The organism is Bacillus sp. UNC438CL73TsuS30 (assembly GCF_000482325.1).
GTDB lineage: Bacteria > Bacillota > Bacilli > Bacillales > Cytobacillaceae > Neobacillus.
The window spans coordinates 115,195-171,774 of sequence record NZ_AXVA01000013.1; the positions used below are offsets into that span (position 1 = coordinate 115,195).

The 56,580-nt window shown below is 37.8% G+C and carries 69 protein-coding genes and 1 pseudogene (1 of these 70 only partly in view); 13 read left to right on the top strand and 57 right to left on the bottom strand.

From position 1 onward, the window contains the following. Window positions 1–35: 35 nt before the first annotated feature. The 3 genes from M028_RS0107195 (at window position 36) to hxlB (ending at window position 1,812) form a co-directional block, all read left to right on the top strand. Entirely contained in the window at window positions 36–407 is a 372-nt protein-coding gene (locus M028_RS0107195; RefSeq protein WP_026573302.1) for a winged helix-turn-helix transcriptional regulator, read from the top strand. A 188-nt stretch (window positions 408–595) separates the two neighbouring features. Beyond that, complete coding sequence (gene hxlA, locus M028_RS0107200) at window positions 596–1,237, top strand: 3-hexulose-6-phosphate synthase (protein ID WP_026573303.1); 642 nt, start codon at window positions 596–598, stop codon at window positions 1,235–1,237. 17 nt (window positions 1,238–1,254) lie between these two features. Further along, complete coding sequence (gene hxlB / locus M028_RS0107205) at window positions 1,255–1,812, top strand: 6-phospho-3-hexuloisomerase (protein WP_026573304.1); 558 nt, start codon at window positions 1,255–1,257, stop codon at window positions 1,810–1,812. A 43-nt stretch (window positions 1,813–1,855) separates the two neighbouring features. Here hxlB and fni read toward each other — a convergent pair whose 3' ends face one another. From fni to M028_RS0107275, 14 genes and pseudogenes are all read right to left on the bottom strand, one after another. Next, on the bottom strand, window positions 1,856–2,914 hold the full coding sequence (gene fni / locus M028_RS0107210; protein WP_026573305.1) for a type 2 isopentenyl-diphosphate Delta-isomerase: 1,059 nt from the start codon (window positions 2,912–2,914) through the stop codon (window positions 1,856–1,858). Window positions 2,915–2,926: 12 nt separating this feature from the next. Further along, entirely contained in the window at window positions 2,927–4,066 is a 1,140-nt protein-coding gene (gene rpsA / locus M028_RS0107215) for a 30S ribosomal protein S1 (RefSeq protein ID WP_026573306.1), read from the bottom strand. Window positions 4,067–4,224: 158 nt separating this feature from the next. Next, window positions 4,225–4,806, bottom strand: a complete 582-nt coding sequence (locus M028_RS0107220; RefSeq protein ID WP_026573307.1) for a lysophospholipid acyltransferase family protein — start codon at window positions 4,804–4,806, stop codon at window positions 4,225–4,227. 3 nt (window positions 4,807–4,809) lie between these two features. Further along, on the bottom strand, window positions 4,810–5,487 hold the full coding sequence (cmk, locus tag M028_RS0107225; protein WP_026573308.1) for a (d)CMP kinase: 678 nt from the start codon (window positions 5,485–5,487) through the stop codon (window positions 4,810–4,812). Between the two features lie 155 nt (window positions 5,488–5,642). Beyond that, window positions 5,643–5,822, bottom strand: coding sequence for a YpfB family protein (locus tag M028_RS0107230; RefSeq protein ID WP_026573309.1), 180 nt, complete (start codon window positions 5,820–5,822; stop codon window positions 5,643–5,645). A gap of 63 nt (window positions 5,823–5,885) precedes the next feature. Further along, a complete protein-coding gene (ypeB, locus tag M028_RS0107235) occupies window positions 5,886–7,235 on the bottom strand; it encodes a germination protein YpeB (protein WP_026573310.1) in 1,350 nt (449 codons plus the stop codon). Window positions 7,236–7,247: 12 nt separating this feature from the next. Next, a pseudogene (gene sleB, locus M028_RS0107240) lies at window positions 7,248–7,913 on the bottom strand (spore cortex-lytic enzyme); the annotation flags it as partial. Window positions 7,914–8,306: 393 nt separating this feature from the next. Then, window positions 8,307–8,996 (bottom strand): glutamic-type intramembrane protease PrsW, encoded by a 690-nt coding sequence (gene prsW / locus M028_RS0107245; RefSeq protein ID WP_026573312.1) that lies wholly within the window; start codon window positions 8,994–8,996, stop codon window positions 8,307–8,309. An 85-nt stretch (window positions 8,997–9,081) separates the two neighbouring features. Beyond that, window positions 9,082–10,050 (bottom strand): YpdA family putative bacillithiol disulfide reductase, encoded by a 969-nt coding sequence (locus M028_RS0107250; RefSeq protein WP_026573313.1) that lies wholly within the window; start codon window positions 10,048–10,050, stop codon window positions 9,082–9,084. A 321-nt stretch (window positions 10,051–10,371) separates the two neighbouring features. Continuing rightward, entirely contained in the window at window positions 10,372–11,649 is a 1,278-nt protein-coding gene (locus tag M028_RS0107255) for a Glu/Leu/Phe/Val family dehydrogenase (protein WP_026573314.1), read from the bottom strand. A gap of 233 nt (window positions 11,650–11,882) precedes the next feature. Further along, window positions 11,883–12,464 carry a genetic competence negative regulator gene (locus M028_RS0107260; RefSeq protein ID WP_026573315.1) on the bottom strand — a complete coding sequence of 194 codons (582 nt, stop codon included), beginning with the start codon at window positions 12,462–12,464 and terminating at the stop codon, window positions 11,883–11,885. Between the two features lie 85 nt (window positions 12,465–12,549). Beyond that, on the bottom strand, window positions 12,550–13,317 hold the full coding sequence (locus tag M028_RS0107265; RefSeq protein WP_026573316.1) for a metallophosphoesterase: 768 nt from the start codon (window positions 13,315–13,317) through the stop codon (window positions 12,550–12,552). A gap of 25 nt (window positions 13,318–13,342) precedes the next feature. Beyond that, window positions 13,343–13,708 carry a hypothetical protein gene (locus M028_RS0107270; RefSeq protein ID WP_026573317.1) on the bottom strand — a complete coding sequence of 122 codons (366 nt, stop codon included), beginning with the start codon at window positions 13,706–13,708 and terminating at the stop codon, window positions 13,343–13,345. Between the two features lie 57 nt (window positions 13,709–13,765). Continuing rightward, a complete protein-coding gene (locus M028_RS0107275; RefSeq protein WP_026573318.1) occupies window positions 13,766–14,401 on the bottom strand; it encodes a CBS domain-containing protein in 636 nt (211 codons plus the stop codon). Between the two features lie 147 nt (window positions 14,402–14,548). Here M028_RS0107275 and M028_RS0107280 point away from each other — a divergent pair, with 147 nt between their 5' ends. Genes M028_RS0107280 through cotJC form a run of 3 tightly spaced genes read left to right on the top strand, consistent with a single transcriptional unit; the run spans window position 14,549 to window position 15,630 of the window. Further along, entirely contained in the window at window positions 14,549–14,779 is a 231-nt protein-coding gene (locus M028_RS0107280; RefSeq protein WP_026573319.1) for a spore coat associated protein CotJA, read from the top strand. Beyond that, a complete protein-coding gene (locus M028_RS0107285) occupies window positions 14,776–15,036 on the top strand; it encodes a spore coat protein CotJB (RefSeq protein WP_026573320.1) in 261 nt (86 codons plus the stop codon). The genes M028_RS0107280 and M028_RS0107285 overlap by 4 nt, the downstream gene beginning before the upstream one ends. A 24-nt stretch (window positions 15,037–15,060) precedes the next feature. After that, complete coding sequence (gene cotJC / locus M028_RS0107290) at window positions 15,061–15,630, top strand: spore coat protein CotJC (protein ID WP_026573321.1); 570 nt, start codon at window positions 15,061–15,063, stop codon at window positions 15,628–15,630. A gap of 29 nt (window positions 15,631–15,659) precedes the next feature. On the opposite strand, the gene M028_RS0107295 is transcribed toward cotJC, so the two are convergent. From M028_RS0107295 to M028_RS0107315, 5 genes are all read right to left on the bottom strand, one after another. Then, window positions 15,660–16,115, bottom strand: a complete 456-nt coding sequence (locus tag M028_RS0107295; RefSeq protein WP_026573322.1) for a YpbF family protein — start codon at window positions 16,113–16,115, stop codon at window positions 15,660–15,662. Window positions 16,116–16,208: 93 nt separating this feature from the next. After that, complete coding sequence (locus M028_RS0107300) at window positions 16,209–16,922, bottom strand: LysM peptidoglycan-binding domain-containing protein (RefSeq protein ID WP_026573323.1); 714 nt, start codon at window positions 16,920–16,922, stop codon at window positions 16,209–16,211. Further along, window positions 16,919–17,521: a CPBP family intramembrane glutamic endopeptidase gene (locus M028_RS0107305; RefSeq protein ID WP_026573324.1), complete on the bottom strand. Its 603-nt coding sequence runs from the start codon at window positions 17,519–17,521 to the stop codon at window positions 16,919–16,921. Before M028_RS0107305 ends, M028_RS0107300 begins: the two co-directional genes overlap by 4 nt. Then, entirely contained in the window at window positions 17,518–19,026 is a 1,509-nt protein-coding gene (locus M028_RS0107310; protein ID WP_026573325.1) for a RecQ family ATP-dependent DNA helicase, read from the bottom strand. Before M028_RS0107310 ends, M028_RS0107305 begins: the two co-directional genes overlap by 4 nt. Further along, window positions 19,017–20,063: a helix-turn-helix domain-containing protein gene (locus tag M028_RS0107315; RefSeq protein ID WP_026573326.1), complete on the bottom strand. Its 1,047-nt coding sequence runs from the start codon at window positions 20,061–20,063 to the stop codon at window positions 19,017–19,019. The genes M028_RS0107310 and M028_RS0107315 overlap by 10 nt, the downstream gene beginning before the upstream one ends. A gap of 253 nt (window positions 20,064–20,316) precedes the next feature. On the opposite strand from M028_RS0107315, the gene M028_RS0107320 reads away from it, so the two are divergent. After that, window positions 20,317–20,565, top strand: coding sequence for a ferredoxin (locus M028_RS0107320; protein WP_026573327.1), 249 nt, complete (start codon window positions 20,317–20,319; stop codon window positions 20,563–20,565). Window positions 20,566–20,653: 88 nt separating this feature from the next. Here M028_RS0107320 and M028_RS0107325 read toward each other — a convergent pair whose 3' ends face one another. The 17 genes from M028_RS0107325 to M028_RS0107410 form a co-directional block, all read right to left on the bottom strand. Next, window positions 20,654–21,391 carry a peptidoglycan DD-metalloendopeptidase family protein gene (locus tag M028_RS0107325; RefSeq protein ID WP_035423898.1) on the bottom strand — a complete coding sequence of 246 codons (738 nt, stop codon included), beginning with the start codon at window positions 21,389–21,391 and terminating at the stop codon, window positions 20,654–20,656. A 170-nt stretch (window positions 21,392–21,561) separates the two neighbouring features. Then, complete coding sequence (locus tag M028_RS0107330) at window positions 21,562–22,746, bottom strand: hypothetical protein (protein WP_026573329.1); 1,185 nt, start codon at window positions 22,744–22,746, stop codon at window positions 21,562–21,564. Next, window positions 22,721–23,272: an RNA polymerase sigma factor SigX gene (gene sigX, locus M028_RS0107335; protein ID WP_026573330.1), complete on the bottom strand. Its 552-nt coding sequence runs from the start codon at window positions 23,270–23,272 to the stop codon at window positions 22,721–22,723. The genes M028_RS0107330 and sigX overlap by 26 nt, the downstream gene beginning before the upstream one ends. Before the next feature lie 228 nt (window positions 23,273–23,500). Next, complete coding sequence (locus M028_RS0107345; protein WP_026573332.1) at window positions 23,501–25,282, bottom strand: ATP-binding protein; 1,782 nt, start codon at window positions 25,280–25,282, stop codon at window positions 23,501–23,503. Next, on the bottom strand, window positions 25,279–25,995 hold the full coding sequence (locus M028_RS0107350; protein WP_026573333.1) for a response regulator transcription factor: 717 nt from the start codon (window positions 25,993–25,995) through the stop codon (window positions 25,279–25,281). The genes M028_RS0107345 and M028_RS0107350 overlap by 4 nt, the downstream gene beginning before the upstream one ends. 173 nt (window positions 25,996–26,168) lie before the next feature. After that, entirely contained in the window at window positions 26,169–27,353 is a 1,185-nt protein-coding gene (gene ccsB, locus M028_RS0107355) for a c-type cytochrome biogenesis protein CcsB (RefSeq protein ID WP_026573334.1), read from the bottom strand. After that, a complete protein-coding gene (gene resB / locus M028_RS0107360; RefSeq protein ID WP_026573335.1) occupies window positions 27,354–28,985 on the bottom strand; it encodes a cytochrome c biogenesis protein ResB in 1,632 nt (543 codons plus the stop codon). Window positions 28,986–29,005: 20 nt separating this feature from the next. Beyond that, window positions 29,006–29,530: a thiol-disulfide oxidoreductase ResA gene (gene resA / locus M028_RS0107365; RefSeq protein ID WP_026573336.1), complete on the bottom strand. Its 525-nt coding sequence runs from the start codon at window positions 29,528–29,530 to the stop codon at window positions 29,006–29,008. Between the two features lie 100 nt (window positions 29,531–29,630). Next, window positions 29,631–30,368 carry a 23S rRNA pseudouridine(2605) synthase RluB gene (rluB, locus tag M028_RS0107370; RefSeq protein WP_026573337.1) on the bottom strand — a complete coding sequence of 246 codons (738 nt, stop codon included), beginning with the start codon at window positions 30,366–30,368 and terminating at the stop codon, window positions 29,631–29,633. Between the two features lie 261 nt (window positions 30,369–30,629). Continuing rightward, window positions 30,630–31,166 (bottom strand): spore maturation protein, encoded by a 537-nt coding sequence (locus M028_RS0107375; RefSeq protein ID WP_026573338.1) that lies wholly within the window; start codon window positions 31,164–31,166, stop codon window positions 30,630–30,632. A 7-nt stretch (window positions 31,167–31,173) separates the two neighbouring features. Beyond that, the gene (locus M028_RS0107380; RefSeq protein ID WP_026573339.1) at window positions 31,174–31,761 is read right to left on the bottom strand and encodes a nucleoside recognition domain-containing protein; all 588 of its coding nucleotides are present in this window, start codon (window positions 31,759–31,761) and stop codon (window positions 31,174–31,176) included. After that, window positions 31,754–32,896 (bottom strand): D-alanyl-D-alanine carboxypeptidase family protein, encoded by a 1,143-nt coding sequence (locus tag M028_RS0107385; protein WP_026573340.1) that lies wholly within the window; start codon window positions 32,894–32,896, stop codon window positions 31,754–31,756. The genes M028_RS0107380 and M028_RS0107385 overlap by 8 nt, the downstream gene beginning before the upstream one ends. A gap of 277 nt (window positions 32,897–33,173) precedes the next feature. Further along, on the bottom strand, window positions 33,174–34,064 hold the full coding sequence (locus M028_RS0107390) for a superoxide dismutase (RefSeq protein WP_026573341.1): 891 nt from the start codon (window positions 34,062–34,064) through the stop codon (window positions 33,174–33,176). A gap of 126 nt (window positions 34,065–34,190) precedes the next feature. After that, window positions 34,191–34,679, bottom strand: coding sequence for a YpuI family protein (locus M028_RS0107395; RefSeq protein ID WP_026573342.1), 489 nt, complete (start codon window positions 34,677–34,679; stop codon window positions 34,191–34,193). Window positions 34,680–34,711: 32 nt separating this feature from the next. Continuing rightward, window positions 34,712–35,119, bottom strand: coding sequence for a hypothetical protein (locus M028_RS0107400; protein ID WP_026573343.1), 408 nt, complete (start codon window positions 35,117–35,119; stop codon window positions 34,712–34,714). A 91-nt stretch (window positions 35,120–35,210) separates the two neighbouring features. Then, on the bottom strand, window positions 35,211–35,798 hold the full coding sequence (gene scpB / locus M028_RS0107405) for an SMC-Scp complex subunit ScpB (RefSeq protein ID WP_026573344.1): 588 nt from the start codon (window positions 35,796–35,798) through the stop codon (window positions 35,211–35,213). Further along, on the bottom strand, window positions 35,785–36,558 hold the full coding sequence (locus tag M028_RS0107410; protein ID WP_026573345.1) for a segregation/condensation protein A: 774 nt from the start codon (window positions 36,556–36,558) through the stop codon (window positions 35,785–35,787). The genes scpB and M028_RS0107410 overlap by 14 nt, the downstream gene beginning before the upstream one ends. 202 nt (window positions 36,559–36,760) lie before the next feature. On the opposite strand from M028_RS0107410, the gene M028_RS29585 reads away from it, so the two are divergent. After that, window positions 36,761–36,847, top strand: a complete 87-nt coding sequence (locus M028_RS29585; protein ID WP_035423899.1) for a YjcZ family sporulation protein — start codon at window positions 36,761–36,763, stop codon at window positions 36,845–36,847. 136 nt (window positions 36,848–36,983) lie between these two features. Next, on the top strand, window positions 36,984–37,511 hold the full coding sequence (locus tag M028_RS0107420) for a DUF309 domain-containing protein (protein WP_026573346.1): 528 nt from the start codon (window positions 36,984–36,986) through the stop codon (window positions 37,509–37,511). Window positions 37,512–37,530: 19 nt separating this feature from the next. Here the strand turns inward: M028_RS0107420 and M028_RS0107425 are convergent, their stop codons facing one another. The 19 genes from M028_RS0107425 to M028_RS0107520 form a co-directional block, all read right to left on the bottom strand. After that, the gene (locus M028_RS0107425) at window positions 37,531–37,881 is read right to left on the bottom strand and encodes a GNAT family N-acetyltransferase (RefSeq protein WP_026573347.1); all 351 of its coding nucleotides are present in this window, start codon (window positions 37,879–37,881) and stop codon (window positions 37,531–37,533) included. A gap of 367 nt (window positions 37,882–38,248) precedes the next feature. After that, complete coding sequence (lysA, locus tag M028_RS0107435) at window positions 38,249–39,553, bottom strand: diaminopimelate decarboxylase (RefSeq protein WP_026573348.1); 1,305 nt, start codon at window positions 39,551–39,553, stop codon at window positions 38,249–38,251. Window positions 39,554–39,713: 160 nt separating this feature from the next. Continuing rightward, the gene (locus tag M028_RS0107440) at window positions 39,714–41,192 is read right to left on the bottom strand and encodes a spore germination protein (RefSeq protein ID WP_026573349.1); all 1,479 of its coding nucleotides are present in this window, start codon (window positions 41,190–41,192) and stop codon (window positions 39,714–39,716) included. After that, the gene (locus M028_RS0107445; protein ID WP_026573350.1) at window positions 41,182–41,754 is read right to left on the bottom strand and encodes a stage V sporulation protein AE; all 573 of its coding nucleotides are present in this window, start codon (window positions 41,752–41,754) and stop codon (window positions 41,182–41,184) included. The genes M028_RS0107440 and M028_RS0107445 overlap by 11 nt, the downstream gene beginning before the upstream one ends. Window positions 41,755–41,786: 32 nt before the next feature. Next, window positions 41,787–42,209 (bottom strand): stage V sporulation protein AB, encoded by a 423-nt coding sequence (locus M028_RS0107450; protein ID WP_026573351.1) that lies wholly within the window; start codon window positions 42,207–42,209, stop codon window positions 41,787–41,789. Next, a complete protein-coding gene (locus M028_RS0107455) occupies window positions 42,199–42,819 on the bottom strand; it encodes a stage V sporulation protein AA (protein ID WP_026573352.1) in 621 nt (206 codons plus the stop codon). The genes M028_RS0107450 and M028_RS0107455 overlap by 11 nt, the downstream gene beginning before the upstream one ends. Window positions 42,820–42,921: 102 nt before the next feature. After that, window positions 42,922–43,680, bottom strand: a complete 759-nt coding sequence (gene sigF, locus M028_RS0107460; RefSeq protein WP_026573353.1) for an RNA polymerase sporulation sigma factor SigF — start codon at window positions 43,678–43,680, stop codon at window positions 42,922–42,924. A 12-nt stretch (window positions 43,681–43,692) separates the two neighbouring features. Continuing rightward, window positions 43,693–44,133 carry an anti-sigma F factor gene (gene spoIIAB, locus M028_RS0107465; RefSeq protein ID WP_026573354.1) on the bottom strand — a complete coding sequence of 147 codons (441 nt, stop codon included), beginning with the start codon at window positions 44,131–44,133 and terminating at the stop codon, window positions 43,693–43,695. A gap of 2 nt (window positions 44,134–44,135) precedes the next feature. After that, on the bottom strand, window positions 44,136–44,486 hold the full coding sequence (gene spoIIAA / locus M028_RS0107470; RefSeq protein ID WP_026573355.1) for an anti-sigma F factor antagonist: 351 nt from the start codon (window positions 44,484–44,486) through the stop codon (window positions 44,136–44,138). Window positions 44,487–44,614: 128 nt separating this feature from the next. Next, window positions 44,615–45,787: a D-alanyl-D-alanine carboxypeptidase family protein gene (locus M028_RS0107475; protein ID WP_026573356.1), complete on the bottom strand. Its 1,173-nt coding sequence runs from the start codon at window positions 45,785–45,787 to the stop codon at window positions 44,615–44,617. 123 nt (window positions 45,788–45,910) lie between these two features. Then, the gene (locus M028_RS0107480; protein WP_026573357.1) at window positions 45,911–47,215 is read right to left on the bottom strand and encodes a pyrimidine-nucleoside phosphorylase; all 1,305 of its coding nucleotides are present in this window, start codon (window positions 47,213–47,215) and stop codon (window positions 45,911–45,913) included. Window positions 47,216–47,251: 36 nt separating this feature from the next. Continuing rightward, window positions 47,252–48,070 (bottom strand): purine-nucleoside phosphorylase, encoded by an 819-nt coding sequence (locus M028_RS0107485; RefSeq protein ID WP_026573358.1) that lies wholly within the window; start codon window positions 48,068–48,070, stop codon window positions 47,252–47,254. Between the two features lie 14 nt (window positions 48,071–48,084). Then, a complete protein-coding gene (gene deoB, locus M028_RS0107490) occupies window positions 48,085–49,269 on the bottom strand; it encodes a phosphopentomutase (RefSeq protein ID WP_026573359.1) in 1,185 nt (394 codons plus the stop codon). A 209-nt stretch (window positions 49,270–49,478) separates the two neighbouring features. Beyond that, window positions 49,479–50,372 carry a site-specific tyrosine recombinase XerD gene (xerD, locus tag M028_RS0107495; RefSeq protein WP_026573360.1) on the bottom strand — a complete coding sequence of 298 codons (894 nt, stop codon included), beginning with the start codon at window positions 50,370–50,372 and terminating at the stop codon, window positions 49,479–49,481. Between the two features lie 7 nt (window positions 50,373–50,379). Then, entirely contained in the window at window positions 50,380–50,607 is a 228-nt protein-coding gene (locus M028_RS0107500) for a YqzK family protein (protein WP_026573361.1), read from the bottom strand. 136 nt (window positions 50,608–50,743) lie between these two features. Further along, window positions 50,744–51,208 carry a ferric iron uptake transcriptional regulator gene (gene fur, locus M028_RS0107505; RefSeq protein ID WP_026573362.1) on the bottom strand — a complete coding sequence of 155 codons (465 nt, stop codon included), beginning with the start codon at window positions 51,206–51,208 and terminating at the stop codon, window positions 50,744–50,746. A 108-nt stretch (window positions 51,209–51,316) separates the two neighbouring features. Next, window positions 51,317–51,964: a stage II sporulation protein M gene (gene spoIIM, locus M028_RS0107510; RefSeq protein WP_026573363.1), complete on the bottom strand. Its 648-nt coding sequence runs from the start codon at window positions 51,962–51,964 to the stop codon at window positions 51,317–51,319. Window positions 51,965–52,086: 122 nt separating this feature from the next. After that, a complete protein-coding gene (locus M028_RS0107515; protein ID WP_026573364.1) occupies window positions 52,087–53,253 on the bottom strand; it encodes an endonuclease Q family protein in 1,167 nt (388 codons plus the stop codon). Continuing rightward, the gene (locus tag M028_RS0107520; protein WP_026573365.1) at window positions 53,253–53,804 is read right to left on the bottom strand and encodes an NUDIX hydrolase; all 552 of its coding nucleotides are present in this window, start codon (window positions 53,802–53,804) and stop codon (window positions 53,253–53,255) included. Before M028_RS0107520 ends, M028_RS0107515 begins: the two co-directional genes overlap by 1 nt. A 73-nt stretch (window positions 53,805–53,877) precedes the next feature. Between M028_RS0107520 and mciZ the strand changes: the two genes are divergently transcribed. Together mciZ and M028_RS0107530 are read left to right on the top strand one after the other, a co-directional pair. After that, window positions 53,878–54,009, top strand: coding sequence for a Z-ring formation inhibitor MciZ (gene mciZ, locus M028_RS31990; RefSeq protein WP_081810680.1), 132 nt, complete (start codon window positions 53,878–53,880; stop codon window positions 54,007–54,009). Window positions 54,010–54,074: 65 nt separating this feature from the next. Further along, the gene (locus M028_RS0107530) at window positions 54,075–54,986 is read left to right on the top strand and encodes an aldo/keto reductase (protein WP_026573366.1); all 912 of its coding nucleotides are present in this window, start codon (window positions 54,075–54,077) and stop codon (window positions 54,984–54,986) included. A gap of 77 nt (window positions 54,987–55,063) precedes the next feature. Here the strand turns inward: M028_RS0107530 and M028_RS0107535 are convergent, their stop codons facing one another. Together M028_RS0107535 and M028_RS0107540 are read right to left on the bottom strand one after the other, a co-directional pair. Further along, window positions 55,064–55,306 (bottom strand): YqkE family protein, encoded by a 243-nt coding sequence (locus tag M028_RS0107535; protein WP_026573367.1) that lies wholly within the window; start codon window positions 55,304–55,306, stop codon window positions 55,064–55,066. 138 nt (window positions 55,307–55,444) lie between these two features. After that, on the bottom strand, window positions 55,445–56,113 hold the full coding sequence (locus tag M028_RS0107540; protein WP_026573368.1) for a 3-oxoacid CoA-transferase subunit B: 669 nt from the start codon (window positions 56,111–56,113) through the stop codon (window positions 55,445–55,447). A 206-nt stretch (window positions 56,114–56,319) separates the two neighbouring features. Here M028_RS0107540 and M028_RS33305 point away from each other — a divergent pair, with 206 nt between their 5' ends. After that, complete coding sequence (locus tag M028_RS33305; protein WP_231510783.1) at window positions 56,320–56,478, top strand: hypothetical protein; 159 nt, start codon at window positions 56,320–56,322, stop codon at window positions 56,476–56,478. Between the two features lie 94 nt (window positions 56,479–56,572). Further along, window positions 56,573–56,580: the beginning of an alpha/beta hydrolase gene (locus M028_RS0107550; RefSeq protein WP_026573369.1), read on the top strand. It continues 913 nt past the right edge of the window; 8 of the gene's 921 nt are visible here — the first part of the coding sequence; its start codon is at window positions 56,573–56,575; its stop codon lies off the right edge, out of view.

Consider the following 56,580-nt stretch of genomic DNA (forward strand, 5'->3'; position numbering starts at 1 on the left):
AATGTATACCATTAGGAAAATCAGGAGGTATAAAAATGGGTCATATTTGTGGAAAAACATATAACTGTGAAAAGGAATTAACACTTGGAATTATTGGAGGTAAATGGAAAATGCTTATCATGTGGCATTTAGGGAAGGAAGGAACCAAACGATTTAATGAATTAAGGTCACTAATTCCTGAAATTACACAAAGGATGCTGGTAAACCAATTACGTGAGCTCGAAGAAGATCTTATTGTTTCAAGAAAAGTTTATCCTGTTGTTCCACCTAAAGTGGAATATTCTCTTACAAATCACGGCGAAAGCTTAATGCCCATTCTTGAGTCAATGTATGTTTGGGGAAAAAACTATATGGAGAATGTCATAGAAATTCCAGAACCATTGAGAAAATCTATGAAAAAAACTTAAATCTAAAAAACCACATGCAGCTGATATGCAAATGTGGTTTTTTTATTCTCTTCAATCTTGTCTCCTCTAGGTATACTTTTTAACACTATATGAGTTTAAAGTGCGTACTTCCCTTTTCTAAAAGTCAAATCTAAAATGAAGTTGTGGTTGAAAATTTCAAAAAATAAAAAAACAGGAGTGAAGAATTCATGGAACTACAATTAGCTTTAGATCTTGTTAATATCCCAGAAGGTATCGAGGTGGTAAAGGAAGTAGCAGAGCATATTGATATCGTCGAGATTGGTACACCTGTTGTCATTAATGAAGGGCTTAGAGCAGTAAAAGAAATTAAACAAGCCTTTCCATCTTTACAAGTTTTAGCCGATTTGAAAATTATGGATGCAGGTGCCTACGAAGTAATGAAGGCTTCAGAAGCCGGTGCTGATATTATCACTGTTCTTGGTGCTACAGACAATTCAACCATTAAAGGTGCTGTAGAAGAAGCAAGAAAACAAGGTACCAAAATCCTTATCGATATGATCAATGTTAAAAATTTAGAACAACGGGCCAAAGAAGTGGATGAATTAGGTGTCGATTATATTTGTGTACACACAGGCTATGACCTTCAAGCTGCTGGAGAAAGCCCTTTTGAACAGCTTCAAACCATTAAGCGCGTTGTAAAAAATGCAAAAACAGCTGTTGCAGGCGGCATTAAATTAAATACATTGCCTGAAGTTGTACAATCCCAGCCAGACCTTGTGATTGTCGGTGGCGGTATTACGGGCCAAGAGGATAAAAAAGCAGTAGCTGCCAAAATGGAAGAATTAATCAAAGAAAAAGCTCATGCATAAAAAGGAAGATGAGTCATATGCAAACGACTGAATTCTTAAGTGAAATTATTCGAGAGTTACATCATACTTCTTCCTTAATCGCAGATGAAGATGCTGAAAAGTTAGTAAATACTATTTTTGAATCTAACAAAATTTTTGTAGCTGGAGCAGGACGGTCTGGATTTATGTCCAAATCCTTTGCAATGCGGATGATGCACATGGGGATTGATGCCTATGTGGTCGGGGAAACTGTGACAGCAAACATGGAAAAAGATGATTTATTAATTATTGCATCCGGCTCAGGGGAAACAAAAGGTTTGGTTTCAATAGCTGAGAAAGCTAGGAAAATTGGCGGAAAAGTCGCTGCTGTAACAATTTATCCTGATTCAACGATTGGAAGTTTAGCTGATTTTGCTGTTAAATTACCCGGGGCCCCAAAAGACCAGTTCGAAAGTGACTTTAAAACCATTCAGCCGATGGGATCATTATTTGAACAAACACTTTTGTTATTCTTTGATGCCGTTATTCTAAGATTTATGAACAAAAAAGGTCTCAATTCTCAGACAATGTATGGAAAACATGCAAATCTTGAATAAAATTTAATTCTTAACAAAAAGCTCTCGCTATAAAGCGAGAGCTTTATTTTATTCGGCGCTGACTATATATTTTTGTATCAAAACCTCTTTGGTTTAACCAATGGTAGGTATACCCAGTAATCATCACAGGAGCACGTTGTAATTCTGAGATAGATTTTGCCCCTATTGCGGTCATAATCATCACTAAATCTTGGTGAAAGCGATGAATCTCTTCTTGTAATGCATCTCTTCCGTTCTTTACGAGTAATCGCAAAAAATGACCTGACATCCCAACTGCATTAGCTCCAATGGCCAGCCCTTTTGCAATGTCATGACTAGTACGAAAACCACCCGAGCCAATAATAGAAAGGGGAGTTGAATGGTTTGATGCTTCAAGGATTGAGATAGCCGTAGGGATCCCCCATTCATTGAAAAAAGCAAGTGGCTTCCTATTACGCTTATTTTCGATTTCAGCAAAATTGGTCCCGCCAAATCCGCCTACATCAACAGCTGAAACCCCGATAGATGAAAGCCTTTCAACTGTTTCTTTACACATTCCAAAGCCAACTTCTTTTGCAAAAACAGGTACATCAACCGCATCCACGATCATTTCAATCCGTTTCATTGCACCAGAAAAATCCCGGTCCCCTTCAGGCATGGCTAATTCCTGGATAACATTTAAATGAATTTGCAAGGCATTTGCATCAATCATTTCAACAGCTTCTTTTGCCTGTTCCGGTGTAGCTTCACTGCCCAGATTGGCAATTATAATCCCTGTTGGATTTTCCCTTCGAACAACCTCATACGTATATTTCTGCTGTTTGTCTTTTAACGCAGACATTTGCGATCCTACAGCCATTGCAATACCAGTATTTTTTGCAACAGCAGCGAGCTCTTTGTTAATTTCAAAGGTTTTTTCACCGCCGCCGCCCGTCATTGCATTGATAAAAATTGGCGAACTTAAAGAAAGTTCGCCAATTGAATGGTCTATTCGAACATCGGACACATTAATATCCGGTAAGCTCTGGTGAATAAAATGAACATCTTCAAATGCTGCTGAGCGTTCCTGTTTTGTTTCTAAGGCGTAGCGTATGTGGTCCCATTTTCGTTCAAATCTAGACACGTAAAATCACCATTATTTTCTAAGATTCTTTAATTGTTCTCCAATTACTTCTCCAAGCTGAAACCCTTTTGACTCCTCAGGAAGTTCATAGTCGAAGTTTTCTTCTACATCTTTTTCAAGAAGTTCTTTAATACTTAAAGATAGACGCTGTTCTTGTTCATTTACTTCAAGAACCTTAACTTTCACTTCTTGGCCTTCTTTTAATACTTCATGTGGTGTGGCGATATGCTTATGGGCAATCTGGGAGATATGGACAAGGCCTTCCACGCCAGGAAAAACTTCAACAAATGCACCATAAGATACAATTCTCTTCACTGTACCTTCAAAAATACTACCTTTTGGCGCTCTTTCTGAAATATTAGCCCAAGGTCCAGGCAATGTTTCTTTAATGGATAAAGAAATTCGTTCATTATCACGATCAACGTTTAGTACCTTAACTTGGACCTTTTGCCCTTCCTGAACAACATCTGTTGGTCTGTCAACATGTTCGTGTGACAATTGTGAAATATGAACAAGTCCATCAATACCACCGATATCAACAAAAGCCCCGAAATCAGTAATTCTTTGAACAGTTCCGTCAATCACTTGTCCTGCAGTTAAGGAGTCAAGAAGATTTTGCTTTTTCTTCCCTTTTTCTTCCTCTACCACAGCACGATGGGAAAGGATTAAGCGGTTCTTTTCTTTATCAAGTTCAACGATTTTAAAGGTTAGATTTTTTCCTTTATAATCCGAAAAATCTTCTACGAAGTAAGCCTCTACTAATGAAGCTGGAACAAAACCACGAACTCCAAGGTCAACAACAAGTCCACCCTTAACAACATCTTTAACCTCGGTTTCAATAATTTCGCCATTTTGGAATTGCTTTTCGAGTTGATCCCAGGCTTTAAGAGCATCAACTTTTCTTTTGGAGAGAATCAAGGCATCCTCTTCCACTTTCAGTACCTCAAGTTCGAGTTCATCGCCTTCTGAAACAACATCTGAAGCTTTTTCAATATGCAGGCTAGAGAGCTCACTTATTGGAATAATTCCATCAAGTTTACTGTCCTGAAGGTTTACTACTACCTGCTTTTCTTCTACTTTTGAAACTTGTCCTGTAACTTTATCACCAACTTCAAAAGATCTTACTTCTACTTGATTCATTTCTTCCGACATATGTATTCCTCCTTAATCCAATTACTGCAAGAATCTATTGATTGGGGTGTTTACTCCATCCCATTAAAAAAACACTTCATAAGATAAGCTTGAGAATATTCTAAAAAAAATCTCTTTTATTTAACTTCTTACAAATAGCTTGTTTTGTCAAGTAGAACCTATCGGTACTCTGTAATAAGTTTCTGAATTTCGGCCATAATCAAATCAGTCACTTCTTCGGGAGATGCTTTTGCCTTTCTGAGTTCATCCATTTGCATTGGCTTTCCATAAACAACTTTTAATTTTCGAAAGGCTTTATATGGACCAATTACCGCACATGGCACAACCTGTGCATTCGATCTTAGGGCAAAAAAGCCAACTCCAGCTAGACCTTTTCCCAATTCCCCTGTTTTACTCCTTGTTCCCTCAGGGAAAATTCCTAGAATATGACCTTCTTTTAAAACACTTAACCCTTTTCTTAAGGCATCTCGATCACTCATACCTCTTTTCACTGGAAAGGCATTACATCTCCTAATAATCCCCCCTAATATTGGAACTGCAAATAATTCTTCCTTTGCCATATAATATACCGTTCTAGCAATCATAATGCCGACAACGGGTGGGTCAAAGTTATTGATATGATTGGAACATAAAAGAACACCACCCTCTTTAGGAATGTTTTCGGTCCCAATCGCTTCTATCCGATATAAGGGCTTTAAAATTGAATAGGCGACAGACTTAGCGAAAGTATAAAATTTCACCCTTTAACCAACCCTCTCCAGCACTAGTTCCATTATTTTTTCAACTACTTCAGGAATGGTCATCGAAGTCGTATCTATTTCAACTGCATCGTCCGCTTTTTTCAGTGGTGCAATCTCTCTTTCAGAATCAATTTTATCTCTACGAGCAATTTCTTGCTTTAATTTTTCCAAATCGGAAGGAAAGCCCTTTTCAAGATTCTCGGCATGACGTCTTTCAGCTCTTTCATCCACACTGGCCAGTAAAAATACTTTTACTTCTGCGTGGGGCAATACATGTGTACCGATATCTCTTCCGTCCATCACAACACCGCCATTTGAAGCAAGTGCCTGTTGTCTTTTTACCATTTCTTCACGAATTTTTTGTTGTTTCGCAACAATTGAAACCGAGTTAGTTACTTCGGCAGAACGAATGGCGGTTGTAACATCGCTTTGGTCAAGATAAACTAATTGTCCATTTTCAGACGGCGCCAATACAATTTCGGTTGTGAGAAGTGTATCGTATAGGGCTTCTTCATCTTCAAAATTTAATTTTTTTTGGATTGCTTTATATGTTAAAGCCCGGTACATTGCACCTGTATCTATGTATATATACGATAATTTTTCCGCTGCGATTTTTGCTACTGTACTTTTTCCGGCTGCAGCAGGACCGTCAATTGCGATTGAAATCTTCTTATTGTCCATAAATCCTCCTAAAACTTCATGATCCGTTAGGACCTCTTCTATTATTTATTTTACCATAAGAAATTGAGATACTTCCCTTTTTTACTCCTTAATATTTGAATTTCTTATTAGAGCTATTCTTATAAAAAAGAAAAAGAAAGCAAGTCAACCTGCTTTCATTTTCCGGATAGTGTCTGAATGATTTCAGTAAATGAATTTTCACTAACACCTTCATATTTTGTTAATTGTGTTAACTCTGGAAAAATATCATATTGGTGTAATAAAATCTGAGTTAAAATGAGGAAAACAAATTGGATTATAACCATTTTTATAAGTACTCTTTCTAAAACTTTCATAGGATCACTCCAATAATAAATTATTCCTATTATTGGAGCGGTTTTTCATTTTTATTCACGGACTCAAAGAACATCGTTATAAATGGCTTCAGCATTTTTGAGCTTTTCTACATCTTCCTCAATTCCATTTTGTGCATTAATGAAAATTCGGTACGTGTCTTCCCCAATTGTGCCGAGGAACTCATAACACAATACCTCTTTATTTAGATCGTTGACTATAATGGCCTCACGGTCATCCATTACTTTAAATTTAGGATTGACCTTTGAACGGGCCTGTTTCATTGTAATCGCAGGTGAAGGAATTTTCCGATCATGATGTGTCTTTAAATACTCTTCTGCAGAAACACCGATAATATCACCGTTATCAAGAGCAACCTTAACTTTAATGGATTCTGGATAAACCCTAACCTTGTTAAGAGTTGTTACAAAATTTAAAACACCGATATTATCATATTGTGTGCTTTCAAACAGCTCTAGATCTGCAAAGCCCTGATCCTTTAAAAATTTTGCTGCTCGATTTCCCGCATCATTTAAGCTCATCGTTTGTTTCTTTACATCCCGATGATTAATAAACCAAATTGGAAATCCGCCTTTTTTGGTAATATCCATACTTGCTTCTTGACCTGTTTTGCTATTTTTAATGGAAACACTATAAAATCCATAATCCGAACCTTTTCCATTTTCAGTAACCTTTACTTTAGAATCCCCATCAAACTTCATATATTTTTTTGCTTCGCTTACTGCTTCAGTCCGTGTAATTTTCTTTCCTTTAATATTTTTAAAGTTTTCATCTTTTTTTTGCATATTGGCAAAGGTGGGCCCTAAGTCTGTTTCGTCGTAGCCAGTTACCGTTTTTTCTACCGTTTTAAAACCATCAATAATGGTATTGTCTGTCATTTCCTTGCCAGAAGCTAATGCGAGTTCAACATCCATCCAGCGTAGATTATTTTTTAATACCATTGCTTGAACATTCCGGAGTTCGTTTTGAATTTCTCCTGACTGTTTATAAAGAACCTTCAAGGAGTTATATTCTTTATCCGTCAGCGGTTCCTTATCTAAATCTCTTATCGCTGTACGATAACTAAAATTCCCAATATTCGCTAAGAATTCTTCCGTTTTATTGAAGGGAAGCAATGTTAGCGGCAATTGACCAACATCATTATGGGCCTCTGAAGTAATTCTCCATACCTCTGCAAGAGATGGAGATAATGAGTGTCTTGAATTCATCGCAAGTGTGGTTCCGATTTTATCGTGCAATAAATCAACTTGATAGGTAAGACCATGAAATGCTCGTTGGTAGTTGTTTTCAGCATTTAAAAGGACTGCATTTTTTTCCTGGTGTTCTTGATACCCCCAAAAGGCGGTTCCGGCAACACCAATGGTCAAAACCCCGATTAAGATTCCTCTAATCATCTCTACACCTCCTTATTTACAAAAAATATGTTTCCCAATTCTCTTAATTTGTGGTCGTGACCAAATCCACGGACTTGTTGCCGTTGCAGGATTAAAATAATACAAGGCTTCACCTGTTGGGTCCCAGCCATTAATTGCATCGATAACCGCTTTTTTCGATGTTTCATTCGGGGTTAGCCAGATCTGGCCGTCCGCTACAGCTGTAAAGGCCCCAGGTTCAAATATAACTCCTGAAACCGTATTAGGGAAATTCGCACTGTTCACTCGATTTAATATGACAGCGGCAACGGCAACCTGACCTGTAAAGGGTTCTCCCCGTGATTCGCCGTGAACAGCATTCGCCATCAACTGTATATCATTTTGAGAAAATCCATTTGGAGTATTCGATGCAGCTGGCTTTTTAGAATTATTTTTTTTGGCTGGTGTATTATTCTGAGCAACATTCGATCGATTATATTTAGTTGATTTGACCAATTTAGCCTTCGTTGATTCACCTGCAAGCCCATCAATAGGGAGCCCGAATTCATATTGATAATTCCTTAATGCCCAATATGTACTCCATCCAAAAACCCCATCAATCTTTCCATGGTAGAACCCGATATATTTAAGCCGTGATTGAAGCTCAATTACATCTTCGCCTACTGCTCCTTGCTGGATGACTTGGTTGCTAAAAGCTTTCGTTTTGTTCGGTTCCACCAACGAAAATATCATCATCAAAAAAGAGCTAAAAATGAGAATTTTCATTAGGATATTTTTCTTTTTCATGGAATTGTAACCCCCAGATGTAAATCTTTTTACAGTAACCCTATTTTTTGTTTTCATGGAAATTTTATTCATAAAATTGTTTGGCTACTTTTATGCAAAGGCTGTGTTAAACTTGGTTGTTGATTTCCGCTCCAGGATGCTCGCTTTCCGCGGGGCGGGCCGGTGAGCCTCCTCGGCGCTGAAAGCGCCTGTGGGGTCTCACCTGTCCCGCTGCTCCCGCAGGAGTCTCGCACCTTCCGCTCCAATCAACGCTGTTTAAAAATCAACATTGTTCTTTAACAAAGCCTATGCAAAAAAATCCCTTCATTAAGACTGAAGGGATTTTTCAACAGAGTATTTCTTTTTAAAATGATTTGCACTTAGTATTTTCGCCGTTTTAACCTTCCTTAATCCAAACCACCAAAGAAAAATCATAAAAGGGAAAATAATATAGATCCAGTTTTCTTGGGTTATTAGAATATAATCATAAACACCATGGAGAATAAAAGGTAAGAGCAATGAAAGAATAATCCATTTTATCTTCAATCCTTCTGTAAATTTCGCCTTTCCAATATAAAAACCCATAATAACACCAAAAAGGGCATGGCTTGAAACGGGGAGTAATGCCCTTGTTACAGCATGCTCAATTCCATTAGCAACTAAATAAAAAATATTTTCTACAGTGGCAAACCCTAAAGAAGCTGCAGCTCCATACACAATTCCATCAAATGGTTCGTCAAATTCAACATGTGAGTATATGGCATAAAAAAGAATAAACCACTTGAAGAATTCCTCCAATAGGCTTGAACTCAAGAAAGCATCAATCACTTCAGACTTTATGAGGTGTTCCGTTTCAAATACGTGCTGGATAAACATAATAGGGAAAACAAGAAGGGCTCCATACATAAAGGTTCTGAGAACAACAGAAATAGGTTCCGTTTCATATTCATCTTTTAAATAAAAATAACTTAATAAGGCTAACCCGGGAGCAATTCCCGCTGATAAAATTGCCAGCATCTAGGATCCTCTTTTCAATCCGTTTTTTATATCGTATCATGTAACGAACCTAAATGAAATGAAAGATTCTTCTAGTTAAATATAATTATTTGTTTTCTTTTTCCATGATGGATTTTGCAATGAGCCCCCCGTGGAAACGTCCATTTTCAATAAATATTTCATTTGCATTGTTACCCGCTGCAATGACCCCAGCGATAAAAATACCGCTTATGTTTGTTTCCATCGTATCTTGATCATAGCAAGGCCTCCCAGATTCCCGATCAATATCAATCCCCATCGTTTTTAGAAAATGATGGTCCGGATGGTAACCGGTCATAGCAAAAACAAAATCATTGTCTATTGTATGCTCTACCCCATCCTTTACATAGATCACTTCCTTTTCAGTAATTTCTTTTACATGTGCCCTAAATTCCATCGAAATCATTTCATTACGTACCAATGCTTCGAATTCAGGAAGGATCCAGGGTTTAATACTTGGAGAATATTCATTCCCTCTGTATAATACCGTAACTCTTGCCCCAGCCTTTTCAAGTTCAATCGCAGCGTCCACACTGGAATTTTTACCACCGATTATGCAAACATTTTTATCAAAATAGGGATGTGCTTCTTTAAAATAATGAAAAACCTTTGAAAGATCTTCACCAGGCACATTCATATAGTTAGGGTGATCGTAATACCCCGTTGCAATTATTACGTAAGGAGCCTCGTAGGTGCGTTTATCCGTCTTGACGACAAACCTTTCCCCCTGTTTCATTACATCCGTTACTTTTTCGTATGCATGAACACGTAATTTTTTTCTTTTTACAACCTCCCGGTAATAAACCAATGCTTGATTACGGCGGGGCTTATAATTTTCTGTTAAAAAAGGGACCTCACCAATTTCTAATTTTTCACTTGTACTAAAAAAAGTCTGATGTGTTGGATAATGATAAATAGCATTCACTACATTTCCCTTTTCAATGACCAGTGGATTTTTCCCTATTTCTTTTAAAGAGATGGCTGCAGCCAAGCCGCATGGTCCACCTCCAACAATAATTATATCTTCATTTTGCATCACAAATGCACTCCTTAATGAATTGTATAAGTTTATACATGTCTATTGATTTCCGCTCCAGGCGCGAGCGGTTCGCGGGCGGTCCGGGGAGCCTCCTCGGCGCTTAAGCGCCTGTGGGGTCTCCCCTGCCCCGTCCTCCCGCAGGACATTGAATTACATCCTTGAATCCGCCCACGCACGAAGAAAATGCGTTAGCATTTTCGAGGAGTCTTCGCGCCTTCCGCTCCAATCAACTAGATTTGAAATTCAACAATGATTTATAAATAAAAAAACTCCCACCACTATGATAGGAGTTTTTTTATAAGGTTTCAATGTTTTAACTTAAATCCAGCCTCTAAAACGGCTTGCCTCTGCCATTTTTCTTACGCCAACCATATAGGCTGCAAGGCGCATATCGACGCGACGTGTTTGTGCTGTATCATAAATACTGTTAAATGATTTTACCATAATTTTTTCAAGTTTTTCTTCTACTTCTTCTTCAGACCAGTAGTAACCTTGATTATTCTGTACCCACTCAAAGTAAGAAACTGTTACACCGCCGGCAGATGCCAATACGTCTGGTACAAGCAGGATACCGCGCTCTGTAAGGATTTCAGTTGCTTCAAGTGTTGTTGGGCCATTTGCTGCCTCAACAACAATCTTAGCACGAATATCGTGTGCATTATCCTTGGTAATTTGATTTTCAATTGCAGCAGGAACAAGAATATCACATTCAAGTTCAAGCAATTCTTTATTTGAAATCGTATTATTAAATAATTTAGTCACTGTTCCAAAGCTGTCACGGCGATCCAATAAATAGTCAATATCAAGTCCATTTGGATCGTAAAGTGCTCCATATGCATCTGAAATCCCTACTACTTTTGCACCCGCATCATGCATAAATTTAGACAAATAGCTTCCTGCATTACCAAAACCCTGAACGACAACCCTTGCACCCTCGATTTGGATACCTTTCTTTTTCGCAGCTTCGCGAATACAGATTGTTACACCCTTCGCTGTTGCAGAATCACGGCCGTGAGATCCTCCAAGAACAAGTGGTTTTCCTGTAATAAATCCAGGTGAGTTAAATTCATCAATTCGGCTATATTCATCCATCATCCAAGCCATAATTTGCGAATTCGTAAATACGTCTGGAGCAGGAATATCTTTAGTAGGTCCAACGATTTGACTGATAGCACGCACATAGCCACGGCTTAATCTTTCAAGCTCTCTAAAAGACATATCGCGAGGATCACAGACGATTCCGCCTTTACCGCCGCCATACGGAAGATCAACAATACCGCATTTCAAACTCATCCAAATTGAAAGGGCTTTCACTTCCGTCTCGGTTACACCAGGATGGAAACGAATGCCTCCCTTTGTAGGACCAACTGCATCATTATGTTGGGCACGATAACCAGTAAATATTTTTGTTGAACCATCGTCCATACGAACTGGAATTTTTACTGTCATCATGCGTAATGGTTCTTTTAATAGTTCATATACCTCTTCAGGATAACCTAATTTTTCAAGGGCCTTATGAATAACGGTTTGAGTAGATTTTAACACATTATTCGTTTCCTCTTGATTAGTCTTTTCAGTACCATTTTCGGCTACCATTTGTAAACCTCCTAAGAAATCTCTTATACGAATGTTGTCCGCTTTCAGACACAAGTATACACTTTTAAATGATTAATGCAAGTAGAAAAATTCACTTTTATACTTTCTTTGATAAATTTTGTGGAAACGCTGTCAGGCTTTTTTATAAGGGGATTTTTTGAACCTAATATAACCAATTAATTCATAATTTGGACAGAAAGAAGCGGTGGCCCCCTCCTAAACAGGTTAAAAACCTATTTAAAAAAATGGAGGATGGTTTCCACCGCTTTTTTTTCAATTATTTTTTTGCCATATTCCTCAAGCATGTATGGACTAAGTATAGAAGGCTCCCCGTATTCAGATAGCAGAGATGCCGCTCGTTCATTTGTTATCGCATCCAATTTATTGATAAGTAAATAATAACGGTCATTCATAGAGTACAAGGTACCAGCCAAAATATTAATTAAACTAAGCCTTTTCGAAAGATTTATGATATCTTCAAAACTTGCAAACTCATACAAAAGATCTTCAGAACCTTCAACCCTAACCTGCATTTCAATAAAGCCATCGAATAAGGATTCCTCATCTTCAGCCGTTTCATCGACGGTAATAATCATAATCATTCCCTGAGCCTGTAAAGAAAAAATTTCCACTGCAACTGAACCCTGTATCTCAACATCAAATTCCTCACTTGCCTCTTCCAGCATATCATGAAAGAGCTGATGCCATTTTATCGAGTCCTTCCAAATATCTTCCTTGGAGAGGCCTCTTTCAAATAAATCATCAGAGGTTAAGAAAATTTTAATTTTATTGGCTGTTAAGCGTTCTAAGCGCATTCTTTTGCCCCCTGCCGTGACCTAACTCTTGTGTTTAGTGTATGTCATCGCCGTTTAATGGTGAATTGTCTACCTCACCAATCGCTTAGATTCCATTTTTCAGTGTAATTAAATGGCTTTCTGCAGGTGCCCCCAGCCTTAAGGGAACAGTTGTTGTCCCGTAACCGTTACTGATCAGGAGCGTGGTATTCTCTAACCTTTTCAATTGCCCTTTTTTGAATGGACTATATCCAAGAATATGAATTTGCCCTCCATGTGTGTGTCCGCTTAACACCAGCCTAATTTCATGTTGGTCTTTAATTTTATCCGTTATATTTGGATAATGACTGGCAAGAATTTTAAAGCTATTTGGATCCGCATCCATAAGCGCGAAATCGAGCCGGTCCCGATCTTGACTTAAATCATCAACACCTAATAAACATAATTTATCGCCTTCCCCTGATTCAAAAGTTACAGCTGTATTATCAAGAACCTTAACCCCAAAATCCAAGAAGATCGCATCTAACTCATGATAATCCACTTCATAATCATTATTTCCCCAAACAAAATAAACAGGTCCAAGACTTTTTAACTTTTTAAGATTTTCCTTTACTTTTGAAAAAGGTACACCTTTTTCTGTTAAATCCCCTCCGATAATGACGATATCAGTTCTACCTTTTACTGCATGAATAATTTTGTCCGAAATACTTCGCCGGTGTATATCGGAGATAAAGAATAGAGAAACCTTACCAAATGATTTTGGAAAATCACTAAATTCAATTTCATCTTCCCTTACTTGATTTAAAAATGCTTCTCTAATCATATATAACAAAAGGCAAATACCTACTAATAAAACAATGATGATTATAACCATTTTCAAAGTTTCCCCTTTACACGTTCTAACGTTCTACGGAAATCATACCATAAAGAAAACTTAAACTAAAAAAGAGAAGGGTCAATTCAGGTCCAATATAAAAATGCACAGAAAAGATCAGTAGTAAGCCTGATAATGCAGCAAGTACTTCCCATCCCCGGCGTTTTTGCTCTTGAAGATGTTTTTTCTTTAAAATAGTTTCACGTATGTATCGAGCATTCACAACGAGCCCAATAAAAAATGCAATCGATCCCGCAAAAAACTCTAATGGCTTAACGATAAATCGAATAAGGAAATCAGTTAAAATAAAGGGGTGGTTGATTGGAATCCATTTATTTATAAGGTATCCACATAAAAAGACTATGCAAAGTTTCCAAATATTCGCTGCCAAAAAAATCCCTCCCATACCAATGTATGAGAGGGAAATAATTTCTTTCCTAAGACCATATTATTCATCTTCTTGAATATTTAAAATTCTAAAACCATGCTCTTCCAGTTTCTTTGTAAACTTATCTATATTATCCTTCTTTTCAACCTTCATTACTATTCTACGAACAAGTTTATCGGTTTCATCAAATGTAACCAGAGAGATAATGTGCTCGTGGAAATGATGGGCAATTTCCGAAAGGCGGGCGATTCGGCCCTCCGTTTCAACCGAAGTAAAGGCTATTCGGACACCTGGGCGATGTACGCCAAATGCACTTTCAAATGCACTTAACACATCTGAACGTGTTACGACACCAAGAAAGTTACCACTTGAATCTACAACTGCCAGCAGTGGAAAATCTTTAAGTTCCAGAAGTGTCTTTTCAAATACTTCCCCACCTTCTAAAAAATCATCATGGTGTGTTGCAACTTCATTTACGGTTGTGGTAGATAGAAAGTCATCACGCTGTCGATTGGATTTAAAAAAGTTTTCGTATATCCCATATCGAGTGACAACACCTACATACTTTGCTCCATTGAGTACCGGTAAACCATCAATTTGGTGTTCTTCTAATTGTGTCAATGCTTGTTTCAATGTTTGATTATGTTGAACTGTAAAACACTCGTGCTTAGGTATCATCATGTTTTTTACGAACAATTCCATCACCTCTAGACTTTTAATCCTACATCCTTATTATAGTTCAACAATCCCGTCCAAAACCCCACTTTGTTGTTAAAGTTTAGTGTCATGTTTCCCAATTAACATCATATATTTATCTATGATGTTAAAACAAGGAGGTTTAATATGAATACTCATAACAAAACCTATCATCCTTATGCAAGCCCGTTCGACCCTTGTAAGCCGATTACAGTAAAAACTTATTCGACCCCTCCCCATTTATATATGGGATTTCAACCGCCAAATTTACCACAATTTTCACCCATGGAGGCCCTTAGGGCAGGGACATTATGGAAAGATTTTTATGACCCATACTATAACTCTTATGAAAAATCTAAAGGAGGCTTACCTTCATGAAACAGGTTCCTCCTGAATACTATCAATTGATGGAGCAGCTGCAAGCAGTGGATTTTGTTTTAGTAGAGCTCACACTTTACCTTGATACACACAATGACGATCTCGAGGCCATTAACCAATTTAATCACTATGCAAAAGAAAGGAAGCGTTTGAAAAAAGCCTTCGAAAGCCAGTTTGGCCCACTATTGCAATTTGGCAACAGCTACTCCAGTCACCCTTGGAATTGGGATGATACACCTTGGCCTTGGCAGGTTTAGAACAGATAAAGAGAGGGTGATTACATGTGGATTTATGAGAAAAAATTACAATACCCCGTAAGAGTAAGTACCTGTAATCCAACATTAGCAAAGTACTTAATTGAACAATACGGAGGCGCTGATGGGGAATTAGCTGCTGCCTTAAGATACTTAAATCAACGGTATACCATTCCCGATAAAGTAATTGGCCTCCTAACGGATATTGGAACAGAGGAATTTGCCCATCTTGAAATGATTGCCACAATGGTGTATAAATTAACAAAAGATGCCACACCTGAACAATTAAAAGCAGCCGGGCTCGGTGCTCATTATGCGGATCACGACGGGGCATTATTCTACCATAATGCTGCAGGGATACCTTTTACCACTCAATATATCCAAGCAAAAGGAGATCCTATTGCAGATTTGTATGAAGACATTGCTGCAGAAGAAAAAGCCCGAGCTACCTATCAATGGTTAATTAATTTAAGTGATGATCCGGATATTAACGACAGTCTTCGTTTTCTGCGTGAACGGGAAATTGTGCACTCCCAGCGTTTCCGAGAAGCAGTAGAAATCCTTAAAGAAGAACGTGACCGTAAGAAGATTTTCTAATCTAGTAGAAGCAGCCAATAGGCTGCTTCTTATTTTTTCGCATGATAGAGATTAATGTCATAGGTTTTTTTTATGATTTCAAAATCAACATGGCGATTTTTCCATTGTTCTTCCTTTTTCCATAAATCCTTACTTCTATCTACAATTTCACATCGTAAATCATGATATTCTTTCTCGAACTTGTCTTTTTTTTGCTTTAATACATTCATCCACCCATACATTAAGATGGTCATGGCTAATAAAATTAAATTTTTTAAATCGCTCACTGAAACAGAAAACATGGCAAAAAAGGAATAAGAATATTGTTTTCCTATCGTAATATAGAAGTAATACAGATATATAAATGACACGACAAGGGTTGCCATGATCCAATAATTATGCAGTTTTTTTGCATCGTCAAACTTTTTCTTTCTTTTTCGGACATTTTCTAGAATATGTTTCGTGGTTTCATCCGTATATTGTAATTTAAGGATTGGAGTATCCATTCATCCCCCTCCATTTCTCCTTATAACGATATGAACTTGTCCGGTGAATTATGTTTAAAATATTAAAAAACCGATCACTTTTTGTCTGATCGGTTAGTTATTTAAGGGGATTTTTAGAACCTGTCCCGTATAAATTTGATTATTCTGAAGATGATTTGCATCTCGAATGATGTTAATCCCGGACTTAGAATGATAATAGTTCATCGCAATTCTAAATAATGTTTCCTTTGGTTGAACGGTATGATAAACTAATTTACGTTTCTCAGCTGGAGCAGCCGTTTTAAGCAGATCGGTTTTACTTTTTTCCATTTCATTTTGCCCAGTTTGACGCTTGACTGTTTTGTTCTGTTCAGGTTTTTTGGGCTCTTCACTTTTTTCCGGCAGCTGGCTGGATGCTGGTTCCGTTTTATTATCATCACTTTTAGCATTTAAGTCACTGCTATCTTGTTTTACTTCCTTCTTTTCAGACTCAGAAATGTCCGAGCCAGCCTCTTTATCTTGCTGTGACGTTTCCAGTTTGATGGATTCATACCCTGATTGATTCCCTGAGACTTTCTCTGCTCCGGTTATCTTTTTTCCATGATAGTAAGAGATGATGCTGAAACAGGTGATTGGCAGAAGGATAAACAATAAAACCAATAGACGGATGATCGGATATTTTAATTTCACCTTGGTTTTTTTCGGTTTTTGACGGTGAAGCTGGCCTCTTGGAGGTAACCGTTCACCATTTTCCGGCTTTTCATTTATTTTTTCAATTCGGCGTTTTAATCGCTCAGCCTGATCTCTATATGGTTCCTCTGGATTCATGGTGCGTCCCCTTCCCATTCGTCATACTTCTTTTGTCTAATTTTTATATACATCCCCAATAAAAAATCGATTACGAAATGCATCACAATTGTAACCGCAAAATTATTTGTCCACTCATATATAAATCCAATAAAAAAGCTTAACAATACTATATTAAAAAACAAATACCAATTAAATAGATACCGATAGTGAATCACGGCAAAAATAACACTTGCAAAAATCAATCCAATCTTTGTTTGAATGATCCCTCTGAATAATAATTCCTCACTAAAAGCCACAAGTGCGGCAATCCAGATAATCTGAAGTATATTTTTATTTTTAAATATACGCTCATTGAGCCCGCCATCGTCATAAAAAGAAGATGGCAGCCATTTCATTAAGGTAATATCTACGATTACAACCAGGATTCCGGCAGGCAGGCCAATATTTACAATCCTAATATCATTCAGGCGGAAATAGCGTAAAAAAGAAAAATGATCAAATAATAAAATACCTAAAATAATAGAAATGGTTATTAGAATAATTTGAGTCATATACAGATGGAATAATAATTCTCGATCTGTTAACCCCCTGATTAAATCATTATACTTATTTTTCATTCACTCATCTCACTATTGATTAAAATTTTCTCAAGATATTCTTTCCATTTCTTTTGGTTTTCGTCCTTAGAATCCTTTTTATCAAAAGATTGATAATTAAAAAGGTCCATCCCACAACAATCACAACAAGGCTTTACCTTGTTTGGAATCGATGTCTCCTCAAAATAGTTTAAAATAAATTCCCTTCTGCAGGTGTCGGTTTCCACCCATTTTTTCATTAAGTAAATATTACTTTTTTTAATTGAACGTCTTTCCATTACATAATCCGAGATGATTTCCTTTAATTCTTCCGGTCCTGTTACTTCCTTGTATTGCTTAATGAAGTTTTGAATAATTCGCCACTGAATTTCTGAAAATCCACCCTTTTCGATAAATTGATGACTCTTATCGGAAAGTTCCTGATAAGTACTAAAATCTTGTCTTATTCTTGTGAACAGCCAGTCCAGCTGCTGTTCTGAAGGAAGTTCACCTTCTGCGAGCTGCAACGGAAGCTGTTCATCCCAAGGGGAATATAAAAATATCGCAACACTTGGTAAACCGTCTCTCCCTGCCCTGCCGATTTCCTGCAGGTACGACTCAAGCTGCATGGGCATATGAAAGTGTATAATAAACCGAATATTTTCCTTATTTACGCCCATTCCAAATGCACTCGTAGCACAGATGACATCTAATTGACCGTAAATAAATTGCTGTTGTATTAATATTCTCTGCTCGTGATCCAGTCCACCGTGGTAAGCCATCACTTTTGATACACCATTCTCCATCAAATATGACACCATTTTTTCTGCAGCTTTTTTACTTGAAAAATAAATGATTCCTGGTGTTTGCAGTTTTAAAACGAGCTCTAACACCCGCCGTTGTTTTTCGGGGATATCTGCTAGTTTTTCTACATAATAGGCAATATTTGGGCGGTCAACGGTGGACTCAATTATTTCAACCTCTTGAAGATTCAGGGATTGGACGATATCTTCCTTGACCTTCCTAGTAGCAGTAGCAGTGAGGGCAAGCGTAAGGGGATTTCCTAATCTCTTACGAATATAACCTATTCTTGAGTAATCAGGTCGAAAATCATAGCCCCATTGGGAAATACAATGTGCCTCATCAATAACGAACAGCGAAATCGAAAGTTCTTGAAGTTTACGAATCATAAAATCAATACCGAGCATCTCCGGTGAAATAAAAATATACTTGTATTTTCTTAGGTTTTGGAGAACATTTTTTCTCTCTTCAGAGGAAAGAAAGGAATTTAAGGCTACCACACGTTTTTCACCCATCTGCATTAACTGTTCAACCTGATCCTGCATAAGCGATAAAAGTGGCGATATAATAATAATTTGTCCGTTTAGGGCATATCCTGGGAACTGGTAGCAAAGAGATTTTCCCGTACCAGTAGGAAGAATAGCTAAAGTATCGTTGCCGGCTAAAATCGATGAAATAACTTCCTTTTGTCCCTTTTTAAAAGTATCAAACCCAAAATGCTTTTTTAATAATGTTTCTAATTCCATTGCAATTCACCATACTTTGCCAACACAAGGCGAATTTGAAAATAACTTGCCTGCGTCAAACTATTCCTGATTATTTTCAACTGCCTTGTGTGTAATTGAAAAGCAAGATTCATGATTTTATGCTGCAATTCTTTATCCACATATCCTTCGATTGAAAAATCATCTATATTTAAGGCAAATTCCACAAGATGATCTTCAATTGTACTTTGTTTTAAATGGCGCAGGTGTACAATTTCATCGATGCTATACCCTTTTTTCAACAAGTCCCAAGTTTTTCGTGCAGAGATTGTTAATGAATCATTTTTCCTAAGTCCATGAAAAATGGATGATAAAAGTGGATAACGTTCAAAATCGGCCTCTATCGTTTGGATTAAATAATGAATGATATTGATAAATTCAATATGATACTCTAGGTTTTCCATCTTTAACATTTTTGCGTTTTGTCCCTCTGTTAAACCAATTTGCCGATAACCAGTTAATCGATATATCAGTACATCCGGATTAATGTCCGGTGTTGTATCAAAGACATCGGTAAATTCTAAAAAAAGCAATCTTCCTAAGTTATCTCGAGAATGTTTGAACTTTCTTACAATATCTTTCAGCCATAAATGAGTATCTTTGTTTTTTTGTATAGGAATATACCGGCTTTCTTGATGAACTAAATTGGAAATAACCTGAACAAGTAAAGAAAGTCTTTCCCAAAAAGGATTAACAAAATGTTGATATTCCCAGCCTTTCAAATAGCGAGGCAAGGGATGATTTTTCAAATGAAGTTCACCTGTGGATGTTAGTAAAAATTGATGGTCACCGCTTGAATTAATCCATCCTGTTTCAAGAAGCCTTTGAATGATGCTATCAAAGGATTCTCTTGGGAAAGGTTCAATAATCCGAAAAAATTTTTTAAGTGAATATAGGTGTGCATCTTGTATAGTTTGTGACGATTTTTTTCCATTTAGCAGATGGTAAATGGAATAAATCGTCCGTTCCCCATTTAATTGCTTTAGGCAATAAAGAATAATGTTTTCTAAGGATTGCATCCGGCTCCACCACTTTTTTGAATTCATCGACAATTTTAGTCATTTTTCTTTTATATTCTACCATGAAATGAACAAACTGGTTTCATGAAAATGTTGAAGAATATTGGGCATGCTAAAACAGCCATTGATTTGTAACCATTTTTCTATTGAAAAGTTACACATACAGTTTTACAATAGGTAAGAGAAATGCTTTTCCATTTATAGTGGAAAAGAGTAATATTAATTTTTGTTATTTTTTGGGAGGTTTTTTTTCATGGCGAAGTACACAATTGTTGACAAAGAGACTTGCATTGCTTGTGGTGCTTGCGGAGCAGCTGCACCAGACATTTATGATTATGATGATGAAGGCATTGCATTTGTAACTCTTGACGATAACGAAGGGATTGTTGAAATTCCGGACGTTTTAATCGATGACATGATGGATGCATTTGAAGGCTGTCCAACTGATTCAATCAAGGTTGCTGAAGAGCCATTTGATGGTAATCCAACTAAATTTGAATAAACCAGTTAACATTGGTTAAGCTACTAATCCTCTCTGGAACAGAGAGGGGTTTATGAATAAAAAAAACCCGCAGGTTTGCGGGTTTTTTTTATTCAGGAACAATCAATATTTGTTTTGGTTTAATTAAATCTGATTTAAGCTGATTCAGATTTTTAATTTTTTCAATGGAAAGGTTTCTTTTCTTGGCAATCGAGGTCAGGGTGTCACCTTTCTTGACAATATATTGATTTGCATTTATCCGGGATTCACGCAGGTAATTCGAGCTTGCGGCTACGATACTGTCCCGACTGCTTGCGATCCCCCCTTGTACGGTTTCCCCTACCTCAGCCTTCCCTAATAGCCTTTCAGGGTCAAAGGCATTTTTTTTATCATAGGTCCAGGCTGATTCATGTGTTTCAAAATGAAGGTGAACACCAGTGGCCTGCCCCGTTCTACCCATTTTCCCAAGCATTTTTCCTTGTTTGACAGCTTGTCCTTCTGTTACAAAACGCTGTAATAAATGAGCATAAACGGTAACAAATTGATTTGGGTGTTTAATAAAAACTACATTTCCATATGTATTAGAGTAGTAGGATCTTACCACTACTCCATCGTCAACAGCTAAAACAGGAGAATTTAATTTTCCTGCTATATCAATCCCTTTATGTTTCCCAAATCTCGTTCCATATGTATCAGAAATAACACCATCTGCAGGCCAAATCCAATCAATTTTTACTTCGTTTGCCTTTCGCATACTAGCTTCAGTATGCCTTCCCCCTAAAAATAACAAACTGACACAAACCGCTAAAATAGCTGCAATCAAAAACCTTTTAACATAATCCAACATTACTAACTTTCCTCCTTAAATCTGTTCCTCTCCAACACACCATATGTTATTTAGATTCCATTTAGAACCTCCTTGGGAGAGGAATGGTAAAGCATACTTGTTATAATTTGGATTGGTTTATCTTTTTATACATTTAAAAAGATCAACCTATTGGGTTGATCTTTCATACATTAAGGGGTAGATCGGAGATTGGGTGCCAAGGGCACTTTAATTTCTTTTGTTAAATCAAAGTTGCCTACTCGTTTTAATGGCACATTAAGTATGAAAACGGATTTTATTCCAAACTCTTTTGCCGTTAATAATAAAGCCTCAATCGAATAAATCGTATTCTGTGAATCCTCCAGGATTGATTTTTCTTTTAGTGTTAGAAAAAGGGTATTCTTTCTAATTAGCATCTTTTTAAATTTTATTGCAGGTAAAATAGAAGCCTTTAATCCCCCTTCTGATTGATCCTTTTTCATTGCCACAAAGGCCGCTTTTAAGGTATTATATTTGGCTTGTGACGGAACTAAAAAAGGTTTATCCTGATTTCTAGGAACATAAAGGAAAAAAGCCCTTTGCCTTTCATTTTCAGCATTAAGCTCTTCCAAATGACCATAATTCCCTAATTCAATGCCAGGTTGACGATTGGTTGAAAACCTTATTCTTTTTACAAGACTGTTCGTGGAAATATCCTTTTTTATTGCGTTTACAAAAATAGTTTCATTTGCCCCTTGGCCATATGGATGGTCTTTCGGAACGTCTACATTCACACTATCGCCCTTTTCATTTAAGGATAGCGTGGCATTCATAGGGTAAAAATCACTTAACCCCCATTTTTCCTCTTTTAACTGAACCATATATTCATTGAATAGGCTAATCCATGATTGATTATTCTTTCGATTCACGATTGTGGAAACAGGAATCAAAATCTGACCTTGATGGTCTGGTATCCAATAGGTTAAAACCTTTTTATTTCCAACATCACCCTCGTATGCAGCCGTATTCAGATTCATCCCTCTCATAAGTCCATACTTTTCTGTCCCTGTTGAATCCAATGCTTTAGAAGAAGATTCGCCTTTTTTCATCTCAATTGGTTTTTCTTGTTTATCTGATAAAAGTTCCATTTTTTTGCTAGACTTTTCATCTGCTTGATCCATAGAAATCTGATTACTAACAAGGATTTTTGGGATTAAAATTAGGATGAGAAGTACTGCTGCAGCTGAAGCTATCGCGGGTAAAACCCAAGCTGGTTTCTTCCGACTTTTTAAAGAAAGGTTCTGGTAAATGTCACGAGGATTGCGATGATCTTTAATTTTAGGCATTTGCCGTAGTAGTTCTTCGAGCTGCTTATCGCTCCACTCTGACTTTTTCACTTTTTAATCCCTCCTTTTCAGAAAGTATATCCATTTGTTTCTTTAATATCTTTAAGGAACGGTGCTGGGTAGTTTTGACCTTGCTTTCCGTCCAGCCTAGTGTTTCCGCGGTCTCTGCAATTGATAAATCGTGGATATAGCGAAGAATAATAACAGCTCTTTGATCTACAGTGCAGTATTCCAAACATTTGTATACACTCATAATTTCTTCTTTTTGAACCGTTATTTCCTCCGGAATAGGGTATTCGTCCCTCACTTGGCTGGTGGACCAATCAAACTTTTCTAATAAACGGTCCTTCCAACCTTTTTGCTTACGGAAAAAGTCGATGGCAACATTTCTGGCAATTGAATATAGCCATGTCTTTTCACTGCTTTTCCCCTCAAAATGGCTATAAGATTTATATACGCGAATATAGACCTCTTGGACAAGATCCTCGGCATGTTCTTTATTTCTAACCATATAAAATAGAAATTGAAATACGTCATGATGATATTTATGATATAACTCATCGAAAACGGAGTCCATCTATTCCCCTCCCCGTTCAAAAGATTAGTCGACATTTATGTATAAAAAGTTTCATTATTAAATATAGACTTTTTCCCGTAATAATGGAAGGAATTTCGTAGTGGTTAATGCCTATTACAATTCTGTTAAAATAATTTTTCGAAACAAAAAACCCATCCATTTTTGATTGGATGAGTTGAAATGTTTCTTGTGTATCAAGAACAATCGTCAAAATATTCACTCTCTTCCCTATTTTTGAGGAAGAAAGAAGGAAAATGTCGTTCCTTGACCGATTTTACTATGAACGGAAATATGTCCGCGATGGGCTTCAATAATATTCTTGGCAATAGCAAGTCCTAAACCAGTCCCAGATCTTCCCCGAGTACGGGCTTTATCTGCCTTATAAAAACGTTCAAATACGAACGGTAAATCTTCCTCAGGAATACCAGAACCTGAATCAGCAACTTCCATGACAAGTCTATTATTCTCCTCGGAAACTTTTAATGTAACTCTTCCGTCCTTTGGGGTATGCCTGATGGCATTATCAATCAGATTGGTTAACACCTGTTCAATGCGATCTGGGTCGAAAGAAATTGGACTGACTATATTCCCGATATTTGAACTTAATAAGATTTCATGATCTTTGGCAAGACCTTGGAATTTATGAATAATCCTATTTATAAAGGAAGAAAGATTAACTTCCTCCACCGTTAATTGAATATGTCCCGCTTCCATCCTTGCCAAATCAAGAAGTTCATTCACAAGGCGTCCCATTCTTAATGATTCGTCATAGATTACTTTTGCCATCTCTTTTTTCTCTTCCTGTGTTTCCGCAATATCGTCGACAATTGCTTCACTATATCCTTGCAGCATCGAAATAGGTGTTCTTAGTTCATGTGATACATTGGCAATAAAATCTCTTCGCATTTTTTCAAGTAGCCGTTCTTCCGTCATATCACGTAAAACCGCGACAGCCCCCCGTATAAACCGGTTGCTGTAAAGTGGACTCACTAAAATGACCCAATGACGGCCCTGAAGAGAAATTTCACCAATTTTCTCTTTTTCGGTATCAACAGCTTGTTGGAAAAGTTCCATTACTTTCGACGGAATTGCCTCTGAATGGGACGATAGGCCTTTTTCATAGTACCAATATTGAAGAAACCGGTCTGCAGGCGGATTAGTAATTAAGATGGTACCATCACGATTAAAGGTAATAACCCCATCTGCCATACTGCTCAGGATGCTTGCAAGCTGTTCTTTTTCTTGGTTAAGTGCATTCATGTTGAATTTTAATTGTCTTCCCATCTGATTAAAAGCCGTTGCTAACTCACCAATTTCATCATGGGTGAGTATTGGAACCTTTGTATCAAACTTCCCTCTCGCCACTTCAAATGCCGCCTCGCGCATCTTTCGTAGTGGCGCTGTAATTCGCGTTGATAAAAAGAAGGCAAATATAGTAGTTAAGATAATAGCAACTCCAGCGACAAGTAAAATAAATCGAGTTGTCGAATGGGTTGTTTCCTGCATGTCCTTTAGGGACTGATAGATGAAAACTGCGCCCATTTTTCCATTTGGTAAATGAAGCGGCACTCCAATAATAGAATAGCTTGCTTCTTGATTACCGTCACTTTGGTCTACTGCAAAATCCGAAATTTTTTCTACCGTTTTATTTTCTTTAAAAACCTTTGCCAATTCATTGTCTTTTTTAATATCTGAAATGGTCAATTTCGTTGCATTTTTTGTATTTGGTGAGTAGTAAATCTCATCGTCATTTTTAACAATGACTACTTTTGTAACGTCATCGATTATTTCCCATGATATCTCCAAGGCAAGCGAAAATTGATCATTCGGATGCTCTTCCAACACACGGGCAATTTTTTCTGCAGAATGGGTTAATTTATCTTTTGTTTCAAGAATGTTTTGGTTTTGAAAAAATTCGAGGAGCATCACTGTTAGAATAAACAGTACAACTGATACCAGTAATAGAATGGTAATCCAAAGTTTACCTACTACACTTCGTAGAAAGGTCATCCATTTACAACCTCGAATTTATATCCGACACCCCAAACGGTTACAATCATTCTGGCAGCCTGTTCAGATACTTTGTTTAATTTCTCTCGAAGACGTTTTACGTGGGTATCTACCGTCCTCAAATCTCCAAAAAATTCATAATGCCATACTTCTTTTAATAATTGTTCTCGGTCAAAAACTTTATCGGGAGCTTTTGCCAGGAAATATAGTAATTCATACTCTTTTGGTGTTAAACTTACTTCTTTTCCCTCTGCAGTCACTCTATGTGCATCATTATCAATTGTTAAAAATGGAAATACAATAACGTCTTTTGTCGTCGTTTCAGTTTGTAAATAACTTGTTTGAGATGATCTTCTTAATAAAGCTTTGACACGCAGGACAACTTCCCTTGGGCTAAAAGGTTTTACAATATAGTCATCTGTCCCAACCTCAAAGCCTTGCACACGATTTATCTCTTCACCTTTTGCCGTTAACATAATGACAGGGGTCGCTTTCTTTTCCCGCAGTTCACGGCAGACCTCAATACCATCCTTACCAGGCATCATAAGGTCCAAAAGAATTAAGTCATAATCATTCTCTATCGCTTTAGACAAAGCTTCTTCTCCATCTTCAGCTTCGTCAATCATATAATTTTCACGCTCTAAATACATTTTTAAAAGTCTGCGAATTCTTTCCTCATCATCTACAACTAAGATTTTTACTTCTTTTTCCATTAAATAATCCCCCCATGTTGTTATTTTACAAAATGAGTTTATATTTTGCTATATTTTCAAAAGAAATGCTTTCCTAAAAGTGTCAAAATTATGACAGGGTATAATTATTATTATTAAAAATAGCCTTCACTAACCAATCGTGAAGGCTATAAGATAAAATCTATTTTTAATTATTATCCAGCATATGAATGAAGACCTGCAATGACTAAGTTAACCGCAACAAGATTAAACATGATAATTACAAAGCCGATGACTGCAAGCCATGCTGATTTTTCACCATGCCAGCCTTTTGACAGACGGAGATGTAAAAAGGCGGCATAGAACAACCAGGTAATTAGAGCCCATACTTCCTTAGGGTCCCAGCCCCAGAATCTTGTCCATGCAACCTGCGCCCAAATCATTGCAAAGATGAGAGCACCAAGTGTAAATACAGGAAAACCGATTAATACAGAACGATAACTAATCTCGTCAACAAAATCGAGCTTAATATTTCTTACAAACGGCTGAAGTGCTGCAGCAATCCGTTTTCGAAGCACTAAGCGAATGATACCGTAAAGAATCAGTCCCCCAACAAAAGACCACATAACCGTGTTCATTTTTTTAGCATTGACCATTGCCGGCATTTCTACAACCGGTTCAAAACCACCCTTTGTTACTAATTCTCCTTTATGGGGTCCAATAACCGCGGGCATTGTGTATTCAACTTGCACTTGATTTTTATTTTTATCAACCCAGTTGAATTTCTCATGATAACCGACTCCGGAAAAAATGGAAGAAACTATAACAAATCCCAATGTGGTAACAAGTCCAAACATGACAATTTCAAGCCAAAAGGTTTGTTTACTAGATTTCGATTGATTAACCGCCTTTACAAGATAGATTAAACCTGCCGCAAAGCTAACGGCTAATATCGCTTCACCAATTGCAGCAGTGGTCACATGGATATAGAGCCAATAACTTTGCAATGCAGGTATTAATGGCGTTATATCACGCGGAAACATACTTGCGTAAGCAATGACTAGAATAGCTACTGGCATAGTAAACAGTCCAAGAAGGACGGCTCGGTAAATAAAAAAGATAACAATAAATGCCCCGACGAGAGCCATACCAAAAAAGGTTGTAAACTCAAACATATTACTTACCGGTGCATGTCCGGAAGCAATCCATCTTAGAATAAAGTAACCCAATTGAGAGATGAAACCAATAATCGTTAAAAATACAGCAATTTTCCCCCACTTGTTGGTCCCTTTTTTCTCATTTATATTTTTTTTCGCTTTAATCGCTCCTCCATAAAATAAGGTAGCAATTAAGTAAAGAATAAAAGCAATAAACAGTAAATTACTACTAAGTGATACCAACTATGCTTCCTCCTTCTCCGTCCTATCTTTTTGCAGCTGATCCTCAGGCATGGTAAAATGCGTATCCGCTAAAACCGTTTCCAATTCTCGTTTAAGACCGTACCAGTTTTTATTTGTATGGGCTGCAACCCATACCTCGCCATTTTTATGTTGAATCCAAATTCTACGATGATTCCAATAAGCGCCTTGGACAACCCCAATCATAAAAACAATACCGCCCAAGATGATGGCCCAAATCGTTAAATCCTTTCTAACTGTTAAACCAGAAACATTTTTTGTCTCGATGCCTCTAAATGTCATTTTATACTTATTATTACCAAAAGGCTCAATATTTTGTCGGATTGCAACAAAACTCGTTTCCCCTTTTGGTTTATCTGGTGCAATCATTCGAAACACAAATGCAGGATTGTTGGGAACTCTAGATTTCGTAGTAGGTTCTCCGCCTTTTTCAAACTCAAAATCGGGAAAATAGCTTAGAATTTTCACAGAATACCCATTACCAAGATCATAAACAGGCTTCGGATTATAAAGATTGATTTTTAAATCCCCATAGGATTTTCCGGTCGTTTTATTCGTCAACGCAAAAGACATAGACTGTAGTTCATCAAGCTTGTAATCGACCTGATAGACTGAATACCCGTTAAAGGATAATGGATCATTAACACGAATACCATAGTCTTTAACCTTTTTAAGCTTAGGCTTTTCACCAGGAATGTTTTCGCCGACTCTTTCGTAGAGAACAACATTAGATTGATAATTTTTAGCCACTTGGTTGACTCTATTAAGAGCCTGATCAAATTTTTTGTCTTTGTCCTTATCATATAGCTGTAAAATAAATTTTTCATTCCTCAGGTAGTATTTACCATCTGTTTCAGGAATGACAGCAGTTTCTCCTTCGCGAATCCACAAGGATTTATCAATATACATCCCAGGAACAAAACGAAGCATTGCACCAATTAAAAAAATGATCAAACCTACATGGTTCACATACGGGCCCCAGCGGGAAAAACGACCCTTTTCCGCTAACAAATCCCCATTTTCTTCACGAACATGATAACGCTTTGCCTTTAAATGTTCTTTTACCTTTGTGAAATCAGCTGTATGAATGGATATATTGACTCCGAAAACACGCTGACGATTTAAAAAACCTTCATGTCTTGTAACATTTTGAGCTTTTAAAGCTTTATATAAAGGCACCACCCTGTCAAGACTGCAAATAACCAAGGAAATTCCAATCATCGCAATCAATAATAAATACCACCATGAACCATATAAATCATTAAAGCCAAGCTGGTAATATAATTTCCCCAACCAGCCATATTCCTTCTGATAATACTCGTCTGCAGGCATTATTTGCGGTATATATTCTTCCTGTGGAAAAATAGTCCCTATTGCAGAGGCTATTAAGGTTATGACTATTAGCCACACCCCAACCTTTACAGAAGAGAAAAAATTCCATATTTTATCAATAATGGTTTTATTATAGGTTTGTGAACGGCGTGCACTTCCCTCATAGCGCATGTCAACTAATTGTTTTTCTTTCTCCTGTTCATCTAATACCTTTCCACACGCTTCACATAGCACGGTTCCATGGGGATTCACATGTCCACATTCACATTTTGCATCTTTCATGATAAAAACTCCCAACAACCTTAAGGTTTAATTTTCTCCATAAATTCCCTTACCCTGTCTTCCGTTAATTGACCAGTAAAATATTTAACTACATTGCCATTTTTATCAATTAAAAATGTCGCTGGAAGCGGATCAATACCATAGACATTCATCACTTGTTTATCCTTATCAATGACAATTGGAAAATCAAGACTATAGCGGTCCACAAATTGGTTAACGGCAATATTTGACTCGTTAATATCAACCGCGAGAACCTGCACACCTTTATCTTTAAATTGCTGGTATTGATTATTTATGTAAGGCATTTCTTTTTCACAAGGTTTGCACCAAGTTCCCCAGAAATTTAGAAATACTCCCTGTCCTTTATAATCGGATAAACGATGCTTTTTCCCCTGCATATCGGTTAAAACAAAATCCGGTGCCGGTTTTCCGATTGCTACTTTTTGCTGATCATCCTTAGTTAAATTTTGATATAGCGTATAAGCAACAGCTAACCCAAGTACAAGCAGTATAATCGTTCTCATCACTAAACGCCGTTTTTTCATTTATACCCCTCCAGAAAACCCCTTTTGACACAGTTTGTCTAAATTATACCATTTTCCAACACCGCCATATTATTAACAAAAACGGGCAAATGTGAAACTTCTATGAATTTTTTTTTGTAGATTCCATCGCAAGTGCTCTTAACTGCTTAACTTCATGCGGAGTTAATTCTCTTGCATCACCAGCACTTAGTCCATTTAATGTTAGAAAGCCATAACGTTCACGCTTCAATTTTAGTACCTCATGGCCAATGGCTTCGAACATTCTTTTAACTTGGCGGTTTCTGCCTTCATGGATAATAATTTCAACAATAGCGGTTTGTTTTTTCTTATCCAATGAGAGCATTTTTACCTTTGCAGGAGCGGTTTTTCCATCCTCAAGCCGAATGCCCTTTTCCAATTTTCTTAAACTTTCTTTTTGGGGAATCCCTTTTACTTTTGCAACATATACTTTTTCAATTTCATTCCTCGGATGCATCAATAAATTAGCAAATTCCCCATCATTCGTCATTAGTAAAAGACCAGATGTATCATAATCTAACCGCCCGACAGGATAAACTCTTTCTTTAAATTCTGAAAAGAAATCGGTAACCACTTTCCTTCCTTTATCATCACTTACGCTTGAGATTACTCCGCGCGGTTTGTACAATAGAAAATAAACTGGTACTTCGCGTTCAATCGGTATTTCATTAACTTCTACTTTATCGTTTGCTGAGACCTTTATACCAAGCTCGGTAACAATTTTACCATTTACCTTCACTTTTCCTTCTTTGATTAATTCTTCGGATTTTCTTCTTGATGCAATGCCTGCTGCGGCCATTACTTTTTGCAATCGTTCCATTTTATATTTCACCTCGGGGATTTTTCTTTTAAACATTGGCTGTATTAAATTAGCCTGTTGATTTCCGCTCCAATCAACTGGGTTAAAAAATCAACATTGTCCTTTAACACAGCCAAAACATTAAATAAGAAAACAATTAGTTTTATTCCATCCTAATGAATTATGACATAACTTCGACATTTTTCAAAGCTAATGATATACCAAAATAAAGAAAGCAAGCTCCTCTCGCAGGAACTTGCTTTCTTTATTTTTATTTTATTCCTATTTTGCTCCAAAAACAAAAGCAACAACAATGATCGCGACAACTATTCCAACGATATCCGCTAATAGGCCCACCTTTAAGGCATCACCCATTTTTTTAATCCCAACCGCACCGAAATAGACGGTTAAAACGTAAAAAGTAGTATCCGTACTTCCTTGCAAGACAGATGCCAGCCTGCCAATAAAGGAATCAGGACCGTAGACTTTAATCAAATCACTTGTCATTCCCAGTGCTGCTGTTCCGGAAATGGGTCTGATAAACAATAAGGGGACAATCTCAGCAGGAATTCCGATTGCTTCCATTGCCGGTCGAATCCATTTCATTAAGGCATCCAGTGCACCTGATGCCCGGAATACCGTAATGGCAACGAGCATCCCTACGAGGAAAGGAATAATTGAAACTGCAATTTTGATTCCTTCCTTTCCCCCTTCTACAAAGCTTTCATAGGTAGGAACCTGTTTGAATGTTGCATATAGTAAAATAAAACCTATTAAAATAGGAATAAAACCAAGAGAGATACCCGAGATCAGCTCCATGTCCTTTTCATCCTTTTCGGCTTCTTCGATAATAAAAATAACGGTCAATCAGGATTGCACCTAATGCTGACAGAATAGTGGCAATTAATGTTGGAACAACTATTTCCGTAGGGGATGCTGAGTTGTAGGTCATTCTGATGGCAATAACTGTGGTGGGTATAATCGTGATACTTGCTGTATTTATTGCTAAAAAGGTAACCATAGACCTGCTGGCTGAATTCTTGCCGCCATTTAATTTCTTTAGCTCTTCCATTGCTTTAATTCCAAGGGGAGTGGCCGCATTTCCCAGTCCAAACATATTGGAAATCATATTGGACAATATATATCCCATCGCTGGGTGATTAACTGGAACCTCGGGAAACAAGCGTTTTACCAACGGCCGGAATAATTTAGAAAGCTTCTCTAGAAGTCCTGCTTCTTGAGCAATCCGCATCATTCCGAGCCAAAACACGAGGATACTAATTAGACCAATACAAAGAGTGACAGCATCTTGCGCACCTGAAAAGATCGCCTTATTTACATCTTCCATTTTCCCGTTGACCAAAGCAAACACAATACCAATGATGGTCATACCAACCCATATATAATTAACCATTTGTTTTCACACCAATAATCGAGAGAAAGATTTCTTTTACAAACTCGAATAATCCATCCTTATTAACCTTGATACCCTTATAATAGATTGGTACTTCTTTCACAACCTTGCCATCCAAAAAAACCATCGCTTTACCAACCTTCCTGGTTTTCTTCGAATCTCCCCATTTTTTAGATGGCTTGTTCAATTTATATTTAACACTAAATAAATCCATTTCTTCACTTGTAGCTGGATAGACAACTGAATTTTTTATATACAAATGGTTCTTATAGATTTTATTAGTAGAAATATCAAGCTTTCCTTTAGGGATAACCTCTGTCATATCAAAGCCTTTAAAACCACTTTCATACATGGCGATATGATCGTCCCAGTCATTTGAGTCATTCAATGTTACTGCAATGAGGTCCATATCTCCTTTAGTTGCTGATGTAACGAGCGTTCTTTTCGCGAGCTTTGTATACCCGGTTTTTCCGCCTGTGCAATATTTATATTTTGTTAACAAACGATTTTTATTTTTCCATACGCGGTCCCAATCTTCTGTTGGATTTGGCGCCCGATGTACCTTTGTACCGGAAATTTCTCTGAACTGTTTATTGTTCATTGCGTAGCGCATAAGCAACGCCATATCGTAGGCAGATGAATAATGTTCTGGAGAATTATCGAGTCCATGTGGATTCGAAAAATGGGAATCATACATGCCGATTTCTCTTGCTTTTTCGTTCATTAAGAGTGAAAAGCCTTCAACGCTCCCACCGACATTCTCTGCAATCGCTACAGCTGTGTCATTCCCGGACCTAAGCATTAAACCATAGACTAAATCCTTTAATTTTATTTTTTCGCCCGGTTTTAGGTAAACAGATGATCCTTCTGTCCTGACAGCCTGATCACTTATCTTCACATATTTATTCATTTTTCCTGATTCAATCGCTAGAATCGCCGTCATTATCTTGGTTATACTGGCAATCCTTCTCTTTGTGTGTGCATCCTTTTCATAAAGGACTCGGCCCGTTTTTTGTTCCATTAAAATCGCACTGGCAGCACCTACGGAAACGGAAGCATCCACCTTTTGAGGAATGTTAGCAATGAATAGTGTGACCACGAGGGAAAAAATAACTAGCTTCCATATCATTCTCATTAGATTTACCTCGTCCCCTTCTGAATCAAAAATTATATCCCTTGAACTTTGAGAACTGTCCAGCTCCAGCGCCTAGCCCCTCTAGGTTGCTTCGGTCCTGCCAATGAAGTCAAAGAACGACTTCACTGTCAGGCCCTCCAGCACTTGCCTTAGGCTGATCAAGGCGCTTCCGCTTTTCCTTATTTCTTTTACAATTTTATGCAGGACAAGGCTTGTTATGCATTAATGAGAAAAAAAACGAAAGCAATCGCTGGATTAAGCGATTGCTTCCTATAAATTAAATTGCTGTCCATTTAATATCTGCCGCTTTTTCGAAGCGCATTCCTACATCATGCCAGTTTACGATGTTCCACCAGTTTTCCACATACTCAGCACGATTATTTTTATACTGTAGATAATATGCATGCTCCCATACATCAAGAACGAGCAATGGAATGGTATTCCATTGAGTTAACAGCATGTGTCTCTCTGTTTGCAGTACTTCGAGATGCCTTGCCATCGGGGACCAAACGAGCAAGGCCCAACCTGATCCCTCAACCTGTTTTGCTGCCTCGCTAAAATGTTTCTGGAAGCTTGAAAAACTCCCAAAATAGTTCTCAATCTCGTCCTTTAGAGGGCCCTGTGGTGTACCTCCACCATTCGGGCTCATATTCTTCCAAAAAATCGCATGAAGATAATGCCCCGAACCATGAAAGGCAAGTTCTCTTGACCAATGCTTAATTAGAGAAAACTCATTGCTTTCCCGCGCTTTTTTTAGGTTTAATTCAGCGTTATTTAAGCCATTCACATATGATAGATGATGCTTTCCATGATGCAGCCTCATAATCTCTTCAGAAATGTATGGCTCAAGTGCATTATAGGGGAAGGACAGTTCCGGAAGTGAATGGCCTCCAGGAGCGAGTGACTTCTCTAATAACCAAATATTTCCGACATCTTGTTTTCTTTGAAAATAACTTTCCAATTGTTCATGAATCGACTCAGCCTTCGACTGTAAACTAAGTAATTCAGCATCCGATAACTCCCGATTTGTATTCTCGATTAAATCACTAAATTCATCAAGATTCTTCCATAAGTCTGAATCGGCTTCAACCTTTTCCATTTCTAAAAAATCTCTCATTTGCTCATTCCATTGAAAGAGCTCATTTACATATTTTCTAAATTTGCTCACGGTCTCCCTCATTTCAAACAGATCATTTATAGAATCGAACCAAAGTCTATCTAAATGGTATGTTCCGAAACTCTTAATAATGCAAAAAAGGCTATTCCTAAATTAAATAAGGAATAACCTTTTCTTTTATTTAGACTGGGCCATTTTTGTACGGTAATCTGTTTCGTAAAATTCTAATTCTTCTCGAATCCGTTGGAACTCGCCTTCTAAACCTTTAATTAGATTTTGAATGGTTTCCGGTACGGGTTGATAATATTTAATTGAATTTTTTCCTGTATACGCAGATCTGCTGTCCTCATACCATGCATCGTTTTTTGGAGAAAAGAATTCTTCAATGCATTGATGATAAATACGGTACAATGTTTTTTCTGCTGCAGCCTTTTGAAACGGCTCACTTTGAAGGATTAACGCACATGTCTCGATGCTTTCCTCACTGTAGACGAGCAGTTTCCGCATATTTGAAACAATTAATTTAAGGTAATTTCGTTTTTCCTCAGTTTCAGGATTTAATTGTGAAATTGTTGTTTCATTTAAGAAACCTTCCAGTGTCTGGATAGTCTCTTTTAAAAACCCCTTGACATCATTAAGTTGTGATTCTACTAAAGTATTCCCCATATTTACACCCCCGGATTTAGTCCAATCTAATATTATTTTGGCTGCATTATAAAAGCAAGCGGTGATTTTAATTCATAACTTTTGTTTTGTTTAAGGGATTGAAAAATGTCAGGCAGCTTATTAAAATCAATATCCTGGAAATAGGCTGCAAACTCATGCTTAGAATTAATGTATACACGTTTACGATGGCGCAGTCCTGGATTTTTAATTAAGCAAACAAGGGCAACAATGTCCTTGAATTCTACTTCATCAAAAATTGGGTCCTGTTGATAGGGAGTGAATTCATTGAACATTTCATCAAAGTACCTTAGATAGAGAACGTGTAGGGTTTTTTCCTCTCCTTCATCCTCAAAAGTTACTTCACTTCTGTTAAAGAAATCTTCAGAGGTATTTGATTTTTCCTTCTCTAATTCATACCCGCTGCATTGATTAATTAGCACCTTAATCCCACTCCTAAACAATAAGAAATTAATGAAATTTGAAAGCTATTTCTATTTTAACATAAATATTCCTTTATGTTTCCTATTTATTCTATGATTCAAGTGTTTCTTGAAACTTCTCAAAAAACAAATCCGCTTCCTCTTGGACATAGTCTTCTTCTGCTTTTTCTGGAAGCTTTGGTAATTCCTTAAGACTCTTTAAACCAAAATAGTCGAGAAATTCCTTCGTCGTTCCATATAATATGGCTCTGCCTGTACCTTCTGCACGTCCTACTTCTTTAATAAGTGCCTTTGACACAAGTGTATGAAGCGGTCTCTCTGTTTTTACCCCACGAATTTCTTCGATTTCAGCACGGGTTATCGGTTGTTTATAGGCAATAATTGCAAGTGTTTCTAATGCTGCCTGTGATAGCGCGGACGTATTTGGGGAGTCAACCAATTTTTTTAAATATAAGGCATTTTCTTTCTTGGTAGCAAGCTGAAACGTTCCTGCAAGCTGTACAATCGTAACTCCTCTTTGTTCGTTACGCTCATATTCTTGGATCGACTCTTCTATTATTTCACCGGCCTTTAGCTCGTCCACCTCTAAAACCTCGGCAATTTGTTTTAATGTCAGTCCCTCATCACCGGCTGCAAACAATAGACTTTCTAAAATACTGCTCCAATTAATGATTTCCAACCACTTCTCTTCCTTCCTTAACTACCTCTACAAAAATATCACCAAAGTTTTCCTGTTGTTCAACATCAATTTCTTTTCGTTTAATCAGTTCTAAGATAGCCAAAAAAGTTACCACAACATGCTCTTTCTCCGGGTAGGGAAAAAGGTCATTAAAGTTTTTGCGGCCTTTTAAATGCTTTAACTCATCCATGATTTCGGACATTCTTTTTTCAATCGAAATTTCCTGACGTGTAATTTTTGTTGACATTGGACGCTGAAGCTTTTTTCTTCTTAGCAGTTTTTGAAACGCTGCGAGCATATCATAAAGCGAAACATTAAGTTCTGCTTTTTCGGGCTGTTTTTCTTTTGCAAAATCCGACAAATCACTGGGCGGCTTAGTATACATGAGGCCGCGTTCTTCTTCCATTGACTTTAAATCATTGGCTGCTTCTTTAAATTTTCGATATTCAATCAACCGTTCAACAAGTTCGTCCCTTGGATCTTCTTCATCATAGTGTGCTTCGGTATCCATATCTTCCATTGTCTCTTCATTTTTTGGTAAGAGCATCTTGCTCTTGATTGCCAACAATGTAGCAGCCATCACTAAAAATTCACTTGCTATATCAAGTTTCAATTCCTTCATTGTATGAATATAGATTAAGTACTGCTCGGTAATTTGGGCAACAGGGATATCATATATATCAATTTCGAGCCGATTTATTAAATGCAGTAATAAATCCAATGGCCCTTCAAACGCATCAATTTTAACCTTGTATGGCATTGTTATTCACCAGTATTCCTGAAAAATTCGTCGACTTTTTTCGACTATTATAAGTATAGAGGAATCAGTTTCGTTATCCAATAGAAAAATCCCCCTTCTAGAATCGATATTAACCAAAATGTGATGTTTGCCCAAACACTGGACAAATTCTCTACATATGATGTCAATGAACAAAGCAAATAATATTTAGGAGGTATTGAATATGGCTGACGGTTTTGGTGCTGGATTTGCGTTAATCGTAGTTCTATTCATTTTATTAATTATTGTTGGTGCTTCTTGGGTTTGGTAATGAATTAAAATAGCGGAAGCGCCCAGCCTGCCTTTTGGCAGGCTTTTTTATTTTAACCTTTTAATACTTCTAAAAGCAGGGATAACCTTAAATATGATAAACTAAATAGACGAAAAAGGCTAAGGGGGAAAGAAAGGTGTACCCAAAAGAATTTATTGAATATTTGGTCCATTTCCATGGGGACCGTGATTATTTTGAATGCCATGAAATTCTTGAAGAATATTGGAAAAGAATAGACCCGGGGAATAAAGAATCCATTTGGGTTGGATTTATCCAACTGGCAGTAGCAAATTACCACCATCGACGGACCAATTTTATTGGAGCGAACCGAACTTTGGAAAAAGCCATTTCTATTTTTAAAAGCCAACCAGAAGCAGTTACCCAAGCGGGCTTGGAATATACCCTCTTGATTAAGGAATTGAATGATCGCTTATCAGAAATTGAAAAAAGAGCGCCCTATGTTAGCATGCTGCTTCCTATTCAGGATTCCAACTTGCTGAATCAATGTATCCATCTATGTAAACAAACAGGCTTTCAATGGGGGAGACAAAGTGATCTTACAAAAGCTTCATTGGTCCATCGGCATAAATTGCGTGATCGGACAAGTGTAATTGCTGAAAGAGAACATGCAATTAAATTAAAAAAAGGCAACGATAAAATGTAATCGTTGCCTTTTTTGACAATTAACATATATCACATTTTTCAACAAAAGCTTGGGTTTGTTCATTAGAAGTAATTTTTTTTTCAGGGTACATTTCCTTAAGTGCTTTAACCATTTTTTTACCGACCCCTTGATAACGATGAGAAGGGTTCACTGAAATATGCTGTATCTCTAATTCATTTGATGCATCAAGATTAATTACCCCAAGAAGACCAATAATATCTTCTTCCTTCCACAAAAACAACTGCCTAAATTCTTCTGTCTCATATTCCTTCATTGTTTGCTGGAGTTTTTTCAAGTCCTTTTCATTTGGCATAAAGGACAATAAACCCATTGCAATTTTTTCGAAAGCTTTTTTATACCGAATTAACATATTGATCCCTCATTATATTAAATAAACCCCGTAATAATGTTCTATCTCTAAATAGTTTTACTAATTACAATTTATGTATTATATGTCTTAACAGCCCTACTTGCGCTCTTGTCAATCATACAAAATAAATGCTTATTCATCAATCCCAATATTTAGGAATGCTTAGGACCAATAAAGACCCAATAAATAATCCCCCAGATAATGGATAGGGCAATTAGGATAACAAACAAAAGCCAATTTCTTTTTTTCATTCAAGACTTCCCCCAAAGGATTGAAGATGCTTCCTACATTCTACACTATTTGACAAAAATAATCTATTTCTCTTTTGAACTGATAAAGGAATAAGCCGCCCGAAATGGGCAGCTTATCACTTGAGCGGCAAATCCAGTCTGATTAAATCTTCATAGGTTTCCCTTTTAACAACAAGTGCAGATTTGCCATTTTCAACAAATACAACGGCAGGTCTTGGCAGACGGTTGTAATTGTTTGACATAGAATAGCCGTAAGCACCAGTACAAAAAACTGCAAGGATGTCTTCATCCCCCTGTTTTGGAAGTGGTAAATCCCAGATAAGCATGTCACCAGACTCACAGCATTTTCCAGCAATAGACACGGTTTCATCCGGTTTCTCCAATGGTTTATTTGCTAGCACCGCTTCATACTTGGCTTGGTAGAGTGCAGGGCGAATATTATCACTCATTCCCCCATCAACAGCCAAATATTTTCTAACTCCCGGAACTTCCTTTGAGGATCCAATTTTATATAAAGTAATCCCAGAATCTCCTACAAGTGATCGACCTGGTTCAATCCATATTTCCGGCATTATGAGCGAATAGCTGCTTACTAAGCTTTTTACTTCTTTAATAATTTCACTAACATATTGATAAGGAAGTAATGGTTCATCTTCCTTCGTATAGCGGATTCCGAAGCCTCCACCTAAATTCAGAACCTTTGCTTCGAAAGATAATTTGTTTTTCCACTCATTTAATTTTTCAATTAATTTTTCTGCTGCCAATAAAAATCCGGTTGTCTCGAAAATTTGCGAACCTATATGACAATGGATTCCTAAAACATCAAAGTTTTTAAATTGAAGTGCTGCAGATAATGCCTCCTCTGCTTGCCCATTTTGGAGGTCAAACCCAAATTTAGAATCTTCCTGCCCTGTTAAGATATAATCGTGTGTGTGTGCTTCAATACCCGGGGTAACCCTTAATAAAATCTTGACCATCGTATTTTTCTCATTACAAATTAATTTCAAGAGATCTAACTCATAAAAATTATCGACGACTATGCAGCCTATCCTATTTTCCAAAGCCATTTCCAATTCTTCTCTACTTTTGTTGTTTCCGTGAAAATGAATTCGTTCAACCGGAAATCCGGCGGCTAAAGCTGTATACAATTCACCACCTGAGACAACATCAAGTGATAAGCCTTCTTCCTCTGCAAGCTGAAGCATGGCAATCGTTGAAAAAGCTTTGCTGGCATAAGCGACCTGAGCTTGGACCTTTTGCTCCTCAAATGCCTGCTTAAATCCCCTGGCTCTTTCTCTAATTAATGCTACATCATAAACATATAGAGGGGTACCGTACTCTCTTGCCAAATCAATTGCATCGAGGCCGCCAATTTCCAAATTCCCCTTGCTATTTATTCCTGTAGAACCATAAAAATGCATTATTTCCCTCTCCCCCGCAATGACTCAAATTTAATACAAATGGCATCAATAAATAAATAGACAGAATCTAAAAGATACTGCCTATCTTTACAATTTTAAATTAAAATTACTTTAGCATAACAGCGGAAAATCTGCAATTTTTTTTCATTTACACTTTCCTTTACTTCGGTGGCTGGCGATATCTGTTGCGCGGATGAACAATACTTGGTCTAAGTAATGAACCCGGAATTGCTCTGCGTATAATAATGTGTAAAAACCCCTTAGGTTCAAACGGAAGGAACGGCCAAAAATATGGTGTATTAAACGCACGCATTTTAACAAGGAACAGAAACAAAAGTGTTGAACCAATAATAAAACCGGGAGTATGGAAAAAAGCAACCAATAAAAGCAGCGAAAGTCTCGCAATTTTGTTCGCTATACTTAGTTCGTAACTTGGTGTTGTAAACGTCCCAATCCCTGCAACGGCAACATATAGAATAACTTCCGGTACAAAAAGACCGACACTGATCGCAATTTGCCCAATTAATGCCGCCGCAATTAAGCCCATCGCCGTTGACAACGGTGTCGGGGTATGAATCGCAGCAATCCTTAAGAATTCAATCCCAAAGTCCGCTAAAAATATTTGGATAATTACAGGAATGTTGGTTTGATCATTAGGACCAATAAACGCAAGCTTTTCAGGTAATAAAGAAGGTTCTAATACAACCAGCAGCCACAGAGGCAATAAGAAAATAGAAGTCAAAACTCCTAAGAAGCGTGTCCATCTAACAAAGGTTCCCATTGCCGGAGACTCACGAAACTCTTCTGCATGTTGGACATGATGAAAAAATGTAGTTGGAGTGATAATAACACTTGGTGATGTATCAACAAAAATAACGATATGTCCTTCAAGAATGTGTGCTGCCGCTACATCTGCCCTCTCTGTGTACCTTACTTTTGGATAAGGGTTCCAACCTTGTTTTAAAATAAATTCTTCAATGGTTTTATCCGCCATTGGAATCCCGTCAACATTAATCGAATTAATCTCTTTCCTAAGTATATTTAACAAATCAGGGTCGGCAACATCTTGTAAATAACATAAGGCCACATCAGTTTTAGAGCGAACGCCAACCTTATGCATTTCAAAACGGAGCCGCTCATCTCGAATTCTTCTTCTTGTTAGACCTGTGTTGAGAACAATGTTTTCAACAAATCCGTCACGAGCGCCCCTAACCACTTTTTCCGTATCCGGTTCTTGAGGGGACCTGCCCGGATAACTTCTCACATCAATAACAAAAGCGGTGTCTTCCCCATCAACAACAATACCAATTAACCCAGACAGAACTTGGGTAACAACCTCATCCAATAACTTAGTTTTTTCAACGGAATGATTAAGCAATCTGTTTTCTATGATTTTAAAGACGTTTGTCGATAATTTTTCATGATCATTGATTTCAACTAATTCTTTAATTAGTTGGATGATCGCCATTGAATCAGTTAATCCATTTACAAAATAAATTTGAACCTCCGTTTTGAGGATAGATAACTTCCTTACCCCCAAATCAAAGGTTACACCTAATCCAACTCTCTGTTTCATGTAATGTTCTACTTCATGAACGGAAACCGGGATTGGCCATTTTTGTTCCGTGCTATTTGTCATGAAAACCGCTCCTTTCGAGAATAAGTTCAACCGCTTTTTTCGTAATCGGTGAGCCGAGCCTGTAATCGTCTCGCCTTGCCATTTTTCCGATATCGCCGATTCCAACTTTTAGCGGGACATCCAATTCATCAAGGCAGTAAACGGTATCCCCATTTATTTTGCCAATTTCCAGTTCCGGTATACCAGATTTATCTACCCCATAAGGAGTTAATTCACCATCGCGATCAATACTTACATCAATCCTTGACCATTCTTCATGTCTTGACTTTGCAGCTACTGCGATAATTCCAAGTACCTCAATATCCTTATGTAAGGCAACATATTTCAGGGCATTCTCACCAGCACCCTCACCTACGATGCCACTATCATCAAACATCACCAACACCGGATCATATGGAGCTTTTTTTATTAATTGGATAAGCTCAGGACCTGTTAATTTGGATGGATTCCCATGAGACATAGAAATGCAGCGTCCGCCCACTTCCTTAGCAACATGCTCTACAGCTCTTTTCGCATATTCATCCCCGTCAGTAATTAAGATCACGCGTCTTGGAGTGCTCATGTTTGTGATGTCCTTTCATGGCTGAATTCATGTTATTGATGAATAAAATAAATCCATTGAAATAAGGAACCAGCGACCTTCCCTAAAACAATTGCCATAATTAAATAGATGATTTCCTCATCCAAACGGATTCTTTTTGCAAGAATTGGAAGTACATTTAACACTTCCGTTAAGGCGCCTGCGAGCATCCCCACATAGACTCCCCCCGTTATACCAAGGGGAATCAAAAAATAAGCCGAAATACCTAAAATCGGATCTCTTAGGCTGACAGCTACCCCTGCAAGGGCCCCTATTACAACAGCCCATTCATATTGTTGTATCATTCTCCCAGTTTTTGATAATTGAGTTAATCTTGGAATAATCCCAAGTACAGTTAGAAATGCAACAAATCCTGAACCAACAGCCAATCCGCTTGCTAAACCGAAAAAGAGGACTGCTAAAATTTTAATCGTCATCAAGTTTCTTCGTACTTTCTTTGTTTTCATGAATGACCAAGTAATTATCTAAATCCATTTGATAATTAAACATTTCTACCTCAAGCGGACTGGGCTCATCATTGATTCGTTTTTTGAATACATGATTAAAAAATATAATCATTCCTAAACCTAACCCAATGGAATAAGGAATTTGAAATAACCATGGCTTTGCCACTTTTCTACCGGTAATAATGGTATAAATTTTTTCCTGAACACTTCTCATGCTGACATCGTCATGAAAATTCATGATGGCCATGGCTGAACCAAAGAATAATAAAAACCAGATTAATAAGAATAAAGGAAGGGAAACTCCTTTTTTCTTTGTAATCACTTCGATAATCGTTTGTGCTGGCCCAACGGTTTGGACTTCCATATCAGGAAATTTTGCCGCTATTTGAGAAATCACTTTCATTACATCAATAACGACGATATTCCGATCTTTATCAGATATTCGATGTATGACGGTATTTTCCAATTTAGCCATATCAGTTTCCGGGGCAATGATTTGAGCCACATCCTTCAGCATAATCACATCTTCAGGATTAGTTTTCACACGATTCCGCATGCGGATGTAGATTGTTTTTTCCAAAACATTCACTTCCCACACATTGATTTCCTCGTATAAGTAGTATGGTTAATTGTTACCCATTTAATGAAACCCAAAAATTGGTACAAAAAAAGACCGCTTGAATCATAGATCCATTCGGTCTTTCATTTGCATCAATATTTTTTTCTCGAGCCTTGAAACTTGAACCTGAGAGATTCCCAGCCTTAAGGCGACTTCCGATTGAGTTTGATCCTTATAATATCTTAAATAAACAATTAATCTTTCACGTTCATCCAATTCCCGAATCGCTTCTTTTAAAGCGATTTTATCAAACCATTTACCGTCATTGCCATCGTCAATTTGATCTAAAAGCGTAATGGGATCACCATCATTTTCATAGACCGTTTCGTGAATGGAAGATGGCGTTCTGCTAGCCTCTTGGGCAAGAATGACGTCCTCTGGTGATAATTCAAGATATTCCGAAATTTCATTTACGGTCGGAATCCTGCCAAGCGTCTTCGATAATTCGTCTTTTGCCTTTCGAATTCGGTTGCCCATTTCTTTTAATGATCGGCTCACTTTAACCGTTCCATCATCGCGGATAAATCGTTGAATCTCGCCAATAATCATCGGAACAGCATAGGTTGAAAACTTTACATCATAAGAAAGGTCGAATTTATCTACTGACTTCAATAAGCCAATACAACCTATTTGGAAAAGATCGTCTGGGTCATAGCCCCGATTTAAGAAACGCTGAACAACAGACCAGACAAGACGCATATTTTTTTCAACAATTAACTCCCTGGATACCTGGTCCCCATCTTGGCTCTTTTTAATCAGTTCTTTTACTTCGTGATCCTTTAAATACGGCCTGCTTTTATCGTTTTTGACCTCCACATCCATCGGCAAGTCTCCTTAATTGCACAGCATTTTGCGAGATTGTAAATGCTTTCGTAATCTTACTTCGGTTCCTTTACCTGGCTGCGTGAGAACCTCGACCTCATCCATGAAATTTTCCATGATGGTGAATCCCATACCGGATCTTTCCAAGTCCGGTTTTGTTGTAAATAATGGCTGACGAGCTTCCTCCACATCTACAATTCCAATTCCTTTGTCTCGAATCGTCATATCAATTACATTATCCTCGATACTAACGTCAATATAGACAATTCCTTTTGAATCATTTTCATATCCATGAATAATTGCATTCGTTACCGCTTCTGATACAACTGTTTTAATTTCAGTCAGTTCATCCATTGTCGGGTCAAGCTGAGCAATGAACGCAGCAACCGTTACACGCGCAAAAGATTCGTTTTGACTTAACGCACTAAATTGAAGATTCATTTCATTTTTCATTTTTATGCAACCCCCAATTTTTGCAATGCGCAGTTTTCAGTCGGTTCCATTTTAATAATCTTAAATAAACCCGACATATCGAATAACCTTTGTATTGCAGGGGAGATTGCACAAACAACCATTTCACCGTGCACCTGCTTAATTTGTTTGTATCTTCCTAAAATAACTCCAAGTCCTGAGCTATCCATAAAGGTCAACTGTTCCAAATTTAAAACAATATGACGAATTTCATTTCTTTCAATCGCATTTGCAGCCTGCTCACGGAGTTCGTCTGCTGTATGGTGATCTAGCTCACCGCTTAATCGAATACATAAAACATCATGTTTTATTTCTAATTCAATGTTAAGACTCACTATCCCTGGCCTCCTTAATCTGGTATAGTGAGTCAATTCGATGGAGGAGCATACATTTCCTTCTGTCGGGACAAAACTAGTCGTAATTCGCCAAAACTAGTGAATAATTCTGTATTTTCGACATATGTTTATTTACCGGATTTTGTAAACATCCCAAATGCACGTTTATAAAGGGTCCACCAGCTTGCTTCTTTAACATCTGTTTTAGCCACTAATGGACTTTCCAAAACTACTTTTCCATCCTTAATCAGTTTAATGGTTCCTATTTTGTCACCTTTATGGATAGGAGCATCTAAACCTTTCTCTAGAATGACTTTTTGTTTTACATCTTTCGTTTTTTCACCCTTTTTCGTCAATAAAGAAAGTGGTTCACTTGTAACGGCCTCCACTGTCTTTTCCTTTCCTTTACTAACATGTGTTTTGCTTATGACCTGATTCCGCTTATACATTGGATGGGTTTGATATTGATTGAAAGCATAATTTAGCATTTTTGTTACCTGAGCATTTCTATCCTTCGATGTTGGAGCACCAAATACAACGGCTATGACGCGCATTCCATCCTTCTGGGCTGTTGCTGTTAAACAATACTTTGCTTCTCCGGTAAAGCCAGTTTTTAAGCCATCCACGCCGGGATAAAAACGGACTAGTTTGTTCGTGTTAACAAGCCAAAATTTTTTGTCCGTTTTTTCGCGAAGGTATGCCTCGTACATACCCGTGAACTTCGTGATGTCCTCATATTTTAAAAGTTCTTTTGCCATAATCGCCATATCATGTGCTGAACTATAATGACCGCTTACTGGAAGCCCTGTGGTATTTTTAAAGAAAGTATGTTTTAATCCTAACTCTTTAGCTTTTTTATTCATCATGTCGACAAATGCTTCTTCAGATCCTCCGATTCTTTCGGCCATTGCTACAGAAGCATCATTTCCGGAACCAATTGCAATACCTTTCAGCATTTCCTTTGTAGTCATTTCTTCGCCTGGCTCAAGAAAAATTTGTGAACCTCCCATAGAGGCAGCATATTCACTTGCACGAATTTTTTCATTCCAGCTCAATTTTCCTTGATCAATTGCTTCCATAATTAACAGCATTGTCATGATTTTTGTCATACTTGCCGGTGGTAGTTCTTCTTGACTATTTTTCTCAAAAAGGACTTTCCCTGTATCGCGTTCAATTAATACCGCTGATCTAACATTATTAACGAGCTCGGTGCTATTCTTTTCTTCAGCCGCAAAAGCGGAAGGAATCCATAAACTTGTAACCAAAAAAGATATCATCATTAAAGAGACGATTCGTTTCATCGCATAACCCTCCATTCTTTATATAGATAACATTTTTTCCAAATCAATCAACTTTATACAATAATTTCCTACGAATACAATAAAAAAAGTCCAGGTTCCCCCCCGGACTTTCCAAAGCATACATTATTCAGTAATCTCTTCATGAATTAGGATTGGCGCTTCTATTATTGATGATGAAATCTTGATATTTTCGTAAAGTTTATCTTTCACTTCACGCACATCTTGAAAATTGCTGTAAATCGTAACCAACGATTGACCTTTTTTCACCTCGTCACCGATTTTTTTCCTTAGGACTAGCCCGACAGCTAAATCAATTACAGATTCTTTTGTTGCTCTGCCGGCTCCTAACAGCATCGCAGCTGTTCCAACTTCATCAGCAATAATTTCGGATACATATCCATCTTCTTTTGCTTCCAATTCAAAAATAAAATTTGCCTGAGGTAATTTGGAAGGGTCATCTACGACAGATGCATCCCCCCCTTGGGAACTTAAAAATGCCTTTAATTTTTTAAGCGCCTCTCCATTTTTAATCACGTTTTCGAGCATGGCCCGAGCTTCTGCCAAAGAATCTGCCTTTTCAGCCAAATAAACCATATGGCTTCCAAGTGTTAAACAAAGTTCTGTTAAATCATCAGGACCTTCCCCTTTTAATGTATCAATGGCTTCTTTTACTTCCAGCGCATTGCCGATGGCATATCCAAGTGGCTGACTCATGTCTGAAATAACCGCCATTGTTCTTCTACCAACATTATTTCCAATTCGAACCATTGCTTTGGCCAATTCTCTGGAATCATCCAGTGTTTTCATGAATGCGCCTGCACCTGTTTTTACATCAAGGACAATTGCATCAGCACCTGCCGCAATTTTCTTACTCATTATGGAACTTGCAATAAGCGGAATGCTGTCGACTGTAGCTGTTACATCCCGAAGAGCATACAGCTTCTTATCAGCAGGGGTCAGATTTCCACTTTGACCAATTACCGCGATTTTATTATGATTGACGAGATCAATAAATTCCTTGTTTTCAATTTCCACATGGAAACCCTTAACGGCCTCCAATTTATCAATGGTTCCTCCTGTATGGCCAAGGCCACGCCCGGACATTTTGGCAACTGGTACTCCAAGGGCGGCCACAAGCGGCCCAAGGACGAGTGTGGTGGTATCACCAACACCGCCAGTGGAGTGTTTATCTACTTTTATTCCTTGTATTTTCGATAAATCAATTTGATCACCGGACTCCACCATTGCCATGGTTAAATCTGCTCGTTCCTTTTCCGTCATTCCTTGAAAATAGATTGCCATTGTCCATGCACTAATTTGATAGTCGGGGATAGAGCCATCCGTGTAGCCATTTATAATAAATTTAATTTCTTCTGTTGATAATTCATGCCCATCGCGTTTTTTTTCAATTAAGTCGACCATTCTCATTATTCATCACCACTTTACCAGTTTAAAATACGGAAATTAAGCGATCCTTTTCACAATTTCCTTTATATATAAAAGAAAGTTTGCTTTTACCTTTTCAGTCGTCTCAATCACTTCATCATGGCTTAATGGCTGATCTAAGATTCCTGATGCCATGTTAGTGATACAAGAAATTCCCAAAACCTTTAAGCCTCCGTGGCGTGCCACAATTACTTCTGGAACTGTCGACATTCCAACTGCATCACCGCCAAGCACCCTAGCCATTCTTATTTCGGCAGGGGTTTCATAGACAGGACCAGTAAAGCCAACATAAACGCCTTCCTTGACCTTGATGTTTAGGCCTCGAGCAATTTCCTTTGCAATCGCCCGTAATTCTTTTGTGTATGCCTCAGACATATCCGGGAAACGAACCCCAAGCTTGGAGTCATTCGGACCAATTAACGGATTTGTTCCCATAAAATTAATATGATCCGTAATAATCATTAAGTCTCCTGGGGAGAAGCTTTCATTGACACCACCCGCTGCATTTGTCACAATCAGCATTTCCACTCCAAGTTCTTTCATCACTCTTACTGGAAATGTCACTTTATCCATACTGTATCCTTCATAAAAATGAAAACGTCCCTGCATGGCGACAACCTCTGCCCCGCTTAGGGAACCAAAAACTAATTGTCCTGCATGCCCCTCAACCGTCGAGACCGGAAAATCTGGAATCTCATGATAGGGTATTTTAACCGGCTCGGCGATTTCATCTGCTAATACACCAAGCCCTGAACCCAGAATAAGGCCAATTTTTGGGGTTTTTGAATATTTTCCTTTTAAGAATCCCGCTGCATTTTGAATCTTTTCAAATTCCATTTTTCATTCCCCTTCTATTTCAATTCACTTAAAAAGCTTTGACCGTAATTCGGCATTTTCACATTGAAGTTTTCAGCAACCGTAGCCCCAATATCTGCAAATGTTTTCCTTAATGGAAGTTCTCTTCCTTGTTCCATATTCTTAGCGTATACAAGTAATGGGACATATTCTCTTGTATGGTCTGTTCCAGGTGCTGTTGGATCATTTCCATGGTCAGCTGTAATGATGAGCAAATCCCCCTCATTCATTTTGGCAAACACTTCAGGCAGACGTGTATCATACTCTTCTAATGCTTTACCGTATCCCTCAGGGTCACGGCGATGTCCATAAAGGGCATCAAAATCAACTAAATTCAAAAAACTAATTCCGGTAAATCCCATTTCCAGGGTTTGAACTAACTTATCCATTCCATCCATGTTAGAAATGGTCCTTAAGGATTGAGTTACCCCTTCCCCATCATATATATCGGAAATTTTCCCAATTGCAATTACGTCAAACCCAGAGTCTTTTAACTCACTCATCACGGTTCGGTCAAATGGTTTTAATGCATAATCATGGCGATTTGCGGTACGCTTAAAATTACCAGGTTCGCCTATAAACGGACGAGCAATGACCCGGCCCACCATATATCTTTCATCGAGCGTTAATTCGCGGGCAATTTTACAAATTTTATATAATTCTTCAAGAGGTACCACCTCTTCATGGGCAGCTATTTGAAGCACGGAATCAGCAGAGGTATAGACAATTAATGCTCCCGTTTTCATATGCTCTTCCCCAAGTTCAACTAAAATTTCTGTTCCGCTTGCAGGTTTATTTCCAATTACTTTTCTACCGGTTCGTTTTTCTAGTTCTGAAACAAGTTCATCAGGGAAACCTTCAGGAAATACACGGAAGGGGGTTTGAATATTTAAGCCCATGATTTCCCAATGTCCTGTCATCGTATCTTTGCCGTTAGAGGCTTCCATCATCTTGGTATAAAAAGCAAGTGGTTTTTCCGCTTTTGGGATCCCTTTGATTTCCCGGATGTTGCTTAACCCCAACTTTGCCATGTTTGGCATATGAAGACCGTTCATTTTTTCTGCAATATGACCATAGGTGTCAGCCCCTTTGTCGCCAAACCGTTCGGCATCGGGAGCTTCGCCAATTCCTACTGAATCCATTACGATTAAAAATATCCGTTTATATGTATTTGCAGTCATAAATTTTTCCTCCTTGTTTCGTGGTAAACGGTTACACTCAAAACAAAATAATAAGCAATTATATGTTGCCCTTTTTCATCCAGATTAACCATGAAAGCACATTCATTTGTCAGAAGTCTGACATCTCTATTTTACTAAAAGATTAGGAAAATACAAGAAAAAAACTGCCTAAAATTAGACAGTTTTTTGCACTTGAAACTATAATTCTATTATGCACGGGGAAAGAATTTACTATAAACATCCTTTAATCTTGTTTTACTCACATTTGTATAAATTTGTGTGGTGGATATATCAGCATGTCCGAGCATTTCCTGCACCGCTCTTAAGTCTGCACCATTTTCAAGCAGGTGTGTTGCAAAGGAATGTCTAAGTGTATGAGGGGTTAACTCGTTCTCAATTCCCGCTTCTTTTGTAAGCTTTTTTAATATTTTCCAAAAACCCTGCCGTGTTAATCGTTTCCCTTGATGGTTTAAAAATAATGCGCTATCCTGATTTTTTGGGGTAACAAAATGCCCTCTCCCATATTCTAGGTAGCGCTTAATAGCTTCTGCAGCTGTTTTGCCGATTGGTATAATCCGTTCTTTTTCCCCTTTTCCGATGCAGCGAACAAATCCCATTGTTAAATGAACATGGTCAATATCAAGATTAATCAGTTCACTGACACGGATCCCGGTTGCATATAGGAGTTCGAGCATGGCCTTATCTCTTATTCCAAAATGATTATTTTCCTTAGGCGAATCCAACAATATTTCTACTTCCTTCAGACTTAATACTTTCGGAAGCGACCTTTCTAATTTTGGAGTTTCGATTAGCACAGAGGGATCTTGGTCTGTTGCTTTATCCCTTAATAGAAATTGATGCAGGGCTCTTACGGAGGCAATATGTCTCGCAATGGTTTTTGATGATTTCCCTTGTTCTTTTAAAAAACCGAGAAATTGAACAATATGCACACGCTGGACAAGATTAAAAGAGGAGATCCTTTCAACATGTTGTAAAAAGCGGATATAACTCTTCAAATCTCGTTCATAAGACATAATCGTATTCTTAGCCAAGCCTTTTTCTACTATTAAAAATTCTATAAAATCTTTTAATTGATTCTCCATCATCCATTTACTCCCCATTTAAATAAAACAAAATCAACCGGTTTAACCAGCCTGGATTTTCATCCTTTACCTCACTGGATACCTTTAACGCAGCTCCCTCCGGCGCATCATAGCGATGGTAACTTTGGTATTCCTGACTTACCCACATAATACCATAATAAAAGAGAATCGTGCATCCAGTGAAAATGATAAAAACCTTTATGGTTTGAAGTGCGACTTTTATAAAAGAAACCATTCTTTTCTTCCCCCAAATTGCTTCATAATAGTAAAAGGTATGCCAAATTGTACAAGTTTTATACCTTTACAGTAAGAAAAGAGGAAATTTATTTATAATAGAAAAAGTCCTTTCATTAAAAAGGACTCGTTTATTCTTATTCTGCTTTTTCTTGTTCCGTTTTTTTATCTTGGCAGCGATAGCAAATGCCATGAAAAGTGAGGCGATGATCTTTAATTTTAAAATTCCATCTGCGTTCTACCGTTTCCTCAACATCTTCAAGAAGATCCTCTTGAATTTCATCCACTGCACCGCACTCAATACATACGAGATGATGATGAAAGTGTGCTGCCCCCTCCTGACGAAGGTCATAGCGTGATACTCCATCACCAAAATTAATTTTATCGACAATTTTTAATTCCGTTAGAAGTTCCAAAGTCCGATAAACAGTTGCTAAGCCAATTTCCGGCGATTTTTCTTTAACGAGGAGGTACACATCTTCCGCACTCAAATGATCCTCTTCATTTTCAAGTAAAACTCGAACGGTTGCTTCTCGTTGAGGTGTAAGCTTATAGCTCGATGAGTGCAACTGTTTTTTTATTCTTTCTATTCTAGTTTCCATCCCGAAGTCCCTCCCTCGCCACTGTTAATTCTCATTATAACAGATGGGAAAAGAGATTCAAAATAAAATCATTATAAACAAGAGGTTATATTGATTATTATTATATAATTATTTTAAATTAGCAGAACTGATGATTGTTTTCATTAACCATGGCGACATATAGGCTTCAATTCCAGAAGCGGCGGAGATGAAAATGACAGCTGCCAGTAAAGCAAAAATATAGCGTTTGAAAAAGGGCATAATCGGCTGTCCATACTTTTTTAAAAACTGCTTTTTAATCATCCTAATTGAAAAAATAACTGAAAATGCCGCCATTATGATAAATACCGGAATGATAATCAAATTTTGCGGAAGGATGGATACAAATGCAAGTAAAAATCCATTCCAGCCCATTTGACTAACTAAAAAACCAACCGTAAAACCAACTACCATCCCCTTTAAAAATAATAGAATGAGAATGATTGGTAAACCAATAATGGAAATCCCCAAGATCCACATAAGTCCAATAAATTTGCTGTTATGAAAGAAGCTTTGGAAAAATAAATCATTTGTTTCTGCTACTTTTCCATTAGAAATCTGGCCAAAAAATTGCGACAAATAGTAGAATAGATCTTCTTTTTGCGTAATTCCCATGCTATTTACGACAATAGCTCCAAAAATAACACCCATTAAAAATAACACGATAATAAATAAAAAAATTGAGGAATGCTCACGGAAATAACTGGCGGCATCGGACTGGTACAATCGTTTCTTCATTTGCGTTTCCTCCCTATTCGGACAATCAGTTATTACATACTATGCTTGTCTATCTTTTCTATGACCAAAAATTAATAGATAATATAAAAGGGTTTGACCCCATGGAGTCAAACCCTAATTATTTATTGATCCGCGATCTTCCCGTATTTTCCACCTCCGCCTGCAGATAGATGAATTTCTCCCTCTCTCGCCTTGATAATTAATTCAGCAATTTTGGGCGGAACGACTTCTTTTAATGATTCTGCCGGGACTTCATGCAAAATCGCCATTTCACTTCCGAAATGATTGACAAGTTTTTCAAGCAACTTCGGCCCTAACCCTGGGATAAACTCCAGCGGTACTTGGTGAACATATGGCGGTCTGTTTGAAGGACCCTCCTCTGCTGTTTTTAATTCTAAAATCCTATCTGCTACACCTTTAATAATTTTTTTGTTTCCGCAAAGTGTACAAATTTGATCATCTTCACCCGCCGGATTTAAGCATTCTGCACAAACAGTTTTGTGGTATTTGCCAAGGAGCGGGTCAAGCCCGTAATTGGCAAGAACTCCGCGACCATCCTCACCGTTTAATGCTTTTTGCAATTCCTTAAAGGTCGGCTCTTCCATCGCGATTACTTGATATTCTCGGGCAATCTTTGCGAGGGAATGGGCATCCGAGTTTGTTACAAACGTATATTTGTGAATTTCCCCAATTTGATCCGCCATGTCAGTGTCTGAACTTAAACCAAGCTCAATCCCATCAATTAGGTTTGGGTCAAAAACCTCTGTTAAGGAACGATTAACCCCTTTCCCATATAAGCTTTTAAACGGAGTAAAAACATGGGCGGGGATAAAAATCCCTCCTAAGTCTTTAATCTTTTTTTGCAGTTCGAGGCCCGTTACATATACCCGCTGTGAGCTTAGCTGAACATTTTTTAGGTTTTTTGAAAGCCAGGATGAAAATTCCCTCATAATAGCTAGAGTCGGAAAAAAACCTAGTAAATGGATTGGCCCGTTGCATCCCTCATCATAAATTTCCAACTCTGACCCAGGAATTACCGTTAAATCTCCAAATACTAAACCGCCATCAGGATGCTCGACAAGATCTCCGCTTTCAATGAGGCTTTCCATCTCCAAAATAACCTCCGGGGAATGGCTGTCAATAATCCCCACCATATTCAAACCTTTTTCATGCCTCGCATGTTCAATGATATTTGTAAAGGTTAACGATTTGGCACCAGTAATTTTGACAGGCTTTCCAGTCCAAGTTCTGCCAATATGAATATGTAAATCCACATAATATTTTTTCATTATTTTGCTAGTGCCTCTTGTATTTGCAAATATTGAATGGCATAAATTGTTTTGGCATCGTAGATTTTTTGATCTTTCATATATTGAATGGCCTCATCAAGGGTCAATTCCTCAATATTTACAAATTCATCTTCATCAAGAGCGGCTGAATTCTCTTTTTTCGAAAGTCCTTTTGCAAGGTAAACATGAATGATTTCATCGGCAAAACCTGGTGAGGTATAAAAAGATGTCAACAGTTCAAGGCTTTCACATACATAGCTTGTTTCTTCCTCAAGTTCCCTATGGGCACAAAGGGCCGGGTCTTCTCCTTTTTCAAGCTTTCCCGCAGGAATTTCAACTATCGTTCTTTCCAAGGCTTTGCGGTATTGCTCAACCATGACGATTTTATTTTCATTGGTGATGGCGATAACCGCAACTGCACCAGGATGTTTGATAATTTCACGTTTCGACTTCTTCCCGTTAGGCAGTTCAACCTCTTGTATTTGCAGGCTGATAACCTTGCCAGAAAAAATTTCTTCACTATGGATTGTTTTTTCTTCAAGATTGTCCATAATTGTCACTCCTGTTCTAATCCGCTATTCATTGCTCATACATTTTACCATACTTTATTTGGAGGGGTATGGGATGAAGGTGTACGTACACGAAAAGGGTGTACTCCTTGTCGGAAAAGGCTGGGAAGTGCTGCAAAAGCTTAAGGAATATAATACAGAATTTGTTTATGTTTCGGATTGGGTAAAGGATGTTTCCCAAAAGTAATCGTTACATTTGTAGTCTCCCCTATTCTTTTATAAAATTGTAGGAAAAAGAACGGGGTGGTTTTTTTGAAAAAAAGACAACTTTGGAACTCTGATTTGTTTGTGACTGAATTGGGCTTAGGGTGTATGTCGATTGGCACCGATGAAAAAGCAGCCCGCTATATTATTGATACTGCTTTAAATGAGGGGATTAACTACTTTGATACCGCTGATTTATACGATTTCGGAGTAAATGAAACACTGGTCGGCGCTGCTTTAAAGCCTGTCAGAGATAAGGTAATTCTTGCTACAAAAGTAGGTAATCGCTGGAGAAAGGACCGGTCCGGCTGGGCTTGGGACCCCTCCAAGTCTTACATAAAGGAAGAAGTAAAATACAGCTTGAAACGACTTGGAACCGACTATATTGACCTTTACCAGCTGCACGGCGGGACCATTGAAGATCCAATAGAAGAAACCATTGAAGCATTTGAGGAATTGAAGGCAGAGGGCTATATTCGTTATTATGGGATTTCATCGATTCGACCAAATGTCATTCGTGAATATGTTAGGAAATCAAAAATGGTTTCAGTAATGATGCAATATAGTATTTTAGATCGCCGTCCTGAAGAAGAGGCATTGCCACTGCTTGCTGAACATGGAATTAGTGTTGTTACCCGTGGTCCCCTCGCCAAAGGTCTTCTTAGTGATAGAATGCTTGAAAAGGCTTCGGAAAAAGGCTATTTGGATTATAGCCTGGAGGAGTTACAGGAAGTATTGCCATTGTTGAAGGAAAAGGTTGCTTTGGGGCGTTTTTTTACTGAAGTCGCACTCCAATATAATTTATCCAACCCAACTGTTGCATCAGTGATTACTGGTGCGAGCAGTGCGGAGCAGGTGCGAAGCAATGCGGCGGCGGCAAGGAGCCGGGCATTATCAGATGAGGAGATTAGCTTTATTAGAAAGCTGACAAAGGCAAGCGTTTATCAGGATCATCGGTAAAAAGAAATCCCACTGGGCGTTGTCCAGTGGGTTATTTGTTGAGTTTTGGCCATAGATCAAAAAAGACAGTAAGAATCCTATTTAAACTCTTTCCAGTTCATTCCACTTTCATTTAACAGCTCTTCAAAGGATTTGTTCTTTTCCTTTAATCTTCTTTCTTCCCGCTTTTTAAACTCCTCTTCAGCTCTTTTATTCTCTTCCTCTATTTTTAGCATCTCCTGCTGCTCTTTTAGCTGCTTTAGTAAATTGGGATCCATCATATCCTTCAGCGTAACAACGGATTCATCTTTTTTCGGTTTCTGTTTCGGTTGCTTTTTCACGGTTAGTCCTCCCCCTTCATAACGAATTTGCCACTATTATACCACTTGACGCAATAAAACAGCTTTAGATTTACCTCAAAAAAACAGGTGAGAAATTAGGGATTTTTCCCTTTTCTGTATTAACCTGCTTTCCTTTCCTTAATAACCCTCAAGTAAAACATTCTCATCCACCATTAATGCTGCTTCTGTTGAATTTATAACCTCTTCAACCGTAAATCCTTTTGCTACTTCAACTAGTTTTAGCCCGGAATCGGTCACGTCCATTACCGCCCGCTCTGTGATAATACGATTGACAACTCCTTTTCCTGTTAACGGAAGTGTGCATTTCTTTAAAATTTTCGATTCCCCGCGTTTATTAACATGTTCCATTATGACAATGATTTTTTGAGCCCCATGGACAAGATCCATTGCCCCTCCCATGCCCTTAATCATTTTTCCAGGTATCATCCAGTTTGCTAGATCACCGGTTTCAGAAACCTCCATTCCCCCAAGAATGGCTAGATTAATATGCCCCCCACGAATCATCGCAAATGATTCAGCACTGTCAAAAAAAGCTGCGCCGCTAATGGTCGTTACCGTCTCTTTTCCCGCATTGATTAAATCTGGGTCGACCTCATCCTCCTTTGGATATGGGCCAATTCCTAGCAATCCATTTTCCGATTGCAGAACCACCTGTTTATTTTCTGACATGTAGTTGGCTACAAGAGTTGGCATACCGATTCCTAAATTGACGTAAAAGCCGCTTTCGATTTCTTTCTCCGCCCGTATCGCAATTCTCTCCCTTACTAAGACCTTTTCATTTGCCATTTCTCTCTCTCCTTTCGATTTCACTAGTTTCACCAAAGGATGCTCCCTTTGCCCCATCCAATTAAATTTATCTCCTTATAATGAAAGTATGAATGTTAGAAAAGGAAAATGATTGCTGAATTACCTTAAAAAGTTACATTGATTGAATCTATACCTTTTATGAATAATCATACTTCCGTTCATGCATCTTATAAGGTGAAACCATCTTGAAGGGAGTACCAATGATGAGCCAAAAACGCGAAAAAGGAAACAGCCAAAAGGGAAAAAACTATGCTGACTCTGCAGGCGGGGGCCAAAGAATGATTGCCGCGGAAGAAGTAGAAAAAGCAACACACCCAACCAAGAGGCAGAATGCCGAACAATAAAATCGTAAAAGCCGCAATGGAGTTTGCGGCTTTTTTTATGTTACTATAATGCTAATAGGAAAATATTGTTGAAACCTTTCGGGAGGTGCCCTGTTTGAAAAA

What these genes read in the sequence shown, in the direction of transcription:
- M028_RS0107195 (WP_026573302.1), top strand. Translation starts at nt 36, where the DNA reads ATGGGTCATATTTGTGGAAAAACATATAACTGTGAAAAGGAATTAACA.
- hxlA (WP_026573303.1), top strand. Translation starts at nt 596, where the DNA reads ATGGAACTACAATTAGCTTTAGATCTTGTTAATATCCCAGAAGGTATC.
- hxlB (WP_026573304.1), top strand. Translation starts at nt 1,255, where the DNA reads ATGCAAACGACTGAATTCTTAAGTGAAATTATTCGAGAGTTACATCAT.
- rpsA (WP_026573306.1), bottom strand. Translation starts at nt 4,066, where the DNA reads ATGTCGGAAGAAATGAATCAAGTAGAAGTAAGATCTTTTGAAGTTGGT.
- cmk (WP_026573308.1), bottom strand. Translation starts at nt 5,487, where the DNA reads ATGGACAATAAGAAGATTTCAATCGCAATTGACGGTCCTGCTGCAGCC.
- M028_RS0107230 (WP_026573309.1), bottom strand. Translation starts at nt 5,822, where the DNA reads ATGAAAGTTTTAGAAAGAGTACTTATAAAAATGGTTATAATCCAATTT.
- ypeB (WP_026573310.1), bottom strand. Translation starts at nt 7,235, where the DNA reads ATGATTAGAGGAATCTTAATCGGGGTTTTGACCATTGGTGTTGCCGGA.
- prsW (WP_026573312.1), bottom strand. Translation starts at nt 8,996, where the DNA reads ATGCTGGCAATTTTATCAGCGGGAATTGCTCCCGGGTTAGCCTTATTA.
- M028_RS0107250 (WP_026573313.1), bottom strand. Translation starts at nt 10,050, where the DNA reads ATGCAAAATGAAGATATAATTATTGTTGGAGGTGGACCATGCGGCTTG.
- M028_RS0107255 (WP_026573314.1), bottom strand. Translation starts at nt 11,649, where the DNA reads ATGGTAGCCGAAAATGGTACTGAAAAGACTAATCAAGAGGAAACGAAT.
- M028_RS0107260 (WP_026573315.1), bottom strand. Translation starts at nt 12,464, where the DNA reads ATGCGCTTAGAACGCTTAACAGCCAATAAAATTAAAATTTTCTTAACC.
- M028_RS0107265 (WP_026573316.1), bottom strand. Translation starts at nt 13,317, where the DNA reads ATGGTTATAATCATCATTGTTTTATTAGTAGGTATTTGCCTTTTGTTA.
- M028_RS0107280 (WP_026573319.1), top strand. Translation starts at nt 14,549, where the DNA reads ATGAATACTCATAACAAAACCTATCATCCTTATGCAAGCCCGTTCGAC.
- M028_RS0107285 (WP_026573320.1), top strand. Translation starts at nt 14,776, where the DNA reads ATGAAACAGGTTCCTCCTGAATACTATCAATTGATGGAGCAGCTGCAA.
- cotJC (WP_026573321.1), top strand. Translation starts at nt 15,061, where the DNA reads ATGTGGATTTATGAGAAAAAATTACAATACCCCGTAAGAGTAAGTACC.
- M028_RS0107295 (WP_026573322.1), bottom strand. Translation starts at nt 16,115, where the DNA reads ATGGATACTCCAATCCTTAAATTACAATATACGGATGAAACCACGAAA.
- M028_RS0107300 (WP_026573323.1), bottom strand. Translation starts at nt 16,922, where the DNA reads ATGAATCCAGAGGAACCATATAGAGATCAGGCTGAGCGATTAAAACGC.
- M028_RS0107305 (WP_026573324.1), bottom strand. Translation starts at nt 17,521, where the DNA reads ATGAAAAATAAGTATAATGATTTAATCAGGGGGTTAACAGATCGAGAA.
- M028_RS0107310 (WP_026573325.1), bottom strand. Translation starts at nt 19,026, where the DNA reads ATGGAATTAGAAACATTATTAAAAAAGCATTTTGGGTTTGATACTTTT.
- M028_RS0107315 (WP_026573326.1), bottom strand. Translation starts at nt 20,063, where the DNA reads ATGCAATCCTTAGAAAACATTATTCTTTATTGCCTAAAGCAATTAAAT.
- M028_RS0107320 (WP_026573327.1), top strand. Translation starts at nt 20,317, where the DNA reads ATGGCGAAGTACACAATTGTTGACAAAGAGACTTGCATTGCTTGTGGT.
- M028_RS0107325 (WP_035423898.1), bottom strand. Translation starts at nt 21,391, where the DNA reads ATGTTGGATTATGTTAAAAGGTTTTTGATTGCAGCTATTTTAGCGGTT.
- sigX (WP_026573330.1), bottom strand. Translation starts at nt 23,272, where the DNA reads ATGGACTCCGTTTTCGATGAGTTATATCATAAATATCATCATGACGTA.
- M028_RS0107345 (WP_026573332.1), bottom strand. Translation starts at nt 25,282, where the DNA reads ATGACCTTTCTACGAAGTGTAGTAGGTAAACTTTGGATTACCATTCTA.
- M028_RS0107350 (WP_026573333.1), bottom strand. Translation starts at nt 25,995, where the DNA reads ATGGAAAAAGAAGTAAAAATCTTAGTTGTAGATGATGAGGAAAGAATT.
- resB (WP_026573335.1), bottom strand. Translation starts at nt 28,985, where the DNA reads ATGAAAGATGCAAAATGTGAATGTGGACATGTGAATCCCCATGGAACC.
- resA (WP_026573336.1), bottom strand. Translation starts at nt 29,530, where the DNA reads ATGAAAAAACGGCGTTTAGTGATGAGAACGATTATACTGCTTGTACTT.
- rluB (WP_026573337.1), bottom strand. Translation starts at nt 30,368, where the DNA reads ATGGAACGATTGCAAAAAGTAATGGCCGCAGCAGGCATTGCATCAAGA.
- M028_RS0107375 (WP_026573338.1), bottom strand. Translation starts at nt 31,166, where the DNA reads ATGGAGCTGATCTCGGGTATCTCTCTTGGTTTTATTCCTATTTTAATA.
- M028_RS0107380 (WP_026573339.1), bottom strand. Translation starts at nt 31,761, where the DNA reads ATGGTTAATTATATATGGGTTGGTATGACCATCATTGGTATTGTGTTT.
- M028_RS0107385 (WP_026573340.1), bottom strand. Translation starts at nt 32,896, where the DNA reads ATGAGAATGATATGGAAGCTAGTTATTTTTTCCCTCGTGGTCACACTA.
- M028_RS0107395 (WP_026573342.1), bottom strand. Translation starts at nt 34,679, where the DNA reads ATGGGGAATACTTTAGTAGAATCACAACTTAATGATGTCAAGGGGTTT.
- M028_RS0107410 (WP_026573345.1), bottom strand. Translation starts at nt 36,558, where the DNA reads ATGCCATACAAGGTTAAAATTGATGCGTTTGAAGGGCCATTGGATTTA.
- M028_RS29585 (WP_035423899.1), top strand. Translation starts at nt 36,761, where the DNA reads ATGGCTGACGGTTTTGGTGCTGGATTTGCGTTAATCGTAGTTCTATTC.
- M028_RS0107425 (WP_026573347.1), bottom strand. Translation starts at nt 37,881, where the DNA reads ATGTTAATTCGGTATAAAAAAGCTTTCGAAAAAATTGCAATGGGTTTA.
- lysA (WP_026573348.1), bottom strand. Translation starts at nt 39,553, where the DNA reads ATGCATTTTTATGGTTCTACAGGAATAAATAGCAAGGGGAATTTGGAA.
- M028_RS0107440 (WP_026573349.1), bottom strand. Translation starts at nt 41,192, where the DNA reads ATGACAAATAGCACGGAACAAAAATGGCCAATCCCGGTTTCCGTTCAT.
- M028_RS0107445 (WP_026573350.1), bottom strand. Translation starts at nt 41,754, where the DNA reads ATGAGCACTCCAAGACGCGTGATCTTAATTACTGACGGGGATGAATAT.
- M028_RS0107450 (WP_026573351.1), bottom strand. Translation starts at nt 42,209, where the DNA reads ATGACGATTAAAATTTTAGCAGTCCTCTTTTTCGGTTTAGCAAGCGGA.
- sigF (WP_026573353.1), bottom strand. Translation starts at nt 43,680, where the DNA reads ATGGATGTGGAGGTCAAAAACGATAAAAGCAGGCCGTATTTAAAGGAT.
- spoIIAB (WP_026573354.1), bottom strand. Translation starts at nt 44,133, where the DNA reads ATGAAAAATGAAATGAATCTTCAATTTAGTGCGTTAAGTCAAAACGAA.
- M028_RS0107475 (WP_026573356.1), bottom strand. Translation starts at nt 45,787, where the DNA reads ATGAAACGAATCGTCTCTTTAATGATGATATCTTTTTTGGTTACAAGT.
- M028_RS0107480 (WP_026573357.1), bottom strand. Translation starts at nt 47,215, where the DNA reads ATGAGAATGGTCGACTTAATTGAAAAAAAACGCGATGGGCATGAATTA.
- M028_RS0107485 (WP_026573358.1), bottom strand. Translation starts at nt 48,070, where the DNA reads ATGGAATTTGAAAAGATTCAAAATGCAGCGGGATTCTTAAAAGGAAAA.
- deoB (WP_026573359.1), bottom strand. Translation starts at nt 49,269, where the DNA reads ATGACTGCAAATACATATAAACGGATATTTTTAATCGTAATGGATTCA.
- xerD (WP_026573360.1), bottom strand. Translation starts at nt 50,372, where the DNA reads ATGGAGAATCAATTAAAAGATTTTATAGAATTTTTAATAGTAGAAAAA.
- M028_RS0107500 (WP_026573361.1), bottom strand. Translation starts at nt 50,607, where the DNA reads ATGGTTTCTTTTATAAAAGTCGCACTTCAAACCATAAAGGTTTTTATC.
- fur (WP_026573362.1), bottom strand. Translation starts at nt 51,208, where the DNA reads ATGGAAACTAGAATAGAAAGAATAAAAAAACAGTTGCACTCATCGAGC.
- spoIIM (WP_026573363.1), bottom strand. Translation starts at nt 51,964, where the DNA reads ATGAAGAAACGATTGTACCAGTCCGATGCCGCCAGTTATTTCCGTGAG.
- M028_RS0107515 (WP_026573364.1), bottom strand. Translation starts at nt 53,253, where the DNA reads ATGAAAAAATATTATGTGGATTTACATATTCATATTGGCAGAACTTGG.
- M028_RS0107520 (WP_026573365.1), bottom strand. Translation starts at nt 53,804, where the DNA reads ATGGACAATCTTGAAGAAAAAACAATCCATAGTGAAGAAATTTTTTCT.
- mciZ (WP_081810680.1), top strand. Translation starts at nt 53,878, where the DNA reads ATGAAGGTGTACGTACACGAAAAGGGTGTACTCCTTGTCGGAAAAGGC.
- M028_RS0107540 (WP_026573368.1), bottom strand. Translation starts at nt 56,113, where the DNA reads ATGGCAAATGAAAAGGTCTTAGTAAGGGAGAGAATTGCGATACGGGCG.